Genomic DNA, 50387 nt, shown 5'->3' with positions numbered 1-50387 from the left:
TAGGTCGGTGCCAAATCTTCTAAAAGCCCCACTCAGCTATGAGTAGGGGCTTTTTTCGTATACAAGACTTTTTGAGGAATATATAGTATAAAAACAGAATTTATAGTGAATATATATATCCTATCACATAATATATATCTTATTATATTAAGATCTCATTTAAAGTGTTTTATATAACCATATTTATTAGGTATCTACTATTATATATTTAATCAAGCACTACAGGCTTATATTTAGGAACCAACAACTTGATCAGGCTCCACGCAACCAAGTAAGCTACGGCGGATACTGTGAACACAATTGTATAACCGGTTTCAACATGCCCGAGTTCTTTGTAATGATCAAATAAGGCACCGCTTATCTTTGACACACATACACCACCCAAGCCACCTGCCATACCGCCCATTCCGACTACCGACCCAATTGCACTTCGGGGGAACATATCACTTACCGTAGTAAAAATATTGGCACTCCAGGCCTGGTGTGCCGCGGCACCAACGCCAATTAGTATAATAGGCATCCAATAAGAAATATAGCCAAGCGGCTGCGCCGCTAATATCGCTAATGGAAAAAGCGCTATAATAAACATGGCCTTAACCCGTCCCTCAAAAACATTATACCCCTTTTTAATAAAGTGTATAGGTAACCACCCGCCGGTAATACTGCCTATCATACTTAATGAGTATACGGTAGCCAATGGTATCATAACAGCTTCACCTACAATATTATATTGTGCTTTAAGATAGGCAGGCAACCAAAATAAAAAGAACCAGAATATGCCATCCGTAAGCATCTTGCCAAATATAAATGCCCAGGTTTGTTTATAACCTAAAAGCCTGAACCAGGTAACTTTATTAACGGCAACATTAAACGAAAGATCGGCTTGTTCAGCGTTAACTTCCCGGTCACTATTAATATATTGAAGTTCAGCCAAGCTAAGCCGCTTTTGCTTTTCAGGTTTTTCGTAAAATAACAGCCAGAATATCAGCCATAAAAAGCCACCCGCACCAACCAATATGAATGCCGATTCCCAACCCCAGTTAGCATATATCCACGGTATGGTTAGCGGTGCCAGTACAGCACCTATGTTGGCTCCGGAGTTAAAGATACCTGTAGCGAATGACCGTTCTTTTTTTGGAAAGTATTCAGCAACAGCCTTGATCGCCGCCGGGAAGTTTCCCGCTTCGCCAAAAGCCAAAAGTGTGCGGCTAACAATGAAACCCGTAACGGAAACCGACCACAATGATATACCTGCCCATCCTAATAGCGTAGTAACGCCCTCGCCAATTTGTATGGATAAGGCATGTACCATTGCCGCTATTGACCATAATATAATAGCCCAGCCATAACCCCATTTAGTGTCCAGCCAATCTACAATACGTCCGGCGAACAACATACTCAATGCATACACAAACTGAAAAACGGCGGTAATATTAGCATAGTCCGTATTCGTCCATTTAAAACGTTCTTCCAAGTAAGGTTGTAACAGGCTGAGTACCTGTCTGTCCAGATAGTTTATCGTGGTGGCTACAAAAAGTAGGGCGCAAATCGTCCACCGGTATTTGCCGGCCGGTTTTACAGCGGATTGATCCATAGGTATAATTCGGTTAATTGGGTTTGGTTTCTGAGTTTTAGATAAGTTACATCGTTATATGGTTCTAATGTGGTAGAAAACAATTATTCATTAGCGGGTTTGCCTATGGTAGCCAGCAGGCCGCCATCAACGTAGATAATCTGTCCGTTTATAAAATTACTTGCTCCGGATGCTAAAAATATAGCGGTGCCTGCCAAATCTTCCGGGTTGCCCCAACGCCCTGCTGGTGTACGGCCGATAATAAATTCATTAAACGGATTGCCTGCAACCCTGATGGGTTCGGTTTGGCTTGTAGCATAATAGCCTGGGCCAATACCGTTTACCTGGATATTATATGGTGCCCATTCGGTAGCCAGATTTTTAGTGAGCATTTTGAGGCCGCCTTTAGCGGCGGCATAGGCGGTAACATTGGTACGACCAAGTTCGCTCATTATAGAGCATATATTGATGATCTTTCCGCTGCGGCGGGCGATCATGCCTTTGGCTACTAACCGGCTCATAATAAACGCGCCCACCAAATCTACATCAATCACCCGCCTAAAATCCTCAACAGGCATATCCACGGCAAGTACACGTTTTATAATACCCGCGTTGTTCACCAATATATCTATAGTGCCATGTTCAACTTCCATGCGGGTTACGTTTTCGGTTGCAGCGGGTTCATCGGTAACATCAAATAGGTAACCATAGGCGTCATAACCCTGGTCTTGATAATAGGCGAGGGCATCGGCATGTTTAGCGGGTGTAGTGCTGGTGATAATTAATTTCGCCCCCGCTTTGGCAAGGCCCTCGGCCATCGCCATACCCAGGCCATGGGTGCCGCCGGTAATAACAGCCGTTTTTCCTTTTAAACTAAACAGTTCCATAAAGCAAATTATTTTAAACCGTTTGTCGCCACAGCATCCATATCGCCATAATCCAGGTTTTCACCGGCCATGCCCCAGATAAATGAGTAATTACTGGTACCGCAACCCGAATGGATGCTCCATTCCGGACTAATTACTGCCTGATGGCTCTGCATAAAAATATGCCGTGTTTCCTGCGGTTGCCCCATAAAGTGGCTTACGGTTTGTCCTTCTGCCAAATCAAAATAAAAATATGCTTCCATGCGGCGGGTGTGGGTGTGCGATGGCATGGTATTCCAAACGTTACCTTCATGCAACTCCGTGAGCCCCATTTGTAGCTGGCAGGTTTTAACTATGCTATTAACAATCAGCTTATTTAAAGTACGGCGGTTGGCGGTTTTTTGCTCACCAAGCTCAATTACTTCAGCATCATCCTTACTTACTTTTTGGGTTGGATAGGCCTGATGTGCCGGTGCCGAATTAATATAAAAATATGGCTGTTCATCAGTGGTTTTCTCAAATATTACTTCTTTAACGCCTTTGCCAACATACAATGCCTCTTTTTTTGATAACTCATAAGCGGTACCGTCAACCCTAACGGTGCCTTTGCCGCCTACGTTTATGATGCCCAGTTCACGGCGCTCCAAAAAGTAGTCTGCCTTTAATTCGTCAATCGTTTCAAGCACAAGCGGCTTGTTTACCGGGAGTGCGGCGCCTACCATATACCGATCATACATGGTATAAACCAAGCGTATGGTGTCATCCTCAAACAGGGTAGGTATCAAAAAATGCTCACGCAGTTTTTCGGTAGTATATGTTTTTACATCCTCAGGATGATGCGCGTATCTGAATTCTGATTTTGTCATATATGTTTTTATAGATGTCTGATAAAATTTTGTTTATTTTATTTTTACGGATAAGGGTGAGGCTATTATCATGGCTTGCTTTTTAAGCATTGCTTCCCAGTCGGCACGGCTTTGTATTTGCCCGCTTTTTTGCCAGGCGAAACCGGCATAGTAGGTAATTTTACCTGTTGGTTTAGTGAGAACCAGCAAATTGCTTTGATCGGCGGTTTTGCTTTTATAAGCGAATGCTTTTTGTACAATTGTTGGCGACAGTACTATGCCTTCGCCAATATAAACGCCGTCTATCTGCTCATGATGGCTAAAGATACCTGCTTTTTCATCTATACCGGTTTGGCCTTCATTTTTATGCAGGGTGATGCCTATGGTATAATTGGGTAATGCTTTTTGTGATGGGTAAGTTATCATAAACTTACTAAAGTTACTGCCTGCATCAAGCGATATACGCTTGGTTTCGCTAACCTGATAGGGGCCATAAGCTGCATATGTAAGCTCAAAAATAGTTCGTAACGGGCCGGTAGCTATAGTTTTATAGGTTACAAAGTTTTTTGATACCAGTAAGCTATCCTCTTGCCAAACGCCTGTACCACCGGTACCCCGGCTCGCGCCTACATGATATGGATCATAGCCCTCGCCATGGTCGGTATGATAATAACCCGGATCGGTAAGATAGCCCTTATACCATTTATTGATCACGGGTTCAGCGGTGCGTTTCAACCATAGATCGATACCACTGCTCAGGGTGCCATTTTCCAGATGCTGCTCGGTACGGTGCTGCGCGTCAGGCCCGTAAGTGCGAAAAGCTACGCGGTCATTCTCCCACGTATAGTCATCCGTACGTTCGGGCACAAAGCGGGAATAAGCTATTAATTTTCTTTCAGTAAGTGGTATGTTCTTATTGGCAAACAGCGTGTAATCTGCTTTGCTGTTCGCATATACTTTTGCTAAAAACAGCAATTCATCAGCCTTGCCGTCGCTGTTGTTATCCACCCATTGCAAGGGTTCAGGCTCCCCGGTTCTGTTGTTCTTGATCCGGATGTCCTGCTGCTTTTTGCCTTTTAAAAATTTAGCCAGTTTGCTAACCTCAATGCTTACCACCTCATTTCTGTCAAAAGCAAGGGTGTTACTAATGGTTAAACTTAGCATCTGCTGTGCATCAGCCGTTTTGCATACAATAAGCGTTGCGGCAAGTATCAGCAATTTGGATAATCTCATGACGGTTATTTTAGTTTTTGGTAACGCATAAGGGCCTCTACAAAGTAGTAATCGCCATAACTAAGCGGTACATCAATTTCGGTTTTATTAGGCATATTGCCCACGCCATGCTTCAGCAAAAAGCCGCCATTGGTACCTTGCGCGGCAAAATATTCGGAACTTGATAACGCTGTAAGTATGGTTTTTGACGCGTTAATATATTTTTTTGACAGACCCTTACCCACAAACCCGCTAAGTTCAATCAGAGCCGAAGCCGTAATCGCCCCTGCGGATGAATCATGCAAGGCATTCGGAATACCGGGTGCCTGGTAATCCCAGTAGGGGATCAGGTTTTTAGGCATGGTTGGGTAGGTGAGTATGTAATTGGCAATATGGTTAGCCTGTTCAAGGTATTTTTTATCTTTTGTTTCACGATACATTACCACGTAACCATATAATCCCCAGGCTTGTCCGCGTGCCCATGATGAATTGTCGGCAGCACCCTGGTTGGTGATCTGTTTGGTTACCTTGCCTGTTTTGGTATTATAAACTACTTCATGGTACGAGCTGAAATCCGGCCGAAAGTGATTTTGAATGGTAGTATTAGCATGATTAATAGCTATATTTTTAAATGTAGTGTCGCCGCTGAATTTGCTTGCCCAAAATAACAGCTCCAGGTTTATCATATTATCAATGATCACCGGCATTTCATCAGCCCCGGCATGATTCCAGGGCGAGCTATCCCACGATTGGATGCACCGGGCTACAGGGTTATATCTTGTAATTAATGATCTGGCACTCTGCATCAGCACATCTTCATATTCTTTTTGGGGGTCAAGCCTTTCCGCATTGCCAAAGCTGCAATACATCATAAAGCCAAGATCGTGCGTGGTTTTGTTGAATTGCTCACGTTTCAGGTCTTCCATCATGGCCAGGGCTTTTTGCTTTAACTTGAGTGCGCCCTGCGCTTCATCAAGGTAAAGCAGCGTACCGGGGAAAAAGCCGCTGCACCACCAGCCGGAGCCGCTGGTTTCTAACTTATTATTATCGGCATGGTAGGTTTTAGGGTATTGGCCCGGCTCAACCTGCCCGGCAAGATATTCGTACTGTTTTACTGCCGCTTTAAGCACATCTTTGGGTTGTTTACTTTCCTTTTGCGCGTAGGCATGGCAGGTAAAGGCTAGCGCAAGTAAAATGGTGTTAGCTATAGGTTTTATCATGGCAATAAATTATTTAGTTCGATAACGCTTACAGGCTGTGCCGCTACATTGGCTTTGCCTTCACTGTCAACCTGGACATTCATTTGTACAAACAGGTGCAGCTTTTTATCGCTTTTCCATAGTTCGGTATCGTAAGTTGGCTCCCACGAGCCAACATCAGTTGAGGTAATATCCTCAATTTGCCATCTATTAGCGGCAAGATCGCGTGTTACCGCCACGGATACCTTGCTGCCGCGCTCTGCATCCCTGAAAATTAAGGCTGCCGCCAGTTTGCCTTTATTTTTCCAGGCAACAATTTGCGGGCGCGAAATGGGTATGCGCTTGGTACCAAAGCCATTTAAGCTAAAAGCTGTTTTTCTAAAATCCAGATCGGCCACTGCCCAGCGGCCATTAACCAGGTAAATAATATGGTATTGCGGTACGGTATCGTCCTTTTTGCAATAGTAGGTGGCAATGTACGGATTGCCTTTATCATCAGCAAACATGCTGGTTTGATTAATAAGCTGGCTTTGCTGGGGTATACGCCAGGCATATTCGGCATTAGCCGCTGTAATAGGCAAGGTGTATTTTTGGCCTGTTGAACGTTGCCAGGTAAGCCCGCCATCGGTTGACCGTGCGTAACACATATCGTGGTTGCTGGATACATCGGGGCTCTCCCGCCAAACCCATGATATATGTATAGTGCCTTGTTTATCAATCGTGGTTTGCCAGTAAGCATTGCGTTTACCTTCGCCATCAATCAGGTTATCCTGCACACGCAGCCATTGTTTCGATTTGATATGGTATCTGTTGATCACCAGGCTGCCATTACCAGATTTTCCGTTGCGATAAAAGAAAAGCAGATCGCCGGATGGCAAACGGTAAAACTCCGGGTAACTTACCTTGCCTTCGCTATTGCCGGTCATTGTGGTTTTTTCGCCAAGTTCAAGGCTGCCGGGGCTTATGCTTTTGCAGTAGTTTAAAGGTTCATCATGGTGCCCCCAGGCCAGGTGCAGGTAGCCGTCACCATCAACCATAATACTGATACATTTATGCGCGTCGGCCGCGTCGCCGGTGTAGGGGGGGCGTACGGTTTTCCATTGGGTTGAGCCCAATTTGCGTTTGGCCAGTACCACATGCTGGGTAGTATCGTAATAAGCGGCATATTGTTCGCCTTTAAAACTTATCAGTGAATTTTTACGGAAGATGACCGTGTTAACCGAGTTATTTGCCCAGCCATCATTGGCTATGGTACTGCTTTGGCCAAACGTAATGGTACAGGCCATTACAAGGAATATAACGGCGATTAGTTTTTTTAGGTTGATGATATAGCCCGGCATTGCTTTAGTTTTTAATTTCGAGCGCGTGATCAGCTTCAACATCTTGTCCCGACCATATTTTTACGGCCGTCCATGGCTCCGCGGCAGCCGACCAAAATTCATCGCGCTCCGGCAGGCCAAGTGGTAAAAATATGATTGAGCAGATGTAAAGGCTGCCGGTTGTAATATAAAAATCGGCCAGGCCCGGTTGTTCACCATATAAGCCGATATTGAGCCAATTATTTGGGGTGAAGGTTTTGGGTGCATCAAGCGTTTTTTTAATTACAGCGGTTAGCGCACCCCGTATTTGCGCCGGTTTTAAATTCACGGGTAATTGCCCGTTATAAGCCATATTAGCCAAGTGATGAAATACCCCGCCGCGGTATGCTATTGACCGCCCAAGTGCCGGATAATTGCCATCAGTATTGATCAGTCTTTCAAGTATTTGCGCGTAACGCCTGCCTGCCGATAGTTCAAATTGCTGTTCGTGCCGGTAGCGGGTATTTTTGGTGTTCAATACTTCCAATATGATACTTAAAAAAGGGTGTATAACAATGCTGTTATAATAATCAACATTAAAGTGCATCCCATCAGCATACATACCATCGCCCACGTACCAGTGTTGCGTAAATTCACGTATGGCATACTCTATTCGCACAGCGTCATACTGACCTCCGTATTTGTAAAAAAAAGCTTCGATCATGCCGCTAAATAATATCCAGTTGCTGTAAACGGGTATGGTGTTGCGGGTGATTTTAAAAGCTTCGGTTAATTGTTGTTGTACTTCAGGACTGCTGTTTTCCCAAAGCCAGGGGCATCGCACCAAAGCATAAGCCACAAAGGAGGCATCAACAAGTGCTTGTCCGCCGTTAAATTCCATGTAGTCCTTAGCCTGCGGATTAACCGCGTTAGCCAGGCCTTTTAATGCCCATTCGCGGTATTGTTTGCGTAGTTGTACCTCACTTGCATGGCCGCCTGCTGATTGCAGCCAGGGTGCTATGCCACTCAAAGAGCGCCCGAATGCTTCGAGGTAAGCGGCCTTGGTTCTGGATTCGCGGTTATCGGTATTTTTGGCAAGCATTACCGGCATTTTTTGTTTAAGCTGATCTGCCGCCAGGTTTGATAGTACCGGCCGGGCCATTTTATCCATGTACTGCAGCCATAGTTTACGATCAGCCTGCCCATCGCCCTTAACTTGCTGCGCCGTAGCCGGTGGGATTGACAAAAGCATCAAAACAAATAACAACAGTAAATAACGTTGCATATTTAAGTTACATCATAGGTTAAATTACACATGCCGCTTGATGGTACATGGTAACGCATTGGTTTACTATATGGGCAATTTAATACGAAAAAGCTGAATACGCTATCAGTCGCATTCTTTTTACAATTATTTTTTGCCTGATAGTTATAAAAGCCCGATTGCTAAATAATGGATTTGAAGTTGTAAGTAGCGGGGGTAAACGAATAATTGTAGCAGGGGATATGAATGAAACGCCGTTCTGCAAAAGGTTTAAAGCTATTTGCCATCACATTGTCTGTTTTGAGTCAGCAGGGTATCAGGCTTTTAAAATAGATGGAATTGTATAAAATGTTTTGCTGAGGTTTGCGTCTACAAGGGTATAACACATTAATATCACAATTATGGAAAAGGATCTTCACTTAGCATTACAAGGCTGCTGCCCCGTAGTTACACCTCCATCAACAGATACAGAACAGGAGTTAGCCATCTTGTTTTTAGATATACGCAATTTTACCGGACTCATGGAGTCGCAGAATTCACAAACCGTTATCCAGATTGTGCGGCGCTTATTCACCGGCTTTAACCAGATCGTTAAAAACTTTAGCGGCAAGGTAGTTGAAGTAGCGGGTGATAACCTGTATGCCGTTTTTGGCCTGCAAACCAATCTGCGCGACGCGGTAAATAATGCTTACCAGGCTGCTAAAATAATGTTTCAAACCGTTGATTTATTTAACGATGCTTACGCGGAACCTTTTTATGGCGGCCCGTTGGAGATCGGTGTCGGCTTACATTCCGGTAAAGTATATGTTGGCGAATTCGGGCTGGATGCCCCGGCTCAATTATCCGTTATGGGCTTGCCGGTAAATATAGCATCGCGGTTACAAGCCAAAACCAAGGAACTGAACAACAGCATGCTGATATCTGAAGACGCTTTTAAACATATTGAAACCGGCGAGATGCAGTTTGATCAGCAAACTATCCGTTTACAAGGCATCTCACACGGCCAGCAAGTACGTTTGGCCGGCAAACCGTATAGCAATAGCCACTTATTACCGCAGGCATCTATTGATTTTGATTACCTGATGGCTATTGCCGGCTAATACTACCCTAAAAAGTGATAAACTGATTTGATTAATGATGTATATTCAGGCATTTATTTAATACCTGAATTTTATGAGCGTCAGTTCACGCCGGTCATTCCTCAAAACTACCGCTTTATTAGGTGCCGCCGCGGGTATGCCTTCGCTGGTAAAAGCGGAGGGTTTAGCCAATGCCGAAAGATTAAAAACTGATCTGAATATTCTTTTCCAGGGTGATTCCATAACCGACGGCAACCGCACGCGTGATAACGACTGGAACCATGTGATGGGGCATGGTTACGCTTATTTAATATCAAGCCGTTTATGGTTTGACCACCCGGACCGCAAGTTTCATTTTTTTAACCGTGGCGTGAGCGGCAATAAGGTGGTTGACCTGGCCAAACGCTGGCAAACCGATACACTGGACATTAAACCCGATGTACTAAGCATACTGGTTGGCGTTAATGATGTACTGGCCATGCTGCGCGGACAGGAGGGCTTTACCGCCGATAACTTTGAAACCGACTACCGCAACCTGCTGAAACAAACCATCGAAGCCCTGCCCAACGTTAAGCTGGTAATAGGCGAGCCTTTTGTAATGCATGTAGCCAAAGTAGATAAAATGTGGGACCAATGGCGTACCGAAACCGGCAAGCGTGCCGAAGTAGCCAAACAACTCGCCCGCGAGTTTGACGCTGTATTTGTGCCTTATCAGCAAGCCTTTAACAATGCCCTGAAAAAAGCTCTTGCTGATTACTGGATATGGGACGGCGTACATCCCATGCCCGCCGGGCACGAATTAATGGCAAGGGAATGGCTAAAAGCGACCAAGGGTTTAGGGTTGGTGTAGATTTTATCATCATGATAGAAGCAGTTAGCAAGGACATAAATAAGGAGTACATCGCTGCGGTAGCAGCATACGAGAAATGTATATCTGCCGATGTTTTAGCACCATTAGATTGTTATATTAATCTCGCTTTTCTTTATTGGGCGTTTGCTTGCGAGCACATAGAATTTAATATTCCTAATAACATTCCGGATGAGTGGGGATTAATAGGTGGTGAAAGGTGCTTTGAAATAATTACAAAAGGTACATCGCTTTATCCTGATAGTGTTGAGGCGCACTTTTGGCAACGTTATTTTAAACACAGATTATATCACGACGATTTTACCGACCAGGAATGCAAGGATATTATAGATAAGTACAGTGATAAAAGTACTGTACCTTATTTCTTCCTAAGATTGTTTGATAAAACTAAATATGAAGCGGAACGATTGATGCTGTTAAGTCAGGCATCAGAAACCCCAACTGCTAAAAATCTCTATATAAGATCCTTTTTGGATTGAGTTTATAATGATAAATTCAATAGATTTTATGAACAGAGTATTTATAATTAAATAAAGGGTTGCTCTTTTTTAAAGCAACCCTTTCAAAAAAGTAACATAAGTTAATAAATACAGTCCCAGGATAAGTATTTCGAACGCCTAAAGGGCTTTTGATGACATAATAAACCAGTTAAGCTAATTTTAAATAATCATTATCTCTTTTAATGATCCCTTGGTTCTCTGCCATTCGCATCGCTTCCAACAACACCTGTTTCATGTCTTCTGTTACTCTGCTAAACCCAAATAGCTTAGCAACCAAATTTGCAGCGGCTTCGTCAGTAATGGCGATTGCTTCAGATACAACTTGCTTGATCGCCAAATTAACTTCTTCCGGTGCGATGATCTGCAATCTTCTTGATGAGGCCGGAAGTTGACTGCGATCACGAACCACAGGTTCCACCATTTCATTATGCCATAAAAACTCACCTTTTATCTTGATCAGGCCATACTGTTCGCTATAGTTGCAGGCTTGTGTGAGCGTATACTTTATACGAGACCCTACTTTTGATATCCCAGCCGCTTCTACCATGCGCCTGGCCATTTCATCAAAATGAACAGGGCTTTCAACCCTTACGACCTCACTAATCCAGGCAGCCAAATTCCCAAATGAGTGCAAATGCATCTCCTGATAGCCGATGGCAGCCGGCAGAGTTGCTTGCTGATAATAATTAATCTTGGTGATTATTTCCTCAACTTGTTCACGCTCTAAAAGGCGTTGTTCATCTTCATAAATCTTTGTTTCCTGATCTATACCAGCGGTTACAGCTTTAGCTTGTTCTACAGCTTCAATCAAACGTTTTAGTTCACGGTCAGGATTTCGGTACCAGTCCGTACTCCACACACGATAAATGTTCCAGCCAAACATTTCCAGCACCTGTTCCCGCAACCTGTCACGGTCTGTAGCCGATCTGGCTTTGGCATAGTTCTGCCCGTCACATTCAATTCCAATAATGTAACGCCCCGGGTTATGCTCGTCGACAACAGCAAGGTCAAGATAAAAGCCGACCGACCCGACTTTACTTCGTACAACATAACCTAAAGCGGCCAACTGCTTTGCTACTTCATCTTCAAATGGTCTTATATCCGTTATTATCGGCTCGCTGCTTTGCTCAAATTTTGCATACTGCGCAAAATACAGGAAGCTTTTTAAAGTGCGGATGCCGAATTTGGCATTTTCAGCAACCTTTATATCTGCCGAAGTAATATTGGTGAACACCTCACAACGCATTTTTGCCCTTGTGATCAGTACATTTAACCGGCGTTCGCCGCCCTCATTGTTTAAAGGCCCAAAACTCATTGGTACCGTGCCGTTATCTATTCGTCCGTAGCCGATACTTATGTAGATCACATCGCGCTCATCGCCCTGAACATTCTCCAGGTTTTTTATAAAGAACGGCTCGTGTGGATGACTCTTAAAAAATGTTTCTACTTCAGGATGCTGGCGGCGTTGCAATTCCAACGCCGCTTGTATGGCCTGCATTTGCGAAGTACTGAAAGCCACAACACCCAAACTCAGCTCAGGAGACTGCCTGGCATGGGCAATAACAGCTTGAGCGACTGTTTCAGCTTCAATAGGATTAGTGCGTGTTTTGCCACGGTCATACACGGCGTCTGTAAGGTGATGAAAACGCAATCCGAGACTTTGGCGTGAACCGGGACTTGGAAATATCACCAATTTGTTTTCGTAAAACTCATGGTTTGATAAAGTGATCAGTGATTCATGGCGGCTGCGGTAATGCCATTTCAGCATACTGCTCGGCGCGCCTTGCCCGTCGCACATACCAAGAATGCTCTGCATATCAGCGGTTTGATTGTCATCATCATCCACGTCGGTATTCAGCTTGTCAAAAAAGCTGGTTGGCGGTAGTTGTTTGGTATCGCCAACAACCACCAGTTGCTTCCCGCGCATAATAGCACCTAAAGCATCAACAGGCCGTACCTGACTTGCCTCGTCAAAAATAATGAGGTCAAACTGTATACTACCCGGCGGAAGAAAATTGGCGATAGACATAGGGCTCATCATCCACACCGGTTTAATGGCCTGCATAGCCGCACCCGCTTCTTCAACCAACTTTCGTATGGCCATGTGGCGGGCCCGTTTGTTAAATTCAGTTCTTAACACGTTTACCTGGCCGCCCGCATGTTGTTTTGGTATATTCTCCCAATGTTTTAAGGCAACCCGTGCGCGGTTATAAACTAAATTTAGCTGGTCAAGCCGTTTGAACTGATCAATTATGCTTTCGTGGCTAACACGTTCAAATTGGGTTAACGCCGGATTTAGTTTGAAAGCCTGCTCGATCAGATACTCATACCACGTTTTCAATAAAGAGGTTTTTAACCATTTTGAGGCAAACTCCCAACTGGTTGACACATCAACCAGAAAATCAAATCCGGCCTGGCTTGCTGCCTGGGCAAGATTATTCCAATCAATAACAAGTTGAAGTTCCGAAAATCTATCAGAAAGCTTTGACCAGAATGCCATCTGTGCGCGGAATGTCATCGCAGCTATTTCTGATTGGTTGACACCCTTTGATTCGTTAATTTTTAATGTATTAAATGTTGTTTGCCGCTGTAATTCGATATTGCTTTCATGTTGCTTGAGTTCGCTCGAAAGCTTAGCAGCAATAGAGGCAGCATCATTCTGTTTCAAAAACTCCAATAACTGACGGCTAACTCGTGTTTCAGCGAACTGCTGATGCACCTCCGCAAGATATTCAGCCGCACGACTTAATGAGGTCCATTCTGATTTTTGTTTTAACCAACGTTTACCAAATAATGATGCCGCTAATGGTTCTAACGCAGCCATCTCATTTTCCATACGCCTGGCCTCAGAGATTGTATCAACTATTTTTAATTTTTCAGAAAGTTCATCCGGCAGGCCAACTTTTAAAAATGATGCCAGCCGCTGGTTTGCCCGGCGATAACTTCCTATCAGAAACTTATACCATTTGTTACCGTGCGCTACCAAATTCTGGCGTATGTCCAAAATATCCTGTGACCAAGCTTCCGGAATAAGCTTATCTTTATAATCTTTATACAGCAGGTCAAGTGCCTGCCCTATATATACTAGTTCAAGAATATCCTGTTTTTTTAGCAGCCATACATCATTATCAACGTCAAGCCCTGTCAGATCAGGAGCTTTGGAGGCTATTTCTAATTCGGTAATTAAAAAGTTCAGAGAGTTACTGTCGTCAGCAAGGCTAAGTCCGGTAGAAGTTTGCGTTCTTTCTGCTAATTCACGCAAAACTGTAACCGCCTCACCAGCCTGTTTAACCTGTTCTAAAACCGGGCCTTTTTCGTGCGGTAATAAAACGGTGATCTCACTGCCCCAAAACAATAGCTTTTGAGGAGTACCAATATCTTTAAGCCTGGCCTGAAGACGATCGCAGATAGCTGATGCCTCGCGGATCTTATCAGCGTTCCAATGCTCAATATCAGGGAGGGGTATTTTGAGTAAGTGCTGTTGATCGGTCTCTTTATCAATTTGTAATAAATATCCAATAACCTGATTAGCACTCAAACCACTACCGGCAATACCCGCGTTCACCGCATTGCAATAATTGTTCAATTCATCGCGGCTAACCGCCAGTTGTTGAACTTCCTGTTCCAACTGGTTAACCGAGGGCTTTCCAAGTTCCATAACTCGTTTCAGTTCCTCCAATAGGTCACGCTTATTGGCTTTATGGCTATGTAACTCTAAACAAGCTTCTCCAAGCTGAACAGAATCTAATCGGCGCTTAACAACTTCCAGCGCGGCCATTTTTTCAGCGACAAACAGTACCTTTTTACCCAGACCAATGGCATCGGCGATAATATTGGTTATAGTTTGTGATTTCCCTGTGCCGGGCGGGCCTTGTATTACCAGATCATGACCTTCATTTACGGCCAGGATTGCCTGCATCTGTGAGCTATCAGCATCTACAACTTTAAATAACGCGTTTGCGTTTGTTTCTTCGTCGAGGTCTTTATTATCTTCATCATCAGGCTGATAGCCTGATTGAAAGCCGGTTTCAAATAATGCTAATATGTTTTCATGTGATCCTGGCTGGTGAGCATCCGGCCATTTGGCAGTATCAAGATCATTGTAAATCATGAATTTGCCGAAAGAGAAAAAGCCGAGTTCAATTTCATCATGCTCAACAGACCATATTTCTTCCTTGGCAATATGATCTTCGATCAACTGAAAGTACGAGTTAACATTCATATCCTCAGAATCAGATATATTCGGAATAGATATGTTAAAATCAGCCTTCATTTTGGCCTGTAATGATAAATTTGCGCCGATGTCACTCCCCGTATATTTTAAACGGAAACGTTCTTGCGCGCTTGAGCGTTCAAGTTCTACAGGAATAAGCAGCAGTGGCGCGTAACGTGGTGTGTCTGTATTACCCTGCTCATACCATTTGAGCATACCAAGAGCCAGATATAGTATATTGACACCTTGCTCTTCAATGCTGGTACGCGCAAAATAATAGGTATTCAATAACCTTGTCTGTAATTTTTGCTCTGTTTCGGCCGTTTGTAATTTAGTGTCTTGATAAGATTCCTCCGTTGGCTGAGCCAATTCAGGCAGCTCAACGTCATCACCTGCAAATTCTTGAATACTTTTGCTGCCTTTCTTTTCGGGTATACCCAAAAAGGTCATGGCCTTGTTCTGCCTCGCAAGAATATCAAAGATAAATTCAGATTTTTCCTGGACTATTTTTAGTGCTTTTCCTTTAGGAGTTTTATAGTTGAGCAGAGGGTTCCTCAAACCAAGATCCAATAATTCCTTACGTGAAGCTTCCAGCTTCGCTTTTATAGATTCGAGCATTTTTGTAACAAGGTTAAATAATTGTTGATGGCAATACCAAATTTAGCCGATTAGCACAATATAACAAAGCTAAAATGTTCAGCATATACAGAGCAAGAATCAATACAAATGTTTAAAAAGTGATGAAAGCAATTGGTGAAATTTCTATGTCTACCGGGAAGACAGATATTTATTTAAATATGACAAAGGCATATTCTTATATGCGAGTACAAATACAAAATAACTTATTGATAATCAAATAAAAAAGGGTTGCTCTTTTGGAGCAACCCTTTAACATGTACCCAGAGCCGGGGTCGAACCGGCACGGCCTTGCAGCCATTGGTGTTTGAGACCAACGCGTCTACCGATTCCGCCATCTGGGCAACAATTGTTCTATCAGAACCGGGCTGCAAATGTATCTAAACTCTCCTTAATACGCAACAGATATTTTTGTTTATAGTAAATATTTAGGATGTCATCTAACCTACTTTCTTTAGCGGTATCGTCAAGGGTAGTGTAATCGGCAGTGAGTTGATGGAGCTGTTCATTTATATCACCCTCAAAGGCAAGTACTTCGGCAGTTATATCCCTTAACTGTTCTGCATCCTCAATCTCCATCAGACGTTCATTAATGTCCATCATCTCCATTAAAAAATCTCCGGGTAATTGCGGTTTCGCACCTTCCTGGAGCAATTCATGGCTGCGTAATATGTAATCAAGGCGCTTTGCAGGGTCGGCCAACGTTTGGTAAGCCTTATTATTGAGGGTTGAGAGTTCTAAAATCTCCTGCTGTTTTTCATTACCCTCGGTAGCATAAAAATCAGGATGAAATTGTTTACTGAGCTGATAAAACTGCTTTTTTAACGCAGCTTCATCCGGGTGAAAGGATTCGGGTATATCGTAAAATTCAAAATAGTTCATCGCTATAAAATTACCCTCTTTTCTGTATAATACGTGCACCCTTCTTAATCATTTGCTGTTGTTGTGGCGTAAAATTTTCGCGGCCGCCAAAATCCTGCACCCAGTAGTTGTCTTTAACGGCAACGCCAATTTCTTTTAAATCGGGATTCATCAGGTTTTTACAATGGCCAGGGCTTTTAAACCAACCGTTTTGCACTTCCTCAATACTGCGTTGCCCGTAAGCAATGTTCTCGGCAATGGCGAAACTCCGGTAGCCTTTATAAGTATAACCGGCGTTCATGATCCTATCCTGTATATGGCGGCCATCCCTGCTTTCGTGGCTAAAGTATTTTTTTCGTGCCATATCATTCGCGTGGCCTTCGGCGGCATCTTCCAACTGGTTATTCCATACCAAGGGCGGGGCGGGTGCCATACGTTGTGTACCACAATTGCAGCCGCTACGCCTTACAGCATTTATACGCTCTAAAAATTCGTCTTTAAAATCACCGTAAGCAGTACCGGTCATGCTGGTTAAGGCAATGCTTAACAATAACAACGGCAGCCCTTTCAAAATCATTCTCTTCATACGTTAAGTATGACTTAAAACGATGAAAGTGGTTTAAGCGTGTTATATAACTGCTAATTTTTTAGCGGTAGCCGGCTTAACAGGCTTTTTATCGGCTGATAATATTTTAGTAGTACCGGTACTATCGTTAGCTGCTACAAGCGGGGCGCTGGTTATCTTAATACGAGACTTATCTTTCTTGTTTTTTTGCACGGCCAGCATCGGTTTACTTTTCTTGTTTAGCTTTTTGTTCAGCTTGGCATAATCCTTTTTAACAGAAGCCTTTGCCGTAGCCGATTTTTGTTGTTCGGACAGTAATAGCGCTTCTTTCAGATCTCTTTCGGCAAGCTTATACTCTTTAATATCGGTTTTTATAGCTGCCAACTGTTGCAGCGAGGCGATGATGTTGGGCACATCATTTTTTATACGCGACAGGTTATTGGATTGCAAAGCATACCATTTGGCCTGGCTATATTTTTTTTGCTTGTAAAATAGTTGTGTTAGCTTATCAAAGCTGATGCGCATACCTGTGGTATCACTAATACCTGAATACAGATGTAATGCCTGGAAGCAGTTGATCTGCGCTTCATTTTGATACATGGATTTTTTAAGCGGATTGCTAACTGTATCGTAACGCATATAAAATGTTACCAATTTTAAATGTATTGGCGCACGCAGCGAATCAACACTGGTGTTTTTTAGACGCCTGCGTAAACTATCAAGTTCATCGGCATGGGCAAATTGAGCGGCAAAAATAATGGCAAGGGTAATAATTGTGAATAGTTTTTTCATCAGCAATTGCGATATGCTGAAACATAGTCAAACAACGTGCCTTATTTATTTAATTTAGAGTCTGATGCTTTAACCGTATTCAAAAAAACAGTTATAACCTAAAATAGATTTAAGTTGTTTGCAGTTGTAGTAGCCTATTTGGTACAGTTTGTAGCTAAATTACTTAATGGTTTGTTCGTACCTGTCTAAAAAACGACGGAGCGCGCCAATATGGGAAAAGGCCCATTCAAACAGACCAATGCCTAAAGCCGCGGTGGCTATACCAAAGGTAACATCAAGTATGTAGTGGTGGCTGGTATACACGGCGGCAAACCATATACCTACCATTACCGTAGCAAAAAAAAGGTTGATTAACCCAAGCTTGTTTTTTAGCCCAAAGTACAGCACGATAAGCGGATAGGCCGAGTGTAAGGATGGCATGGCCGCGAATACGTTAGAGCCCTTGGCGTAAATGGTTTTAAAAACGTTTACATCAAAATACTGGTCAAACCGGGCAAGGCCAGCGGTGTTGCCGGGGGTGGTTTGTACAAAATCAAATCCGTAAAAGTGTACATACCAGGGCGGCGCGGCAGGGTAGGTGTAATAAACTATAAAGCCTAAAAAGTTTACCAAAAAAAAGGTAAGCAAAAAGCTCAGAAACTGCCTGCGGTTAATAAAGAACAGGTATACGGCAAAGGCCATTGGTACCGGTATCCAGCACAGATAAAAAATGCCGGAGATAATATCTAATAATGTGATGTTATGAATCCAGAAATACTCGTTAGGTGTTAATATGCTGCCATTCGTGTTGATGCCGAAAAGGCTTTTTTCAAAATCATACAAGCCCTTAATATGCACCGTATTGTATGCATAGTTGGGGAAAGCCTTCATGTAATCATAAATGATCCAGTAAACAATAAAGATTGAAAACCCGACGATGAATTTACGGCTTAGCGGTGTGGCATAAAAAAACAGGTTGTATAAAAAGATCAGGATAAGCTGATCGGTTTTAAAACCCAGTAACAACCACGAAACAATTAAATAAAGGATAGAGATCAGCGAAACAGTTATAGCCGATTTTGGGGTAACCGGAAAAACTGCGCCGGCAGTTTTGGCCATGTTACTTCTTTAAAAAATCTGAACGGAATATTTTGTCCCACAGCGGAGAACTTACACCATAACCCCTTGACGGATCCTGGTAATGGTGAAGCATGTGGTGCTGCTTTATCTTTTTCCAAAAGCTGCCTTTAAAGTTAAAGTGATGAATAGCATAGTGCGAAATATCATACACCAGGTAGCCTAATATAAAACCGGAAAATAATCCGTTCACATAAAGGTCTGGGAAGATCAGCTTAAACAAAAAGTAGAAACCGGTGGCTAAGGGTATGCTGGCCGATGGCGGCATAACCAGGCGTTTGGCATCACTCGGATAATCATGATGTACACCGTGAAATATAAAGTGCAGGCGCAATGCCCACTGTGCTTTGGGTACAAAATGGAATACAAAGCGGTGCATTATGTATTCAATAAACGTCCACACAAACAGGCCGCCTATAAACAAACCGAAAAAATTAAGAAACGGCTGCTGATCAACAAACAGCGAATAATAGGTGCAAACTGCTATTACAGGTAAAAAAATTATGAGCGGTACATAAAAACTTACCTTTGATAAACTCTCTAAAATATTGTTCTTAAACATTCTCACCGATTCCGGTGAATTTGATATAAAGTTCCTCTTCATGGCCTTTCAGGGTTTTAAACGTTCTGCTATTTCTCTACCGGTGGCTACATCCGTGCCTTTTAGCTCCATGTATTTAACATTTGGCGACCAAACGGCCCCTCCATCAATACGTACAAAAATGCGGTTAAGTATTGCTTGCTTGTTTAAAATGGTTACGAAGATATGAAATTTACCGTCAGTTCCTTTCATCAGCGTTAGCGGAATTTTTTTGTATGACAATATTCTGATATCATATTTATCCTTGCCAAGCGGTGTAGCATCAATACCAAAAGCAAACCGCCGCTGTATCATGCTTAACTCAACGCATTGTTGTTGTTTGGCATACAGCTTCCAATAAGGGTGGATAGGGTCTTCGGTATCCAGCTTGCCGTCCTTATCAATGTTAAGCTCGTAAATTATGGTATTGGTGTTTGGGTCGCGCTGCAGGTAAAACAGCATCTCGATACCTGTAGGGGTAGGCAGTTCGGCTATTTTAAGGGTATCGGTAACGGGTGTATAAATATGATTGGCCTTGCTGCTATCGGCAAGCATTAAAAACGTTCCCAAAAGCAACAAGGCCAATCGTATGCGCATATTTTATTGCTGATCTTTTTCGTTAAGCGCCTTTTTAGCTTCGCGAAGCCGGTTAAAAGCCGTAATGTTAGTTAATACAGCTAATATAGTTATTGGCAGCGTAAAAATCGACATGGTTTCAAATACATGATACTTTATACCAGGTACATATAACTTATAATCGCCGCCAATGTAGTTTGACATTACACCGCACAAAATAGCGCATAAACCTATGGTTACTACACGCTCCGGGCGTTGCATTAAACCGCCCTTACATTCAACGCCCAAACCCTCGGCACGGGCACGCACATAGCTTACCATCATGGAGCCGATCAGGGCTATAAAAGCGAAGATCGAACTGAAAAAATAATGATGTGATACCAGGTAGTAACAGATCCCGAAAAACATGATGAGCTCGCTGTAGCGGTCAAGTACCGAATCGTACAAAGCACCAAAGGTTGATTTCATGTTACCCAGGCGTGCTACCTGCCCGTCGAGCATATCAAAAAGGCCTGCAAACAGTATTAAACCGCCAGCCCAGCCAACGTAGTTCAAATTAATACGAGCACCCGTTTCGGCACCGGCGATGAATATCACTACTACGCCAATGTTTAATATAAAACCAATGGAGGTTACCGCGTTAGGGGTAAGCCCGAGTTTGATGAGTACCTTTACAAAAGGATCAATTACTTTATATATTCCCAGTTGCAAACTGGTGCGCAGGTTAGGTGCTGCAGTTGTTGTGGTTTGCTGTGCCATTATTTTATTACGGTCATTAAAAATCGAAAGTGATACGTGTTCTGATACCCCATTCGGATACATTCGGATTATCGAGATAGTTAAATCTCCTTACTAAATCCAAGCGTATAAATTTAAAAATATTTTCAATACCAACACTCCCCTCAATGTAAGGTTTACTTCCCAATGAATAAGTGATGGGTTTTCCACCCTCATCAACCGGGAATTGGTACAGGTCAGGGTGCAATGTTGGGTTGTTTTCATTACGCAGCCCGCCATATAACGCTTTAAATGATACCACCTCACGCCATTTAAGTTTTTTTAACAGCGGGATCTTATTAAAAAAGAAACCGTAAAAATGCTGGTCAATACTCAGGGCCTGGTAATCATCACTCACAAACTCCAAAAAATTCATCAGGTTATAAGAGTCAACATCATAAGCGTAGGTTTGGTTAGCACGGTGTATGTTAAGTAAGGGATACGGCACTTTGCCAAAAATGTGCCCGGCCTCAACCGATACATCCGCATAACCAAATATGGAGAGGTAAAAGTGTTTATCAATACGGCCAAGCAATTTGTCATAACCATACTGCCCACCAAACAGATCTTTTATACCCTTGGTATAATACAGGTTAAATATTGGGTATTTACTTAGGATAGGCGTGCGGAACATTTTACCCTGGTAAAATTGCTCATAAGGCGCATAACGCAGGTTAAGGTTTATTTCGCTGGTTGATAGATACCTGTCGCTTATTAATGAGCTGCCAACAAGCCGGTTAAAGTATAGTGAACCAGCGGGCTCCTGTGTCCACTTGGTAAAGTTGATTTTGTATGAAAAGTGGTTTTCAAACTCGCGCACATAATCAAACCTGTAAAAATCGTTATACAGATACTTATCGTTATTACCCCGTTTAAAGGATAGTAAAAAGTTATCCTCACGTACAAAGTCAAGATTCAAGCCTGGTATTTTGGTATCTCTCTGAAAGCTCGCCCTTACATAATGCTGCGGAAATTTGTAGATTGATTTGGCGTTAAGAGAGTAAGTACTGCTCAAAAAATATTTCCAGCGTTCGTCTTTAAAACCATAAGCGCCGTAAGTTTCAAAAAATATACGCTTGCTAAAGTCATAGGTGGTACGCCCGCCAAACCTTAGCCTGAAACCCTCTACCGGGTTAAAACTATAAAACGAGTTGGCCGGGCCAACCTCAAACTTGCCAAAACTTTTGTAACCAAACACCAATAGCGATAACAGATCGGCCGTGCGGCGATAGGACGGCATTTTGTTCAGGCTATCAATATTGGTATAAACTTTTGATTCGGCCGTGGTTAACGTATCTAACCGGTTTTCCTGCCAAAACTGCTCGTTCCGTTCTTTGGCTTCGTCCATATAAACCACCGCCTCACCGGCATAGGCAGCCTCCGGGCGGGGGGTATTGATGAAAAACTTGTCGAAAGTTAACGTTCTGATGCCAAACAATCCGCCCGATTTATCTTTATTAAAACCAAAATCGGCAAGGGTAGTGCTTTTGTTCAGGTGGTAACGGCCATCCGTGTTTCTGGAAAATTCCAGGTCAACCTCCATAGTTTTTACAAAGTTGAGGTTGATGTTGCGGTTAGCTTTTAATACCGCCTTTTGAACCGCGTAATTACCATCAAGTGTAATATACAGCATGCCTTCAAAAAGCATATCGGCAGTATTGCGGGGCGTAAAGCTCAGTTCAATCAGTTTCTCGTTATAGGGCGTGGTTATTGTGTCGGTTATAAAAAACTTATAAAAGTTAGGTGATACACCGGCAATGGGACTAAGCCATTGATTGGTTAGCAACATTACATTATTATCGTAAATGTTGATCTCGGAGTACATGTGCTTAAAGTAAGCGCCAATGCCTTCGCTATCTACAAACGGACCAAAGTTTACGCTCTTTTCGCCTAATACTACGGTGTGTTTTTTCTCCGGATCTTTACGGTAAAAGGTGTGCGATACCTTTTCATTCAGGAAAATAGGCAGCAAATTTTTACCGGGTACACTTGTGGTATCACGGTTATCTATCAGGAACTTGTATTTTCTGAAGAATTTTTTTTCGGCCAGTTTGCTTGATACGTTTAAAAAGGAGAACTGCATCTTATCATAAGTCCGGTACTCTACATATTGATAACTTTCAGGCTGATTTTTTTCCTTGTTTTCGATCACCTTGCGGATCAGTTCAACAGCCGGGTTGTTTTTATTGCTGTACTTCTGCTTTTTCTGGCTCTTGACGATCACCTCGTTCAAAGCCTGTGCAGCCTCTGTTAAACGGATGGTTACGTTTTGTTCGGCGCTGGGTTTTATGGTGTAGATTAATGTTTTATAACCCACAAATGATACTTGCAGGCTGCTTTGGGCCTTAACTGATTGTAGAAAGAAACGACCATCGCTGTTTGTAGTAGTGCCAATGGTAGTACCCGCAAAAGCTACTGATACGTAGGGGAGTGGTTTTTTGGTAGCCGCATCAACCACGGTACCGTTTACAACGGTTAGCTGGGCAAATAATAAAGCAGACTGAAAAAGGAATAGGGAGAGTAAAAGAAGTTTTTTTACCGGTGTGTTTATATTCATTTATTGTATTAGGAATTCTATGCAAATACAAACTTCTTTTGCATAAAATAATTGTAACTAAAGCCTACTATTAACGATACCACAGCCTTTGATATATATTTATCAATGCTTAAATAATGCACACATAAAAATACACCTCCGTTATTTAGCAATATATTGCCAATCCAAACCAATATGTATTTTAAAGCCTGGCCGGGTGCCTTTTTTTCGCGTGCATGAAAAACCCATATACGCCCTAATAAAAAATTGGTTACGCCACCGGCAACAGTTCCGGTAAAGTTTGAATAAACATACCAGAGATTAAAAAAATGGTTACATACAAATGTCGTCGAAAAATCAATAATGGTAGAAATAAACGACGAAGCTTGCGCCTTTACAAATGTTGCCATGCCAAATTACACTATAAATAGCTATAAAACAATTATTTGCTTTGTAATGCTATAATTATGCCAGTTATTGTTGAGTAAGACAAGCGTGCCGTCGGTTTGTTACAGCTACGCTACATGTTACAGTTAATACAAAAATGATAAAAAGCCCGGTTGCGACTTACGTTACAACCGGGCTTTAGTATGAATTGAATTAGTTGGTATTAGTTTTCAGCTTCTACCAGTTCTTCGTAATAATCAAGCCCTAAGTGGGTGATCAGGTCTTCACCCATCAGGTAACGCAGGGTGTTTTCCAGTTTGATCAGTTGTTTAAAGATGTCATTTTCAGCCGGTAAGCCTGGCGCGGTTTGCGGGCTTTTCAGGTAAAATGATAACCACTCCTGTATACCGCTCATGCCGGCACGTTTAGCAAAATCGCTAAACAGGGCAAGGTCAAGCGCTACTGGTGCTGCAAGGATTGAGTCGCGGCACAAGAAGTTGATCTTGATCTGCATTTTGTAACCCATCCAGCCGAAGATATCAATGTTATCCCAACTCTCTTTGTTATCACCATGAGGAGGGTAGTAGTTGATACGGATCTTGTGGTAAAGATCACCATATAATTCAGGTTGATCTTCAGCACTCAGGATATCTTCCAAAACACTGCCTTTTGATACTTCCTTGGTTTTAAAGTTTTCAGGAGCATCAAGTACCAAACCATCGCGGTTACCCAAAATGTTGGTTGAGAACCAGCCGCTAACGCCTAATGAACGGGTAGCTAAACCTGGTGCCAGGATAGTTTTCACTAAAGTTTGGCCGGTTTTAAAGTCTTTACCGGAAATTGGCGTGCCTGTAAGTTTTGACAGTTCAACCATTGCAGGTATATCAACCGTTAAGTTAGGGGCACCGTTTGAGAAAGGTATACCTAATTTAAGCGCCGCGTAAGCGTAAAGCATACTTGGTGCAATACGTTTATCATCAGCTTTAAGCGCTTCTTCAAATTTTTCAAGGGTGCTGTGGATTTCACTAGCTTCAAAGAAAACTTCAGTTGATGCACACCAAACAATAACTATACGGTCAAGGCCATGAGTTTCTTTGAAATTCGTCATGTCTTCCATCAGTTCCTGCGCCATTTCCCAACGTGTACCGGTTTTAATGTGAGTACCGTCAAGGTTACGTGCGTAATCGCGGTCAAAAGCGGCTTTCATAGGCTTAATGGCCTGTAATTGCTCTTTAACAGCTTCAAGGTGATGGCGCTCAAGCACCTCTGCGTTAGTTGCTGCTTCGTATACGTTATCTGAGTATACGTCCCAACCGCCCCATACAATGTCATTCAGATCAGCCAGTGGAACAAAATCTTTGATCTTTGGCTTACGGTTTTCAGTCCGTTTACCTAAACGTATAGTACCCATTTGTGTTAGTGAACCAATGGGTTGTGTCAATCCTTTTTTAACGGACTCAACACCCGCGATCATTGTTGTGGCTACCGCGCCTAAGCCCGGCAGGAGGATGCCCAATTTACCCTCAGCAGGTTTAATGTTGTGTTTCATTTATTGTTGTACTATTAATTTATAAGAGGTTAAAGCCATTTATTAGCTTTATACCAATTTAACGTTTCAGTTAATCCCGCGTCAAGGTCATACTTTGGGTAAAAACCCAGCTCATGTTTGGCTTGTTCAATCTCGCAGTTCCAGTTGGCGGCGGTTAACTCTTTTAATTTCTCAATATTCAATGCCGAGGCTTTGTTGCTCAAAGAACTTACTTTTTCGGCAATTGCAGCTATAACTTTTACTAAATTTACAGGGAGATGAAACTTTATAGCCTTCAAATTTAATACACTTTTTGTAATATTACCTAATTCGTACCTGCTGTAAAAGTTTCCGTCACTTATAATATACGTTTTTCCGCTGCCTGCAAATAGTGCTTTTACACTAACTTCGGCCAGATCGGTTACATATATAAAGGTTAATTTTTGTGCTTTATTGCCAATGTAAGGTTCAATGCCTTTAACTACTTGTTTAAAAAATATAAATATATCCTTATCCCTTGGGCCATAAACGGCTGTAGGCCTTAATATGGTGTAATTTAAACCTGCTACAGCTTTCAATTGCTGCTCGGCAGCAAGTTTGCTGCGGCCATAGGCGGTAACCGGGTTAGGTGTAGTATCATTAGTAATAATACCGTTTAGTGTATTGATAGGGCCAACAGCAGCCAGGCTGCTGATCAGTACCATTTTTTTAAATTGAGGGCCGGCATTTACCGCTGCCTTTGCCAGGTTAACCGTGTAGGTAGCATTAATGGTATCATACTCATTTTGCGAGCGGGCCTTAGTTGCGCCTGCCGCGTGTATAATGTAATTAATGCCGTTGTCCTTTAATAATTGCGTAAGTGCCGCCTCGTCTTTAAAGTGCGGGTAAACGTATTTTATGTTTAAGCCATCAAGATGGGCGATGCTGCTGCTTTTACGTACGGCGGCATAAACTTCCAGATCGCTTTTTATAGCTTCGTTAATTAAATGATACCCTACAAACCCACTGGCACCGGTTATTAAAACCTTTTCTCTCATATCGCTTTTTCGTATATCCTGTAGGTTTTATATTGCTCGCCACCTATGGCTTCAATGGCACGGTTTACCATGTCATTGTGTTCCAATGTCCAACTGGCCTCCGCGTAATCCATTTTCTTTTCAGTGTAGGCACGCATTATTTCGCCGTATAAACAGGCCTCGATACCCATTTTGCGGTATCCGTCAACCACGCCAAGCAGCATTATGCGTATACCTTTTATTTTGCTTTTGTTAAGCAGTAGCTTAAATATACCGGTAGGCAACAAGCGGCCTTTTTTTATAGTGCGCAGTATCTGGTTCAGGTCGGGAATAGCGACACCGAAGCCCACTATTTTTCCGTCCTGCTCGGCAAGTACCGCGAAGGCAGGGTCAAGGATCATTTTAAGGTCTTTGGCGGTATAGTCAAATTCCTCGTTGGTCATCGGGAAAAAGCCAAGGTTTTTATCCCAGGCCTTATTATAAACATCACGCAACGCGGCAGCTTCCTGCTTAAAGTTTTTAAGGTTGATGTTACGGATGGTGATATTATTGCGTTTTAACCGGCCTTGCAAAAGGTCTAGCATTTTAACCGCCTTATCATTATAAGCGTTGCCTTTCCAACTGTAGGCAAACAGGTCAACCTGTTTGGCAAAGCCCGCGTTGGCAAGCAGGTTCATGTAATACTGCGGATTGTACGGCATCATCACCAGCGGGGGCGAATCAAAGCCTTTAACCAGCAGGCCGCATGTTTCGTTAGTAGATGGGTTAGCGGGGCCAACCAGTTTAGTTGCGCCTTTTTGTTTGAGCCATTTTGTAGCCGCGTCAAACAACAGGTCGGCAACAGCCTGATCGTTCACACAATCAAAAAAGCCAAAAAAGCCGTCGCTGGCGTTATTGAACTGGTTATGATTGGTGTTAAATATGGCGGCTATGCGGCCAACGGGCTTACCACTGTCATCAAAAGCTAAAAAAGTTTGTAACGACGAATGCTTTAAAAAAGGATGCGTAGTTAACAGATCCTTTTGTGCTATAAAAAGTTCCGGAACGTAGTTCAGATCATTTTTATGTAACTCGTGTGGGAAATCAATAAAGGCGGCAAGTTCCTTTTTGGTTTTTACCTCGGCAACGTGGCTCATGTTGGGTGTGGTTATAATTAAAATAAGGTACACTGTTTTTGTGTACCTTATTATTATGCTCGGGTAATATAATCGTTAAATGTTCTCCTTTACGGCATGCACATCCACATCCTTAAATGCTTTGGCTATTTTTTCAACAGCCTCGTCAATCTGGTCGAACGTGTGCGTAGCCATTAACGAGAAACGCAGCAATGATGAATCCGACGGTACCGCTGGCGATACTACCGGGTTAACAAATATACCGTTACGTTGCAGTTGATTGGTTACCAGGAATGTTTTATCATTATCGCGGATGTAGATCGGCAGGATAGGGCTTTCTGACGCGCCGATATCAAAGCCTTCTTCACTTAACAGGCGCTTGGCGTAGTTGGTATTATCCCAAAGCTTGGTTATACGTTCCGGTTCTGATTCAATGATATCAAGAGCGGCAATAACGCTCGCTACTGAGCCAGGTGTCATGCTCGCGCTGAACATTAGTGAACGGGCGCGGTGTTTCAGGTAATCGATCGTATCATAGTCAGCAGCGATAAAACCACCTAATGATGCCAGCGATTTGCTGAACGTGCTCATGATCAGGTCAACTTCGCCGGTTAAGCCAAAGTGTGAGGCCGTACCACAACCATTTTCGCCGATAACACCTAAGCTATGCGCGTCATCAACCATAATGTTGGCGCCATATTCGTCTGCCAGCCTTACAATTTCAGGCAGCTTTACAATATCGCCTTCCATGCTGAAGATACCGTCAACAACAATTACTTTAACGGCCTCTTCGGGCAGCAGGCTTAGTTTGCGCTGCAAATCGCCCATATCATTATGGGCATACTTAATAACTTTTGAGAATGATAGACGGCTGCCATCAATTAATGAGGCGTGGTCATACTCGTCTAAAATTAAATAATCATTACGGCCGGTGATGCATGACAGTACCCCCAGGTTAACCTGGAAACCTGTACTGAACAATACCGCCGCCTCTTTGCCAACATAAGTGGCCAGCCTGTTCTCCAACTCAATGTGAATATCAAGCGTTCCGTTTAAAAAACGCGAACCGGCACAACCTGTACCATATTTATCGATAGCTTGTTTAGATGCTTCTTTAATTTTAGGATGGTTGGTTAAACCCAAATAAGAGTTAGACCCAAACATGAGTACACGTTGATTATTAATAATAACTTCAGTATCCTGCCCCGATTCAATAGGTCTGAAAAAAGGGTACAGACCTTTAGCCCTGATCATATTCGCATCCTGGAACTGAGCAATTTTTTGATGTAGTTTTTTACCCATGCATTAAGCCTGCTTAAATTTTTTGTAAAAATAATATGAATAAGCCATATCACAGCAACTTTCCAATGTAAAATTTTTCACACGGCTTATTCTAAAGATTATTTAAAATCTAAAAGGCAAAGTAATTAAATTTTTTATTTAATCAGTGTCAAAATTTATCAAAAATGTTTGGTGCTTTATATAAACAAAAATATATACCCAACTGTATAAGTAACCGAAGCTTTACGTAAAAAATTTGTTATTGTCAAATTATAAGTCATTTAAATAACATATTAGCAACGATTATCGCTATTATTGATAATAATGTAGAATTTTTGCCGAAATATTTAACACATCACACCGCGCTCATTTACTTATGAAGAAAGTATACATTGTATTATTTAATATAATCACTGTTACGGGGGTGTTTGCACAAACACAGCCCCGGCCTGATATCTTATCGGGTAATGTAAGTTTACAACAGTGTATTAACTATGCGCTGCGCAACCAGCCCCTGGCTAAGCAAGCCACTATTGATGAAAACATCAATGAGCGCGATATACGCATCGGGCTTGCCGGGTGGCTTCCGCAGGCAACAGGTACCGGCCAGTTACAACACTATTATGAAGGCGGCCCCAATGCTAACTCGGCAAACGTACCGGGCAGCGTATTGCAAAATCAAAATATCAGCAACCTGTCTGTATTAGGTGTGCAGGTAAGCCAGGTACTTTATAATAATGATGTTTTTTTGGCATCACGCGCAGCGCGTTACTCCAGGCAGTATTATAAACAAAACACCGAGAGCACACGCATCAACCTGATATCTGACGTTAGCAAGGCTTTTTATGATGTATTGCTATCGCAAAGGCAACTTAATATTACCAATGAGGATATTGTCAGGTTACAGCGCAGCCTTAGGGATGCCCGTAACCGGTATGACGCAGGCGTGTCAGACAAGATCGACTATAAGCAAGCTACCATAGCGCTTAACAATTCCATGTCAAACCGTAAGCAGTTGGCAGAAAGCATCAACAGCCGCCAGGCCTACCTTAAACAGCTTATGGGCATAGGGGCGGGTAGCCAGCTAAGTTTACAATATGATTCAACCCGGTTTGAAACCGAGGCCGCTGTTGACACCAACCAAACACTGGATGTTACCAAGCGCGTAGAGTATCGTATGCTGCAAAGCCAAAAAACCTTGCAGAACCTGAATGTAAGTTATTACAAATGGGGCTTTTTGCCGTCACTCTCGGCTATTGGTACTTATAATTTAATATATGCCAGCAGCAGCTTGTCAAACTTATACAATAACAGTTTCCCTAACGGATATGTAGGGCTGCAAATGAGCATCCCGTTATTCCAGGGCACACGCCGCATCCAGAATTTGCGTAAGGCACGGTTGCAAGAAGAGCGGGTAGACCTCGATCTCATCAACACCCAAAACAGCATCAACACCGAGTATGTACAGGCACTGGCGAATTACAAAACCAACTACACGGCCTGGCAGCTTGTAAAGGAGAATGTTGACCTTGCCCGTGATGTTTATAACGTAGTAAGCCTGCAATACCGTGAAGGTATTAAAACTTACCTGGATGTAATTGTATCGCAAACAGACCTGCGTACCGCTCAATTGAATTATTATAACGCTTTGTTCCAGGTGCTGTCAAGCAAAATTGACCTGGAACGCTCATTAGGAAAAATATCTGCACAACAAAACTAAACCCTGAATATGAAACACACCAGTATATACGTGTTGGCTGTAACCGCCACATTAACATGGTCGGCTTGTGGTAACAAACAACAGCAGGCAGGCCCGCCACCGGCAACCCCTGTTAACGTTGTTGAAGCTAAAAAATCACCGGCTGCTTATTATGATAACTTTCAGGGTATAGTAGTAGCCCTTAATACCGTTGAACTGCGCAGCCAGGTATCCGGCTTTATTACCGGTATATTTTTTAAGGAGGGGGATATTGTGCAAAAAGGTAAAGCTTTGTATGAGATCGACCGCCGTAAATACGTGGCAGCCTACCAGCAGGCGCAAGCTAATGTAATGAGCGCAAAAGCCAACCTGTTGCGAGCCCAAAAGGATATTGACCGTTATAACATGCTGTTAAAAAATGATGCTGTTGCCCGGCAAACGGTAGATCAGGCAACCGCTACTTACGAAACAGCCAAAAGCCAGGTAGCCGTAGCTAACGCCGCGCTTGAGTCGGCACGTACCGATCTTTCTTACGCAACCATAACCGCGCCTTTTACCGGCCGCATAGGTATATCGCAAGTACGTTTAGGCGCGCAGGTTACACCGGGTACAACTTTACTGAACACTATATCGGCCGAAAATCCGGTAGGTATTGATGTGGTAATTAACGAGCAGCAGATCGATCGTTTTTATGCGCTGATGAAAAGCAGTACAGACAGCACCTTTAAACTACAATTACCAAACGGAAAAATGTATGGCAGCAATGGTAAAATACTTGCTGTTGACCGTGGTGTAAATAACCAAACCGGCAGTACCATTGTGCGGATACAATTCCCTAACCCGAATAAGGAGTTAAAGGATGGTATGAGCGGTGTTTTACAGGTACTGAACAATGATTCGGGCGACCGTATACAGATTCCTTACAAAGCGGTTGTTGAGCAAATGGGCGAGTTTTTTGTGTTCACAGCAAAAGATACTATCGCCTTGCAAAATAAGGTAGACCTTGGCCCGCGTGTAAATGGTGACGTGATTGTTTTAAAAGGCATTAACGAGGGAGATAAGGTAATTACCGAAGGTATACAGCGCCTGCGCGACAGTAGCAAGATAGCCGTTGGCGCACCCGGGCAACAACCTGCGGCACCTGCCAAGCCTGCCGCTAAATAATTCGCCAGAGCGTACACATCAACCTATTGAAAAAAGACGATGAGGGTTTAAATACCGCATCAACGAAAGATTAAAAACGAGAATGATAGCAGAAACCTTTATACGACGACCGGTTACGGCCATTGTAATATCATTAGTGATACTTGTTGTAGGTATACTGGCAATGAGTAACTTGCCTATTGCTCAGTATCCCGAGATCACGCCGCCAACCGTACAGGTTACCGGTAACTATACCGGTGCCGACGCGCTAACGGTTGAGCAAACCGTGGCCACGCCGGTTGAGGTGCAGGTGAACGGTACACCGGGCATGACCTACTTGCAAAGTAACAGTACCAGCAACGGCCAAATGAGCATGACCGTTAACTTTGAAGTTGGTACCGACATTAATATAGCGGCCCTTGACGTGCAAAACCGTGTAGGCATAGCCTTACCAACCTTGCCGCAGGAGGTACAGCGTTTAGGTCTTATAGTACGTAAACGTAATCCCAGCATCCTGATGCTGGTGGCGTTATATTCGCCAAAGGGTACGCACGATGTAACGTTTACCGATAACTATGCCAACGTATTTATTAAGGATGCGCTTTTGCGTACCAAAGGTGTGGGTGACGTGTTTACCCGTGCCGATGATTTTAGTATGCGTATATGGTTAAAACCCGATAAGCTTGCCGCACTGGGCATGACAGCCGCCGATGTTACTGCCGCTTTGCAGGAGCAGAACGCGCAGGTAGCCGCGGGTACAGTGGGTGCAACCCCGCAAATGAAAGGGCAAACCTTTGAGTATACTGTACTGGTAAAAGGCCGTTTGGTTAAGCCGGAAGAGTTTGAAAACATCGTGGTAAAAACACAGCCCGAAACCGGTGCTGTAGTACATTTAAAGGATGTGGCCCGTATTCAACTGGGTAAGTTTAACTACGCGGGTAACTCATTTGTTGATAATAAAAGAGCATCGTACCTGCTGATTTACCAGGCACCCGGCAGTAACGCTATCGAAACGGCTGATAACGTTACCACCACCATGGAAGCACTTAAAAAAACCTTCCCGAATGATATTAATTATGTGATCCCGTTTGAGTCGGTTACGGTGGTAAAGGTATCATTGGATGAGGTAATAGAAACACTGGTTATCGCGCTGGCACTGGTAATTATTGTGGTGTTCCTCTTTTTGCAAAGCTGGCGAACAACACTTATACCTGTATTGGCTATTCCGGTATCTATTGTGGGTACGTTCATATTCTTTATACCACTGGGCTTTACCATAAACACGCTTACCTTATTTGGTTTCGTGCTTGCTATTGGTATTGTGGTGGATGATGCCATCGTTGTGGTGGAGGCCGTGCAGCATTACATGGATGAAGAGGGCATGTCGCCTAAGGAAGCGACGGTACATGCCATGCGCGATATATCAGCACCGGTAATCGCTATCGCGCTGATCCTTGCCGCGGTGTTTGTTCCGGTAGGCTTTATACCGGGTATAGTAGGGCGCTTGTATCAGCAGTTCGCTATCACCATCGCCATATCAGTGTTGATCTCGGCATTTGTGGCGTTATCATTAACCCCCGCGTTATGTACCATCATCCTGCGTCCGCATAAGATAGATGAAAAGTCAGGCGGATTAAATAAATTCTTCTACAAATTCAACCAGTGGTTTGACAGGGTTACCGGGCGTTACCGTAACGCTGTAGATAAAGGCATCAAACATTCCAAATTTGTAATGTTTGTGCTCATCGCCATCATAGTAGGCACCGTGTTTTTATTCCGGGCCAAACCATCCGGCTTTATTCCGCTGGAAGATGAGGGCCGTATCTTCATTACTTACGATCTGCCCGAAGGTTCAGCAACAGAGCGTACTGTTGGCGTATTGCATGATATGATGAAAACGCTTGACAGTATACCTGCCATTAAGCACTATGCGGCATTGGGCGGTTTGAATGCCATCAACTTTGCAACTAAATCAAACAGCGCCACCATCTTCGTACAGCTTAAACCATGGGATGAGCGTACCAAGGAAGAGGATAAGCTGGAATCATTAGTAGCGATGCTGCAACAAAAACTATCTGTAAAATATAAAGAGGCCAGTGTGGTAGTAATATCGCCTCCGGCCATACCGGGCTTGGGTAATACCGGTGGTTTCTCGTTTATTTTGCAGGAGCGTGAAGCTGGCGGTGATATCAAGACATTTGAGAAAACCCTGCAGACCTTTGTGGCAGCGGTTAACCAAAGGCCTGAAATCGCGCGTGCGTTCTCGTTCTTTACAGCACGTACACCGGCTTACCAGTTAACTATCGATCGTGAAAAAGCTAAAAAGCTGGGTGTGCAGATCAGTGATATTAATAACGCGCTGCAAACCTATATGGGTAGTACTTATATTAATGACTTTACCATATATGGGCGTAACTTCAGGGTGCTGGCCCAGGCTGATACAAATTACCGCACAAGCATAACCAACATAGGGCAATACTTTGTTCGTAACCGCGCTGGCGGCATGGTGCCTTTAAGTACGCTGACCTCATACAAAGTTATCGAGAACGCGCCGCTTATATCGCATTATAACCTGTTCCGATCTGCCGAGATAAATGGTAGCACCAAGCCCGGTTATAGTAGCGGCGACGCTATTAAAGCCTTGCAGGAGGTTGCCGCGCAAACATTACCACAAGGTTATGGCTACGAGTTTTCGGGCCTGAGCCGGGAGGAGTTGTTATCAGGGTCAAAAACTATATACATCTTTATCCTGTCAATCGGCTTTGTGTTCCTGTTCCTGGCGGCGTTATATGAGAGCTGGTCTGTACCGTTTTCAGTGCTGTTAGCGGTACCGCTTGGCGCATTCGGGGCTATATTGTTCCTGAATTTTCAGCCATCGCTCACCAATAACGTTTACGCGCAGATCGGTTTGATTACGCTGATCGGTTTGGCAGCCAAGAACGCCATCCTGATTGTGGAGTTCGCCAAAGAACGTGTTGATAAAGGTATGGAGCTTGAAAAGGCGACACTTGAGGCTGTACGGCTTCGCTTGCGCCCCATCATCATGACATCTATGGCGTTTATATTGGGTATTCTGCCACTGTTGTTTGCATCAGGCGCAGGCGCGGTATCTCGCCGTACCATCGGTTGGACGGTATTTGGCGGTATGCTTTCAGCAACAGCATTGGCAATATTTATTGTTCCGGTATTGTATTATGTAATTACGCGCATGGCTTATGGCAAAGCTAAACTTGCTGAGCTTGAAGCCAATTACAAACCCGATGAGAAACATGATCCTGAAGTATAGATCATTAATACACAAAATAAAAAAGCGTCCTTCATACAGGGACGCTTTTTTATTATTAGTCAATTATAAGTTTAATAATATGATTAATATCAGCTAAAAGGCGCTTTTTAGATGAAAACTATATGAAATTGTCAGCTTAAACATACATATTGTATAATAATTAATACTTTGAGCATAGTTTTTATAAAATCTCAAAATTAACTCAGTTGCAGTATTTATTAAGTGTTAAAACATATAGTAATCTCATTTATTATCAGATAATTTAACATTGTAACACGAGGGTCATGTAACATGACTTTAGCAGTTTTTGGCATCCTTTGGCAGCATATTTGTAAAACCCCTGTTGTGAAATCTAAAATTTATTTACAAAAAATTACAACAATGAAAAAATCAACAAAACTAATAGCTACCGCGATTACAGCGGTTGCGTTATTCTTCGGAACTTCAAATGTGAAAGCCCAAACTAATGAAAAAAGCGCATGGCGTTTAGGTTTCGGTATTGAAGGTGGCATTCCAACCGGCGACTTGCATGATGTAAGAAGCTTTCAATTAGGTGGTACAGCTCGTTTGCAATACGGCCTTTCTGATAACCTGGCAGCTACATTAACTTCAGGTTTTTATAACTTCTTTGGCAAAGAGATTGGTGAAACCGGTCAGAATTTTCCTGACGGTCACGTAATCCCGGTTAAATTAGGTATCAAATCATTCTTTACTGATAACCTATACTTCGGTGCTGAAGCTGGTGCCGGTTTTGAAACTGGTGATGGCGTACCGGGAGACACCAAATTGATTTTAGCTCCTGCTTTAGGTTGGGCTGACAAACATTGGGATGTTGGTGTTAAATACGAAAACTTCTCAGGCCAAGGTAACAACTACGGTACTGTAGGTCTGCGTTTAGCTTACGGCTTCGGTTTGTAATAACCGTACCTACCAAAAAGAAAGGCCTGCGTCAATTGACGCAGGCCTTTCTTTTTGGTCATGATTTTTTGCTTATTGCAATTTGCCAAGTGCCTGTTTAATGCGGGTCATGGCTTCAATCAATTTATCCTCAGCCGCGGCGTATGACATGCGGATAGATTTGGTATCACCAAAGGAATCACCACCAACAGTTGATACATGGGCTTCCTCTAAAATGTAAATGCTCAACTCATCTGCATTATTAATGGTGCGGCCGTTATAGCTTTTACCAAAAAATGCAGTAACATCCGGGAAGAAATAGAAAGCGCCTTCAGGCAGGTTTACCTTAATGCCGTCAATATCTTTAAGTAGATTGTAAACTATATCACGACGTTTTTGAAACTCATCACGCATTTGGTGCACACTTTCCAGGCCACCCTCGTAAGCGGCAGTGCCGGCACGTTGGGTGATAGAGCAGGTGCCCGAAGTTATTTGTCCTTGTATCTTATCGCAAGCGGCAGCCAACTCTTTACTTGATGCGGTATAGCCAATGCGCCAGCCGGTCATGGCGTAAGATTTTGAGAAACCGTTGATAATTACCACACGATCCTTAATGCTGTCAAACTGGGCGATTGATTCGTGGCCGCCAACAAAATTGATGTGCTCATAAATCTCGTCAGACAGAATGTAAACATGCGGGTATTTTTCAAACACTTTAACCAGCGAAGCCAATTCATCTTTGCTGTAAACGCTACCCGTAGGGTTACATGGCGATGAAAACATAAACAGCTTACTGTTTGGGGTAATGGCCGCTTCTAACTGCTCGGCGGTTATTTTAAAGTTTTGTTCGGCAGTAGCTTCAATAAATACGCTTTTACCTTCGGCCAGCTTAACTACTTCTGAATACGATACCCAATACGGGGTAGGGATGAGCACCTCTTCGCCCGGGTTAACCAGGCATAATACCGCATTGGCTATAGCCTGTTTTGCACCAGTTGATACCACGATCTGGCTCATATCATAATCCAGTCCGTTCTCGTTTTTCAACTTGGCAGCAATAGCTTTGCGCAGGTCAGGGTAGCCGGATACCGGGGTATAATAAGTAAAGTTATCATCCATTGCCTTTTTGGCGGCATCCTTAATATATTCAGGGGTATGAAAGTCCGGCTCGCCAAAGCTTAGGTTGATCACATCAACACCCTTGGCAGCTAATTCACGGCCCAGCTTGGCCATTTTAATGGTTGCTGATTCTGACAGGTTTTGTATCCTGTTACTTAATGTAGTCATATTGTTTATGTTAACGCGGCAAATATAGAAAATAAGTTTACTGCTGATTGCGCTTGTTATTCATTAAATTTGCACGCTAACGGAAATTATTTTGGGCGAGCAAAAAAGGATAATCCTGATCTCATTGGTAACGGGCGTGGTGCTGATGCTGGCTAAGTTCAGCGCGTATTTTATCACCTCATCAAATTTTATACTGACCGATGCCGCCGAAAGCATTGTAAATGTGGTAGCCAGTTCGTTCGCGTTTTTCAGTATCTACTTATCGGCGCTTCCGCGCGATGAAAATCACCCGTACGGGCATGGTAAGGTAGAGTATTTCTCGGTTTTTCTGGAAGGCGGGCTGATCGTTATCGCAGGTGGAATTATCGTGGTCAAATCGGCCTATGGTTTGTTAAACCCCGAGCCTGTGCGCGATCTGCTTACCGGTACCATCATTATTGCCGTTACCGGGCTCATTAACGGTGCCTTAGGCTATTATCTCATAAATAAAGGTAAAGAGTTGCGGTCCATAACGCTTGAGGCTGACGGCAAGCATTTGCTAACCGATACGGTAACCAGCGGCGCGCTTGTGGTGGGTTTGTTGTTTATTTATTTTACAGGCATTTTATGGTTGGATAGTACCTTGTCCATACTCGCGGGCCTTTATATTATTTTTTCGGGTTATAAGCTGGTACGTAAATCCGTTGCCGGGTTAATGGACGAAACCGATTTTGGCGTAGTGACCAATGTATTGCAGGTGTTGAATGAAAAGCGCAAAGAAGAGTGGATCGATATACATAACCTGCGCGCGCAAAAGTATGGCAGCGAGTTACATATTGACTGCCATTTAACCCTTCCCAACTACTTTGACCTTAATAAGGTTCACGAGGAAGTATCATTAGTAGATAAAATGATCAATACCGAAGCCGGTGTAAAAACCGAGCTTTTTATTCACAGCGACCCCTGCCTGCCTGAGTGCTGCCATTATTGTAGCATGCCAAATTGCCCCATACGGTCAGAACCTAAGCGGGTAAAGATCGAGTGGACACTGGACAAAGTTATGCGTAACAAAAAACATTTTGAATGACCTATATTAACGTACGGGTTTACGGGTTACTGGTTAATGATGCTAACCAGGTGCTGCTTAGTGATGAGCGGGAATATGGTATGCAATTCATTAAGTTTCCGGGCGGTGGGCTTGAGTATGGTGAGGGTTTGATTGATGGCCTGAAACGTGAGTTTATAGAAGAGTGCGCTATGCAAATAGAGGTATTGAGCCACTTTTATACCACTGATTTCTTTATCAAATCGGCATTTAATGATAGCCAGATACTGAGTGTATATTACCTGGTAAAAAACATCGAACCGGTCAATCTCGCCATAAAAACCAAAGCGTATGATTTTGATGGCGATGGCACCGCTGATATATTACAAGCCTTCCGGTGGGTAAATATTAGTGATTTACAGCCTGAGGATGTAACCTTCCCGACAGACCAGCGGGCTGTTGAGCTTTTAAGGCAACATTATAAATATTAATTGCCGCAGGCTATACACATTTTACCACATTATTGCATAAGCAACCTGTTGTGAAGGTATATTTACGGCGAATTTATATCGACCTATAATTTTTTGATAGATGGAATTAACTATACTGCTGCCTAAAATTGTTGCCGACAATCAACTACATGCCAAATGGCTGAACACCCTGTCGCTGATGGAAAATACCGGTGCGCGCAAAATATCGGCCAGCGAAGATCCCGTTACTGTAACTTACATTATACTCAAACACGCTGCAGAGGAGCATCGCCATGCGTTCTACCTTAAAAAGCAAATAGAAAAAATGGGTGAGAACCATTGTCCAACTTATGCCAACGAGTATTTGGTGGCACCGGCAAGCAGTAAGTATTACCTTAATGTGCTTGATATTGAAGTTAGCCGTTACTTGAAAAAGTACCTCAACCTATCGGGTACCGAATTGCGGTTTGCCGCTTACTTGTTGGTTACTTATGCCATAGAGGTACGGGCTGATGAGCTTTACCCGATCTATCAGCAAGCGCTTGATAACGCGGGCAGCAAGGTCAATGTAAAATCGATCATCCTGGAAGAGGAAGGCCATCTGGAAGAAATGATCAACCAATTGCACCAGTTTTCGCCGGATTGGCAAACGTATGCAGATAAGGCTGTTGAAATTGAAAGCCGCTTATTTGCCGACTGGGTGAACGCGCTTTCGGCAGAAATAGCCGCTTAAAGTTCGCCCTGATCAAAAAAAATGTAGCCTTTATAGCTTCATGTATTCCGTAAATACCTGTTGCATAAAGGCTTTTCCGTTTAGTAACAGATCGTCCGTTTGTTTTTTAGGTTGATTAGGATCTCCTACATAAATAATGCGTTGCCCGGCATTATCGTAAGATACTACCTGCCCCGGCACCATAAACCCAAAGCCGTTATCCCAATCAAAAAAAGCAAAATCCTTACTATAAGGGTTTAACAAGTTTTTTGACCATTTAAATTGTGTATTCGGGATGTTAAGCTGGGCCAGCAGGGTTGCAGCAATATCAGTTTGGCCACCCAGTTTGTGTATGCGTTTGCCTTGATATTCGGGCTTAATGGCATCGCCAAAAAACAGTAAGGGGATATGGTATTTTTGCGGTTCAAAGGGGTCGGCAGTATTAAGGGGAAGCCGGTGCCCGTGGTCGGCCACTAAAATAAATAACGTGTTCTTGTACCAGCTTTCCTTTTTTGCCAGGTCGAAATATTCTTTAAGGCTTGCATCCGTATAATAGGCCGTACTTCTGAATTTATTGCTCAGGTCATCTCCCGGAAAGTGCGCGGGTACCGGCAAATCAAATGGTTCGTGATTGCTTAGCGTTTGCAGGTAGCTAAAAAAAGGCTGCTCAACCTTGTTCAGGTATTTTACATGCCTTTTAACCACCACATCATCATGCGCTCCCCATTTGGAGTTCATATCCTTGGCATCAAAATTCTTTTTGTCGATCACCTCGTCAGTTTTATGGCTCAGCATGTAAGCCTTAAAGTTCATAAACTCGCTTTCGCCGCCATACATGTATGAGGTTGCGTAATGCTGCGCGTCAAACACGTTGGTTAATGATGGCAGTCTTTCCTGCTTTACGTTATCCACAATTACGGTACGGATAGCCTGTGAGGGAAACGCGCTCAATATGCCGATGATGCCTTTATCAGTTCTGTCGCTGGTGGAGTAAATACTATCGAACAGTACGCCGTGCTTAATAAAATCTTCAAAGTTAGGCGCATCGCCTTTTTCACCACCTAATGATTGGATCAGGTCAGCCGTAAATCCCTCGATCTGAATGATGACAATGTTTGGCTTGGTCGTATTTAAGATGCTGATGGTCGTGTCTTTCTTTACAGCGTACATGCTGTCAACCAAACTTTCGGCGTTTTGTGCCGACATGTAGATATAAGGATTGTACGGTGTTTTAAAATTTTCAACCGTGTTATGCAGCAGGTTCCACTCGGTATTCAGCGCGCATTGATTAAGTATCTGCTTATCGCTAAAATAGGCCATACTCTGGTTCATGGGCGATAACTGCACGCCGCCACGAATAATAAGCACGTTTAAACCCGCTATCAGCAAAATAGCGAACGGTTTAACATACCATTTAAGCTCGGGTTTTTTAAAGTTATAATCGATAATATAGTTAGAAAGCAAAATGCCGGTTGCCATTAAAAAGGCACCGATAGCAAGGCTTAAACCAATAGGCGAGGAGCCGGTAGAGGCTATCGCTTCTGATGGGGAATGGTACAAGGTATCAAAAACCCTGAAATTGATTTTTGAACCCCATTCTCTGAATATATTAAGATTGAGTATGGTAACGAATGAAACTATAAAGATGCAGAAGTAGACGTACACCCTTAGCCATATACCTTTTATGTTAAGTTTAGGGAAGAACCAGCCTATAAAAAATATAAGTAACGGTAACGCGGCGATATAACCTGCTGCTGAGGCATCAATACGTATGCCGTAAAAAAAGGTCTGGAATATTTCGCTTAATGAGGCCTTTTGTAGTTTACTGATAAAATAAAGCTCAAAAGTTGCACGGGTTATTACCGAGAACAGTAACCAGAAGAATATGAACCGGACAAAACTAATTAGGCTTCTTAACATCAGGCGGCAAAAATAGTTATTTGCCTGAATGTTAAGAAGCCTTTAATTAAATGTTGTAAAATTATGACGGGCGAAATTAATTGCCGCCGCCACCCAATGATTTCAGGTCAGTAAGTGTGATCTTTTCAAAGTCAGCAGGTATGCCAAAAAAGCCTGCGGCTACTTTTTGGTCGGTAACGCTTTTAAGGGTTACGTTAACAGCCTGGCCTTGTTGAAGTGCTGTAAACTGAACCGGAACACCACCAATGTCTTTAAATGAGTGGCTGAAAGACGTTGCAGGGATCTTAATATCATTAGTAACCCAGGCCTCGTAGCTGCTGCCGCTTTTTGAATCTTTTACGGTTACTTTTTTACATTTAAAACCGCTGATATCTTTAGTTTCGGTACCCGGAGTGAAGGTAAACTTAGGCTCTTGCGCTTTACCTTCCTCAATTTCGGCAGGGGTAGCAATAGCGGCTTTTTTAATACTGGCTACAGGTACATCAACCAAAACAGCAAGGTAATCGCCATTTTTAGCGGTGATGATTTTAATATCAGCAGGGCCTTGTTGCATAGAAGTAAGGCTGCTGTCACCTTTAAAATAGCTTTTGGTATCAACCGCACCGGCAGGTGTTTGGATAGTATAGGTAGCAAAACCTTCAGTGTATGCTTTTTGAGCGCTGGCACTTAATGCAGAAGCTGATAAAGTAACAAGCAACGCTGATTTTAAGAATTTGATGTTCATTGGGTTGTTTTTAGTTAGCACAAGTTAAGTTTTAATTACAAGGTTTGCAATTAAGTATTATAATATTTATTAGTTAGATGCTACGATTAAAGCTTTGTTACTACCGGACAACATATATTTTATATGCTTTTGCTTTAAGGAAGTAACCAGGCTTTGCTTATAATAACTGCTGCCTTTTCCGGCTATAATAACTGTTTGATTTTCGGTGATGCTATCGATCAGATCTTCATTCATATCTACCTTACCTTTAATATAAATAAAATCATAATTATTTCTTGCTGTAACCTTATTCTTTGGGGCAACAAGCCATATCCTTTTACCTTTAAAGTCGATAACATCATCTTTTTTATCGGCTGATTCAAAGCGCTTAATATGCAGGTCATCAATCCCGCAGCTATCTAAATAAGGTTTGATGGAATAGCTGTAAGTTTTACCGCTCGTATCAGCATCAGTAATCAGCGTAGCGCGGTTTCCGTTGCGTAGCAAAATAGCGGCATCATTACGCAGGCTAAAAAATACAAGTTCGTCAGTATGTATATTTTCATAATGTCGCCATACCTTGAATCCCGTTAAGGTAAATGCCACGATGCCTAAGGCAACCACTAAACTTCTGTTAGGTTTATAAATGCAATAGCTCGTTAATACAACCATAATCAGGGCTATAAGAAATTCAGCATCACTAAGCCAAACCCTGTTGATGGTTGACCATGGCGCGTGCTCAATAACAGATAGCGTTTTATTAGTGAACAAGATCAGCTTTTCAACCATCAAACCCAGCCATTTAGTGGGTAGCCAGTCCTGCGGTATAAGCAGGTATAATATGCCGCCGTACATCATCATGGCCGAAGGAATCAGTATTACCAGGTTACTCATCAAAAAGTATACAGGTACCTGGTGAAAGTAAAAGGTACTTAATGGCAGTGTTACCAATTGAGCGGCTATAGAGGCTGAACAAACCAGCCATAACTGATCAGCTAATTTGTTTTTAAAGGTTAGTTTTTGGTAGATGACCGGCTGCAGAACAATCAACCCGGCAACAGCGAGGTAGGAGAGCTGAAAACCCACATCGGTAATCAGCAGCGGGTCGGCAAGTAGCGATACAAACGCTGATACCGCTAAAATATTTAACGGGCTGATGCGCCGTGCAAAACACCGGCCTAACAGTATAAAGGTAAGCATCATAGCTGCCCTGCATACAGGCGGCGAAAAACCAGTAAGTAAGGCATAGCCCCAGATACAGGCGATAATCAGCAAAGTCACCATCAATTTGCCTTTTTTACCCTTGTTAAGAGGAGCGAGCAAAAAAACCAAAACAATATAAACCAGGCCTACGTGTGCGCCAGATACCGATAGGATATGGATGGTGCCTGTTTTTGAATAAGCCTGTAATATATCGTTACTTAATTCGGCATTGTAGCCTAAGATAAGGGTAGAGGCAATCGCGGCGGCATCCTGATCTTTAATACCGGATTTAAATTTTTCGACCAAACGCTTACGCAGCTTTTGCGCGTAGGCCATTAAGGGATTACCGGCACCGGTTTTAACCAAAGCAAACTGCCCGGGCGAAAGATAAACCTGGTGATAGATATTTTTATGTGCCAGGTAACCCAGGTAATTAAACTCTGCCGGGTTAAGCGGCGTAGTTACCGGTTTATAAGTTGTAGCCGGTATCAGCAATACATCACCATAATTCAGGTTATCAGCGGCTTCTTCGCTTAATGTAATTAATAGCTTACCGCTAACATTCAATAAGTTATCGTTCTTTTCCACCGCTTGTTCTACCTGGGCGGTGAAGCGCAGGTTGCCATTTTTAACTACCGGCTCGGTAACCACCTTAACCATAAATGATGCAGCGTTTACTTTTGAAAAGTGGTTCGCCCGTTTAATTTCTACGGATTGATGGGTGATGGTAACACCCGATAAAAGCAGAAATACAATAGCCAGCGATCCACCCAGCCACGGCCATTTAAATACTTTGAGCGTTTTATAGAGCAGGTTAAGCAGTACAAAAAGTATCGCTATAACAGCTAAAGGCCATACCGGCCAATTGTTAAAAGCATTATAAGGGTGATAAAGGCATAATAATATACCAGCGGCATACGGCAAAAGCAATAATACAAACGGAAAAGCATCCTTATGGCTTGCCTTCATGCTGATAATAGTGAAAAGTTAGGTTAAGCGTAAAGCGAGTTACAACTGATCGCGTACCTCGAGCAAAAACTTTTTAAGGTTTTCGAGGGCATGCAACACACGCTGCTGATCCTTGCTTTCGCCCATATTGCTTTTCATGTGCTCTTTAGCGCCGTTTATGGTGTAGCCTTTATCCCTTATCAAATGGAAAATGATCTTGAGGTTCTCAATATCTTCGGGCGTAAAGTAGCGGTTGCCTTTTTTGTTTTTTTTAGGTTGAAGTATATCAAACTCCTTCTCGTAAAAACGCAGTAACGATTGATTGACATCAAACATGGCCGAAACCTCGCCCATGGTATAATACATCTTGCTTATTTCGTGCTCTTTATAGGGCATGCTTAATAATTATAGTAGTGCCTCAAATATAACAGGTTTTAGTATGTATATAAATATTTTATGCAACCTGTTTAACTATTACATTGAACATTACACGCTGAGTTTTGTTAAATATTATCATTAACGCATTATTAAATCATAAATGTAAAAGCAAAGGATAACGTTATGGGTTCACGATCAGCACGGCCGGTAAAAAATGAGAAGGATTTTTTTGATAAAGTAAAAAGTTCGGTTGATGATATACTGGCCGGGCCACAAGGCGATCTGGTAAGTGGTGAGCAGGCACCAGGTAAAACAATAAAGGTTACTGGCGCCAAAAAAAGTGCTGCCGCTAAAAAAACTAAAATGGTGGCAAAAAAGTCAACCATAAAACGCAAGGCTAAAAATGCTACACCCGAAGCAAAAACTTTAAAGGGCCGTGCCGAAAAGCAGGTTATAGCGGCTAAAGCCAAAGCGGTTGCCCACATCAACATCGAACCGGTAATAGCCAGTAAAGAGAAGGGGTGATTAACATCATACAATTGTGAAAATATGTTAAAACCGCAAATAGGGCCGGTGCTTTAACGCTTGTTTTCTATATTAGCCTTTGATTAATCTTCAACGTTGATGAGAGCAAGGCGATATCTACTACTGTTACTACTACTGATAATTTTTTACCTGCCTGTATTCGCGCAGCGCGACAGCATCGCTTTAAAAGATCTGGTTGGCAAATATGGCCAGGTGGCCGAAGCTTACCCGATAGAAAAAGTTTACCTGCATTTTGATAAACCTTACTATGCCGTTGGCGATACGGTTTGGTTTAAGGCCTACCTTACCTACACGCTAAATATGCCATCGCCTTACAGTAAAATAATTTATGTTGATATACTGAACGGCAATGACGGTATGGTGCAATCGCTCACGCTGCCGGTTAAGGATGGTACCGCATCTGGCATGATCCCGCTTACTAAAGAACTTTACAATCAGGAAAACTACCATATTAAAGCCTATACCAAATGGATGGCTAATTTTGATCCGGATTATTTTTTCAGCAAAACTTTACCGGTAGGTAATGCGGTTAAAAATGTAAGCACGCAGGTAAGTTTAAAAAGAGAGATTAAAAACCAGGTACCCGAAATAACCGCCAACATAGCCTTTACCGATCAAAGCGGTACACCCTTTGGCGATAAAAAGATTAGCTGGGTAGTAGTATCAGGCGATGATGAACTGGCGAAAGGCAAAGGGAATATTGATAAGGGCGGCCAGCTAAGTGTGGCTTTTGCGAACACTAAAAATACCGACCTTACCAACGCGCAACTCAGGGTTACTTATGAAGGGGCGGATCGCCAGGAGCAGACCAAAAACATACCATTAAGTACAATAGCGGGTGCTGTTGATGTACAGTTTTTTCCGGAAGGGGGTAATTTACTGGCTGGTGTATCTACCAAAATAGCCATTAAAGCGGTACAGCCAAATGGCTTAGGCATTGGCTTTAAAGCAACCGTAACCGACAATGCCGGTGCTTCGGTAGCTACCTGCGAATCACAGCACGCGGGTATGGGTGCCTTTACCATAACGCCGCAGCCGGGTAAAAGCTATAAGGCGGATGTTACCTTAGCAGATGGAACGCGCCAGAGTTATGATCTGCCACGCCCGCAGATGACCGGCGTTAACCTCAATGTAAACCCGGTTGATACCGGAAAAATGCTCATCGTAATTTCTGCGGATTCTGCTTATCTTAAAAAGAATCAGAATAAAGCTTTCTACATTGTAGGTAAGGCCGGGCAGGTAGTTTGTTATGCCGCGCAAACAACGCTTACCAAAACGTCATACTCGGCGTTTATACCTACCAGTAAATTTCCAACAGGGGTTATACAGTTAACGCTGCTAAACGCTAACGGGTTGCCGCTTAGTGAGCGCCTGGTGTTCGTAAAACATAATGACCAGTTAGGCCTTACCGTAACCGGCGATAAGCCATCCTATAACAACCGCTCAAAAGTGAGGCTCAATGTTTCCGCTAAAAATAACGCGCTACCCTCACAGAGTGAGCTTTCATTAGCGGTAACTGATGAGTCGAAAGTTAAAAGCAATGAAAATACAGAAACCACTATTTTAAGCAGTTTGCTGCTTACGTCAGATCTAAAGGGTTATGTAGAAGAACCGAATTACTATTTCAGGGCAACCAATAAAAATGCGTATGACCATTTAGATGTGCTGATGCTTACCCAGGGTTACCGCAGGTTTACCTACCGCGAAGTAGTTGGCAATAAATTGCCGCAGATGTTTTTTTTACCCGAGCAAGGCATCGACATAACCGGTACGCTACGCAACAACACAGGTATGCCGATGAAGGGCGGTACAGTTACCTTACAAATACCCAATAAATTTTACACTACCCGCACGGTTACTGATGCCGAAGGTAAATTTAAATTCAGCAATCTGGTTTTCACTGACTCATCGCAGGTTATTGTGAGTGCCAAAAGCAATTATAACTCTAAAAACCTGATGGTGATGGTTGACCCGATAACCTATCCCAATTCGGGCAAATCCGTATCACGGGCGAATGACGTGCTTAATATTGATACCATGATGACCGCCTATTTGCAAAACAGCAAAAAGTTTATCAATAACTCAACTACTTTGCAGGAGGTTGTAATTAAGGCAAAACCTAAAGTTAAATTAACCGATCATACGCAGTTTTCGGCACTATCAGGTTTAAGCTCAATTGACGCGAGGGTTGTTACCGGTGAGCAGTTAAAAGGTTGCCCTGATATATTAAGCTGTTTACAAACGATGGCCCCGGGCGTTACTTATGACGCGCAAACGCAGGCTTTTTATGTATCCAGAGATTATAACCAGGGTAAGCGAGTGCCTATGGCCATATTTGCACAAGGCGGCCCGGTTGATGTAAATTACCTGAGGAGCTTAAACGCCAACGATGTTGAGTCGGTAGAAGTTTTTCTTCGGGATGATCTGGGATTGGTTAACCGCACGTATCAAACTAATGGTGTGCTATCTGTGTACACTAAAAAAATACCGAAGGGCCAAAAAATATCCGTTCAGGAGTTGCAGGATCTGTTGCCGCAGCCAAGCGTGGCCAAGCTATCGCCTAAAGGCTATGATGTAGCAAAGACGTTTTATTCGCCTAAATACTTACCGGGCAACAAAGCCTTTGGTGCCGATTTAAGGAGCACTATTTATTGGAATCCCCGCGTTCAAACCGATAAAGCTACCGGCAAAACCTTTGTAGAGTTTTACACTGCCGATAGCCCAGGCAGCTACAAAGTAGTAGTTGAAGGTACCGATAACAACGGGCGTTTAGGCCGGGCGGTATACCGTTTTAAAGTACAATAAAGCTTTAGCTCAACATAAACAGGAACGGCGGTCAATATTTTTGACCGCCGTTCCTGTTTTATGTATGTTGTTTAAATCGAGTATTATGCTCCGAATTTGTAGCCTACGCCCTTTACGGTTGAGATATACTCTTCGCCCAGTTTTTCGCGCAGTTTACGTATATGCACATCAATAGTACGGTTGGTTACAATTACCGAATCCTCCCAAATGTTTTTCAGGATCACCTCGCGGGTGTAAACCTTGCCGGGTTTAGAGGCCAGCAGGTAAAGCAATTCAAACTCCTTTTTAGCAAGCACAACTTTTTCGCCGTTTTTAAATACCAGGTAAGCTTCACGGTCAATCACCAGGTCTTCAATTTCCAGCTTGTTGTCCACCACTTCTTCAGTAGGGGCGTTGCGGCGTAAAATAGCGTTAATACGGCTTACCAGGGCGCGTGGCTTAATGGGCTTGGCAATGTAATCATCAGCGCCAACATTAAAACCGGCAATTTCAGAGTATTCCTCGCTGCGGGCGGTTAAAAAAACCATAAAGGTGTTTTTAAACTCAGGCATGGTGCGCATAATGCGGCAAGCCTCGATGCCATCCATTTTAGGCATCATAATATCAAGTACGATCAGGTCGGGCAGGGTTCTTTTAGCCTCGGTAACAGCCTCCTGGCCATTGTGTGCCAAAAATACCTGGTAACCTTCTTTTTTCAGATTATATTCTATCAGCTCTAATATATCAGGTTCGTCATCAACAATAAGAATTTTCTGTTTTGTAGCGTAGCTCATCAGGTTAAATTTTTGGTATAAAAGTATACGCTTAATTGAAGTAAATAGTTAAACTAATATTAATTAATTGTTAAGCGTTACTTTAGTTTAACATTTTATTGAGGCTTGCTGAAAGTTTTCTTTAAAAATTCTTCAAGTTGAACACCGGTAATGTTTTTGGCAATGATAACACCCTGTGGGTCAATAATAAAATTTGAAGGGATGGCCGCTATCTGGTACATGCGTTCAACCGGCCCTTCAAAGCCTCTCAGGTTTGAGGCATGGTTCCAGGTTAAACCATCCGCTTTAATGGCGGCCTGCCATTTAGCCTTGTCATCATCAAGTGAAATGCCGAGTATGTTTAAGCCCTTTGCTTTATACAGGTTAAATTGCTTAACCACGTTTGGGTTTTCCTGGCGACAGGGTACACACCATGATGCCCAAAAATCTAACATTACATATTTGCCCTTATAATCAGCCAGGCTGATGTTCTTGCCATCGATACCCGGTATGGTGAAGTCCTGCGCTTTTTGGCCAACTGACACGGGCTTAATGGCGATCATCTGGGTAACAAAGCGTTGTACGATAGGGTTGTCCTTAAACTTGTCTTTAATGTCTTCGGCATAAGCTATCAGTTGTTGCTCATAAGTACGCGGATCAACAGAGGTTGCGGCATAAAAACCGGCCAACGAGCTTTTATTGTCATTAGCGAAAGCCATAGCTGCCTTGTTATATTCGGCCAGATTTTTAAGGAAAGCCGGGCGGTAAACGTTCAGTAATGAATCAGACTGTTTGCCCAATGCCTGCGATTTTGTTTCAAATTCCTCAGACAGTTTGGTGTTGCGCTCCGAAAAAACACCTGTTTTTTGGTGAAACTTCTTTAGCTTGTCCGACTCATCAGAACCCTTGATCTCGTAAGTGTTTTTGGTGTCGCCATTTTTAAACGTGATCTCCTCGCCGTTTTTAGCGATCAGGTCATACTCGTTTTCGCCTATTTTTAAACGATAGAAAGCGGCATAAGGAGAAATACCCTTTAGCGCAAATTTTCCATCCTGTATGGTGGCGGAATCTACCGGGCGCAGCTCGGTACTGTCCATTTGTAAAAGCTGTACCTGTTTGGCATCGCCGGGGTTCTTCAATTCTCCGGTTACGGTGAATGAGGATGAATCCTTATTGTTACAGGCAAACAGGAAGAGTGTGCCTGCAATGAGGGTATATTTTGTTAAACGGAAATTCATTTACTTGCTTCTAATTGTTTTAATAATAACTGATTGGTTTTTTGAGGATCGATCTTGCCTTTTGATAGTTTCATTACCTCGCCCATAAATAAACCAACAACACCTTTTTTGCCCTTGTGATATTCTTTTACCTTATCAGGATATTTAGCGAGGGCCTTGCTGATAAATTCCTCTACCTCATCGCCATCAGCCGAAATCAGCAGGTTGAGTTCCTGCGCCAGTTCAGCGGCGCTTTTTGTGGGGTGCTCAAGCAGGGCTGGGAACAGTTTATGAGCCGCAACGGTATTATTGATCTTATTTTGCTCAATTAACCCGATAATACCGGCCACATGTTCGGGCGTAATGGTTAAGGTACTTATGGTGTGTCCTTTTTCGTTCAGATATGATTTTACCGGACCCATCAGCCAGTGCGCGGCTGCCTTATAGTTGGTGGTTTTCTTAATTAATTCCTCAAAAAATAAAGCCACATCATGGTCGGCGGTGAGTACACCGGCATCATAATCGCTCAGGCTAAGTTCTGCAGTATATTTTTGATATAATTGCTGGGGCAGGGCAGGGAGTCGCGCGCGTATTTGTTCTACGTAATCCTCGGTTAGTACCAGCGGTTGCAGGTCTGGTTCAGGAAAGTAGCGGTAATCATTCGCCATTTCCTTACTGCGTAACACCGATGTTTCGCCGGTATCAGCATCAAAG

General features: G+C 43.0%; 41 protein-coding genes and 1 tRNA gene (1 of these 42 only partly in view). 12 read left to right on the top strand and 30 right to left on the bottom strand.

Translation table 11 applies throughout. From position 1 onward, the window contains the following. Positions 1-208 precede the first annotated feature (208 nt). The 7 genes from AC3WJC_RS10180 to AC3WJC_RS10150 form a co-directional block, all read right to left on the bottom strand. Positions 209-1594: an MFS transporter gene (locus AC3WJC_RS10180; protein WP_492398976.1), complete on the bottom strand. Its 1386-nt coding sequence runs from the start codon at positions 1592-1594 to the stop codon at positions 209-211. 83 nt (positions 1595-1677) lie between these two features. Next, positions 1678-2460 carry a gluconate 5-dehydrogenase gene (locus tag AC3WJC_RS10175; RefSeq protein WP_492398975.1) on the bottom strand — a complete coding sequence of 261 codons (783 nt, stop codon included), beginning with the start codon at positions 2458-2460 and terminating at the stop codon, positions 1678-1680. Positions 2461-2468: 8 nt separating this feature from the next. After that, positions 2469-3305, bottom strand: coding sequence for a 5-dehydro-4-deoxy-D-glucuronate isomerase (gene kduI, locus AC3WJC_RS10170; RefSeq protein ID WP_492398974.1), 837 nt, complete (start codon positions 3303-3305; stop codon positions 2469-2471). 33 nt (positions 3306-3338) lie between these two features. Next, on the bottom strand, positions 3339-4517 hold the full coding sequence (locus AC3WJC_RS10165) for a BT3233 family polysaccharide utilization protein (protein ID WP_492398973.1): 1179 nt from the start codon (positions 4515-4517) through the stop codon (positions 3339-3341). A gap of 5 nt (positions 4518-4522) precedes the next feature. Further along, positions 4523-5716 carry a glucuronyl hydrolase gene (locus tag AC3WJC_RS10160; RefSeq protein WP_492398972.1) on the bottom strand — a complete coding sequence of 398 codons (1194 nt, stop codon included), beginning with the start codon at positions 5714-5716 and terminating at the stop codon, positions 4523-4525. Continuing rightward, on the bottom strand, positions 5713-7035 hold the full coding sequence (locus AC3WJC_RS10155) for a BNR repeat-containing protein (RefSeq protein WP_492398971.1): 1323 nt from the start codon (positions 7033-7035) through the stop codon (positions 5713-5715). Before AC3WJC_RS10155 ends, AC3WJC_RS10160 begins: the two co-directional genes overlap by 4 nt. A 4-nt stretch (positions 7036-7039) precedes the next feature. Beyond that, on the bottom strand, positions 7040-8245 hold the full coding sequence (locus tag AC3WJC_RS10150; protein WP_492398970.1) for a DUF2264 domain-containing protein: 1206 nt from the start codon (positions 8243-8245) through the stop codon (positions 7040-7042). 413 nt (positions 8246-8658) lie between these two features. Between AC3WJC_RS10150 and AC3WJC_RS10145 the strand changes: the two genes are divergently transcribed. From AC3WJC_RS10145 to AC3WJC_RS10135, 3 genes are all read left to right on the top strand, one after another. Next, positions 8659-9357 carry an adenylate/guanylate cyclase domain-containing protein gene (locus tag AC3WJC_RS10145; protein WP_492398969.1) on the top strand — a complete coding sequence of 233 codons (699 nt, stop codon included), beginning with the start codon at positions 8659-8661 and terminating at the stop codon, positions 9355-9357. Positions 9358-9430: 73 nt separating this feature from the next. After that, positions 9431-10186: a GDSL-type esterase/lipase family protein gene (locus AC3WJC_RS10140; RefSeq protein ID WP_492398968.1), complete on the top strand. Its 756-nt coding sequence runs from the start codon at positions 9431-9433 to the stop codon at positions 10184-10186. Then, positions 10150-10683, top strand: coding sequence for a hypothetical protein (locus AC3WJC_RS10135; protein ID WP_492398967.1), 534 nt, complete (start codon positions 10150-10152; stop codon positions 10681-10683). The genes AC3WJC_RS10140 and AC3WJC_RS10135 overlap by 37 nt, the downstream gene beginning before the upstream one ends. A gap of 169 nt (positions 10684-10852) precedes the next feature. Here the strand turns inward: AC3WJC_RS10135 and proA are convergent, their stop codons facing one another. The 15 genes from proA to spt form a co-directional block, all read right to left on the bottom strand. Beyond that, the gene (proA, locus tag AC3WJC_RS10130) at positions 10853-15535 is read right to left on the bottom strand and encodes an anti-phage protein ProA (protein ID WP_492398966.1); all 4683 of its coding nucleotides are present in this window, start codon (positions 15533-15535) and stop codon (positions 10853-10855) included. A 278-nt stretch (positions 15536-15813) separates the two neighbouring features. Continuing rightward, positions 15814-15897, bottom strand: a tRNA-Leu gene (locus AC3WJC_RS10125). A 13-nt stretch (positions 15898-15910) separates the two neighbouring features. Then, positions 15911-16435 carry a Fe-S protein assembly co-chaperone HscB gene (hscB, locus tag AC3WJC_RS10120; RefSeq protein WP_492398965.1) on the bottom strand — a complete coding sequence of 175 codons (525 nt, stop codon included), beginning with the start codon at positions 16433-16435 and terminating at the stop codon, positions 15911-15913. A gap of 10 nt (positions 16436-16445) precedes the next feature. Beyond that, positions 16446-17000: a CAP domain-containing protein gene (locus AC3WJC_RS10115; RefSeq protein ID WP_492398964.1), complete on the bottom strand. Its 555-nt coding sequence runs from the start codon at positions 16998-17000 to the stop codon at positions 16446-16448. 42 nt (positions 17001-17042) lie between these two features. Further along, complete coding sequence (locus tag AC3WJC_RS10110) at positions 17043-17771, bottom strand: hypothetical protein (protein ID WP_492398963.1); 729 nt, start codon at positions 17769-17771, stop codon at positions 17043-17045. Positions 17772-17930: 159 nt separating this feature from the next. Beyond that, positions 17931-18869, bottom strand: coding sequence for a phosphatase PAP2 family protein (locus tag AC3WJC_RS10105; RefSeq protein ID WP_492398962.1), 939 nt, complete (start codon positions 18867-18869; stop codon positions 17931-17933). A gap of 1 nt (position 18870) precedes the next feature. Further along, complete coding sequence (locus AC3WJC_RS10100; RefSeq protein ID WP_492398961.1) at positions 18871-19491, bottom strand: sterol desaturase family protein; 621 nt, start codon at positions 19489-19491, stop codon at positions 18871-18873. Positions 19492-19497: 6 nt separating this feature from the next. Continuing rightward, positions 19498-20064 carry a DUF4833 domain-containing protein gene (locus AC3WJC_RS10095; protein WP_492398960.1) on the bottom strand — a complete coding sequence of 189 codons (567 nt, stop codon included), beginning with the start codon at positions 20062-20064 and terminating at the stop codon, positions 19498-19500. Between the two features lie 3 nt (positions 20065-20067). Then, positions 20068-20802, bottom strand: coding sequence for a CDP-alcohol phosphatidyltransferase family protein (locus AC3WJC_RS10090; RefSeq protein ID WP_492398959.1), 735 nt, complete (start codon positions 20800-20802; stop codon positions 20068-20070). A gap of 16 nt (positions 20803-20818) precedes the next feature. Continuing rightward, a complete protein-coding gene (locus tag AC3WJC_RS10085; RefSeq protein ID WP_492398958.1) occupies positions 20819-23377 on the bottom strand; it encodes a DUF5686 and carboxypeptidase-like regulatory domain-containing protein in 2559 nt (852 codons plus the stop codon). Between the two features lie 17 nt (positions 23378-23394). After that, positions 23395-23766 (bottom strand): GtrA family protein, encoded by a 372-nt coding sequence (locus AC3WJC_RS10080; protein WP_492398957.1) that lies wholly within the window; start codon positions 23764-23766, stop codon positions 23395-23397. A 200-nt stretch (positions 23767-23966) separates the two neighbouring features. Beyond that, positions 23967-25292, bottom strand: coding sequence for an inositol-3-phosphate synthase (locus AC3WJC_RS10075; protein WP_492398956.1), 1326 nt, complete (start codon positions 25290-25292; stop codon positions 23967-23969). A gap of 29 nt (positions 25293-25321) precedes the next feature. After that, complete coding sequence (locus tag AC3WJC_RS10070) at positions 25322-26308, bottom strand: NAD-dependent epimerase/dehydratase family protein (RefSeq protein WP_492398955.1); 987 nt, start codon at positions 26306-26308, stop codon at positions 25322-25324. Then, positions 26305-27423, bottom strand: coding sequence for a hypothetical protein (locus AC3WJC_RS10065; RefSeq protein ID WP_492398954.1), 1119 nt, complete (start codon positions 27421-27423; stop codon positions 26305-26307). The genes AC3WJC_RS10070 and AC3WJC_RS10065 overlap by 4 nt, the downstream gene beginning before the upstream one ends. Before the next feature lie 75 nt (positions 27424-27498). Continuing rightward, positions 27499-28704 carry a serine palmitoyltransferase gene (spt, locus tag AC3WJC_RS10060; RefSeq protein ID WP_492398953.1) on the bottom strand — a complete coding sequence of 402 codons (1206 nt, stop codon included), beginning with the start codon at positions 28702-28704 and terminating at the stop codon, positions 27499-27501. Positions 28705-29059: 355 nt separating this feature from the next. Between spt and AC3WJC_RS10055 the strand changes: the two genes are divergently transcribed. The 4 genes from AC3WJC_RS10055 to AC3WJC_RS10040 all read left to right on the top strand — a co-directional run bounded on the left by AC3WJC_RS10055 (position 29060) and on the right by AC3WJC_RS10040 (position 35729). Next, on the top strand, positions 29060-30403 hold the full coding sequence (locus tag AC3WJC_RS10055) for a TolC family protein (protein WP_492398952.1): 1344 nt from the start codon (positions 29060-29062) through the stop codon (positions 30401-30403). A gap of 9 nt (positions 30404-30412) precedes the next feature. After that, a complete protein-coding gene (locus AC3WJC_RS10050) occupies positions 30413-31546 on the top strand; it encodes an efflux RND transporter periplasmic adaptor subunit (protein WP_492398951.1) in 1134 nt (377 codons plus the stop codon). Positions 31547-31628: 82 nt separating this feature from the next. Continuing rightward, positions 31629-34811 (top strand): efflux RND transporter permease subunit, encoded by a 3183-nt coding sequence (locus AC3WJC_RS10045; protein WP_492398950.1) that lies wholly within the window; start codon positions 31629-31631, stop codon positions 34809-34811. A gap of 291 nt (positions 34812-35102) precedes the next feature. Then, entirely contained in the window at positions 35103-35729 is a 627-nt protein-coding gene (locus AC3WJC_RS10040) for a hypothetical protein (protein ID WP_492398949.1), read from the top strand. Between the two features lie 72 nt (positions 35730-35801). Here the strand turns inward: AC3WJC_RS10040 and AC3WJC_RS10035 are convergent, their stop codons facing one another. Further along, positions 35802-36995 (bottom strand): pyridoxal phosphate-dependent aminotransferase, encoded by a 1194-nt coding sequence (locus AC3WJC_RS10035; protein WP_492398948.1) that lies wholly within the window; start codon positions 36993-36995, stop codon positions 35802-35804. A gap of 91 nt (positions 36996-37086) precedes the next feature. Here AC3WJC_RS10035 and AC3WJC_RS10030 point away from each other — a divergent pair, with 91 nt between their 5' ends. The 3 genes from AC3WJC_RS10030 (at position 37087) to AC3WJC_RS10020 (ending at position 39222) form a co-directional block, all read left to right on the top strand. Beyond that, positions 37087-38061 (top strand): cation diffusion facilitator family transporter, encoded by a 975-nt coding sequence (locus AC3WJC_RS10030; protein ID WP_492398947.1) that lies wholly within the window; start codon positions 37087-37089, stop codon positions 38059-38061. Continuing rightward, positions 38058-38510 carry an NUDIX hydrolase gene (locus AC3WJC_RS10025; RefSeq protein ID WP_492398946.1) on the top strand — a complete coding sequence of 151 codons (453 nt, stop codon included), beginning with the start codon at positions 38058-38060 and terminating at the stop codon, positions 38508-38510. The genes AC3WJC_RS10030 and AC3WJC_RS10025 overlap by 4 nt, the downstream gene beginning before the upstream one ends. Before the next feature lie 100 nt (positions 38511-38610). Further along, the gene (locus AC3WJC_RS10020; protein ID WP_492398945.1) at positions 38611-39222 is read left to right on the top strand and encodes a hypothetical protein; all 612 of its coding nucleotides are present in this window, start codon (positions 38611-38613) and stop codon (positions 39220-39222) included. Between the two features lie 30 nt (positions 39223-39252). Here the strand turns inward: AC3WJC_RS10020 and AC3WJC_RS10015 are convergent, their stop codons facing one another. From AC3WJC_RS10015 to AC3WJC_RS10000, 4 genes are all read right to left on the bottom strand, one after another. Then, positions 39253-41121: an LTA synthase family protein gene (locus AC3WJC_RS10015; protein WP_492398944.1), complete on the bottom strand. Its 1869-nt coding sequence runs from the start codon at positions 41119-41121 to the stop codon at positions 39253-39255. Between the two features lie 76 nt (positions 41122-41197). Then, positions 41198-41845, bottom strand: coding sequence for a hypothetical protein (locus AC3WJC_RS10010; protein WP_492398943.1), 648 nt, complete (start codon positions 41843-41845; stop codon positions 41198-41200). Between the two features lie 69 nt (positions 41846-41914). Next, complete coding sequence (locus AC3WJC_RS10005; protein ID WP_492398942.1) at positions 41915-43996, bottom strand: ComEC/Rec2 family competence protein; 2082 nt, start codon at positions 43994-43996, stop codon at positions 41915-41917. 39 nt (positions 43997-44035) lie between these two features. Beyond that, the gene (locus tag AC3WJC_RS10000; RefSeq protein WP_492398941.1) at positions 44036-44371 is read right to left on the bottom strand and encodes a MerR family transcriptional regulator; all 336 of its coding nucleotides are present in this window, start codon (positions 44369-44371) and stop codon (positions 44036-44038) included. 165 nt (positions 44372-44536) lie between these two features. Between AC3WJC_RS10000 and AC3WJC_RS09995 the strand changes: the two genes are divergently transcribed. Together AC3WJC_RS09995 and AC3WJC_RS09990 are read left to right on the top strand one after the other, a co-directional pair. Further along, positions 44537-44878 carry a hypothetical protein gene (locus AC3WJC_RS09995; protein WP_492398940.1) on the top strand — a complete coding sequence of 114 codons (342 nt, stop codon included), beginning with the start codon at positions 44537-44539 and terminating at the stop codon, positions 44876-44878. A 99-nt stretch (positions 44879-44977) separates the two neighbouring features. Next, complete coding sequence (locus tag AC3WJC_RS09990) at positions 44978-47704, top strand: carboxypeptidase-like regulatory domain-containing protein (RefSeq protein WP_492398939.1); 2727 nt, start codon at positions 44978-44980, stop codon at positions 47702-47704. Between the two features lie 83 nt (positions 47705-47787). Here the strand turns inward: AC3WJC_RS09990 and AC3WJC_RS09985 are convergent, their stop codons facing one another. The 3 genes from AC3WJC_RS09985 to gatB all read right to left on the bottom strand — a co-directional run. Beyond that, a complete protein-coding gene (locus tag AC3WJC_RS09985; RefSeq protein ID WP_492398938.1) occupies positions 47788-48477 on the bottom strand; it encodes a response regulator transcription factor in 690 nt (229 codons plus the stop codon). A gap of 95 nt (positions 48478-48572) precedes the next feature. After that, on the bottom strand, positions 48573-49694 hold the full coding sequence (locus AC3WJC_RS09980) for a redoxin domain-containing protein (RefSeq protein WP_492398937.1): 1122 nt from the start codon (positions 49692-49694) through the stop codon (positions 48573-48575). After that, on the bottom strand, positions 49691-50387 hold the 3' end of the coding sequence (gatB, locus tag AC3WJC_RS09975; RefSeq protein ID WP_492398936.1) for an Asp-tRNA(Asn)/Glu-tRNA(Gln) amidotransferase subunit GatB. Its footprint extends 776 nt past the window's final position; only the last 697 of its 1473 coding nucleotides appear in the window; its start codon lies off the right edge, out of view; it ends in the stop codon at positions 49691-49693. Before gatB ends, AC3WJC_RS09980 begins: the two co-directional genes overlap by 4 nt.

It is taken from the genome of Mucilaginibacter sp. FW306-07-L, from assembly GCF_058782065.1.
The sequence above is the reverse complement of the archived record's forward strand: the minus strand, read 5'-3'. Positions and strand labels throughout refer to the sequence as shown.

Coding starts and splice junctions, on each gene's coding strand:
- AC3WJC_RS10075 (WP_492398956.1), bottom strand. CDS start 25,292: ATGAAACACAACATTAAACCTGCTGAGGGTAAATTGGGCATCCTCCTG.
- AC3WJC_RS10080 (WP_492398957.1), bottom strand. CDS start 23,766: ATGGCAACATTTGTAAAGGCGCAAGCTTCGTCGTTTATTTCTACCATT.
- proA (WP_492398966.1), bottom strand. CDS start 15,535: ATGCTCGAATCTATAAAAGCGAAGCTGGAAGCTTCACGTAAGGAATTA.
- AC3WJC_RS10135 (WP_492398967.1), top strand. CDS start 10,150: ATGGCTAAAAGCGACCAAGGGTTTAGGGTTGGTGTAGATTTTATCATC.
- AC3WJC_RS10085 (WP_492398958.1), bottom strand. CDS start 23,377: ATGAATATAAACACACCGGTAAAAAAACTTCTTTTACTCTCCCTATTC.
- AC3WJC_RS09985 (WP_492398938.1), bottom strand. CDS start 48,477: ATGAGCTACGCTACAAAACAGAAAATTCTTATTGTTGATGACGAACCT.
- AC3WJC_RS10010 (WP_492398943.1), bottom strand. CDS start 41,845: ATGAACATCAAATTCTTAAAATCAGCGTTGCTTGTTACTTTATCAGCT.
- AC3WJC_RS10145 (WP_492398969.1), top strand. CDS start 8,659: ATGGAAAAGGATCTTCACTTAGCATTACAAGGCTGCTGCCCCGTAGTT.
- AC3WJC_RS10025 (WP_492398946.1), top strand. CDS start 38,058: ATGACCTATATTAACGTACGGGTTTACGGGTTACTGGTTAATGATGCT.
- AC3WJC_RS10175 (WP_492398975.1), bottom strand. CDS start 2,460: ATGGAACTGTTTAGTTTAAAAGGAAAAACGGCTGTTATTACCGGCGGC.
- AC3WJC_RS10180 (WP_492398976.1), bottom strand. CDS start 1,594: ATGGATCAATCCGCTGTAAAACCGGCCGGCAAATACCGGTGGACGATT.
- spt (WP_492398953.1), bottom strand. CDS start 28,704: ATGGGTAAAAAACTACATCAAAAAATTGCTCAGTTCCAGGATGCGAAT.
- AC3WJC_RS10165 (WP_492398973.1), bottom strand. CDS start 4,517: ATGAGATTATCCAAATTGCTGATACTTGCCGCAACGCTTATTGTATGC.
- AC3WJC_RS10055 (WP_492398952.1), top strand. CDS start 29,060: ATGAAGAAAGTATACATTGTATTATTTAATATAATCACTGTTACGGGG.
- AC3WJC_RS09995 (WP_492398940.1), top strand. CDS start 44,537: ATGGGTTCACGATCAGCACGGCCGGTAAAAAATGAGAAGGATTTTTTT.
- AC3WJC_RS10115 (WP_492398964.1), bottom strand. CDS start 17,000: ATGAAGAGAATGATTTTGAAAGGGCTGCCGTTGTTATTGTTAAGCATT.
- AC3WJC_RS10070 (WP_492398955.1), bottom strand. CDS start 26,308: ATGAGAGAAAAGGTTTTAATAACCGGTGCCAGTGGGTTTGTAGGGTAT.
- AC3WJC_RS10000 (WP_492398941.1), bottom strand. CDS start 44,371: ATGCCCTATAAAGAGCACGAAATAAGCAAGATGTATTATACCATGGGC.
- AC3WJC_RS09990 (WP_492398939.1), top strand. CDS start 44,978: ATGAGAGCAAGGCGATATCTACTACTGTTACTACTACTGATAATTTTT.
- AC3WJC_RS10095 (WP_492398960.1), bottom strand. CDS start 20,064: ATGCGCATACGATTGGCCTTGTTGCTTTTGGGAACGTTTTTAATGCTT.
- AC3WJC_RS10090 (WP_492398959.1), bottom strand. CDS start 20,802: ATGGCACAGCAAACCACAACAACTGCAGCACCTAACCTGCGCACCAGT.
- AC3WJC_RS09980 (WP_492398937.1), bottom strand. CDS start 49,694: ATGAATTTCCGTTTAACAAAATATACCCTCATTGCAGGCACACTCTTC.
- AC3WJC_RS10100 (WP_492398961.1), bottom strand. CDS start 19,491: ATGAAGAGGAACTTTATATCAAATTCACCGGAATCGGTGAGAATGTTT.
- AC3WJC_RS10140 (WP_492398968.1), top strand. CDS start 9,431: ATGAGCGTCAGTTCACGCCGGTCATTCCTCAAAACTACCGCTTTATTA.
- AC3WJC_RS10155 (WP_492398971.1), bottom strand. CDS start 7,035: ATGCCGGGCTATATCATCAACCTAAAAAAACTAATCGCCGTTATATTC.
- hscB (WP_492398965.1), bottom strand. CDS start 16,435: ATGAACTATTTTGAATTTTACGATATACCCGAATCCTTTCACCCGGAT.
- AC3WJC_RS10015 (WP_492398944.1), bottom strand. CDS start 41,121: ATGTTAAGAAGCCTAATTAGTTTTGTCCGGTTCATATTCTTCTGGTTA.
- AC3WJC_RS10105 (WP_492398962.1), bottom strand. CDS start 18,869: ATGGCCAAAACTGCCGGCGCAGTTTTTCCGGTTACCCCAAAATCGGCT.
- AC3WJC_RS10020 (WP_492398945.1), top strand. CDS start 38,611: ATGGAATTAACTATACTGCTGCCTAAAATTGTTGCCGACAATCAACTA.
- AC3WJC_RS10065 (WP_492398954.1), bottom strand. CDS start 27,423: ATGAGCCACGTTGCCGAGGTAAAAACCAAAAAGGAACTTGCCGCCTTT.
- AC3WJC_RS10045 (WP_492398950.1), top strand. CDS start 31,629: ATGATAGCAGAAACCTTTATACGACGACCGGTTACGGCCATTGTAATA.
- AC3WJC_RS10050 (WP_492398951.1), top strand. CDS start 30,413: ATGAAACACACCAGTATATACGTGTTGGCTGTAACCGCCACATTAACA.
- kduI (WP_492398974.1), bottom strand. CDS start 3,305: ATGACAAAATCAGAATTCAGATACGCGCATCATCCTGAGGATGTAAAA.
- AC3WJC_RS10035 (WP_492398948.1), bottom strand. CDS start 36,995: ATGACTACATTAAGTAACAGGATACAAAACCTGTCAGAATCAGCAACC.
- AC3WJC_RS10150 (WP_492398970.1), bottom strand. CDS start 8,245: ATGCTTTTGTCAATCCCACCGGCTACGGCGCAGCAAGTTAAGGGCGAT.
- AC3WJC_RS10110 (WP_492398963.1), bottom strand. CDS start 17,771: ATGAAAAAACTATTCACAATTATTACCCTTGCCATTATTTTTGCCGCT.
- AC3WJC_RS10040 (WP_492398949.1), top strand. CDS start 35,103: ATGACTTTAGCAGTTTTTGGCATCCTTTGGCAGCATATTTGTAAAACC.
- AC3WJC_RS10005 (WP_492398942.1), bottom strand. CDS start 43,996: ATGAAGGCAAGCCATAAGGATGCTTTTCCGTTTGTATTATTGCTTTTG.
- AC3WJC_RS10160 (WP_492398972.1), bottom strand. CDS start 5,716: ATGATAAAACCTATAGCTAACACCATTTTACTTGCGCTAGCCTTTACC.